The sequence below is a fragment of the Moraxella sp. CTOTU47915 genome, assembly GCF_031986685.1.
Classification (GTDB): domain Bacteria; phylum Pseudomonadota; class Gammaproteobacteria; order Pseudomonadales; family Moraxellaceae; genus Faucicola; species Faucicola tetraodonis.
Window position 1 is genome coordinate 1 of sequence record NZ_DAMAAE010000011.1, and the last position, 43,589, is coordinate 43,589.

The 43,589-nt window shown below is 44.2% G+C and carries 36 protein-coding genes, 2 tRNA genes and 2 riboswitches (1 of these 40 running past the window's edge); of the genes, 24 read left to right on the plus strand and 14 right to left on the minus strand.

The genetic code is table 11. The features are described from left to right. Positions 1-87: 87 nt before the first annotated feature. Positions 88-1,071: a Holliday junction branch migration DNA helicase RuvB gene (gene ruvB / locus RTL34_RS09130; protein WP_007115934.1), complete on the minus strand. Its 984-nt coding sequence runs from the start codon at positions 1,069-1,071 to the stop codon at positions 88-90. Between the two features lie 94 nt (positions 1,072-1,165). Then, on the minus strand, positions 1,166-1,618 hold the full coding sequence (locus RTL34_RS09135) for a hypothetical protein (protein WP_227716786.1): 453 nt from the start codon (positions 1,616-1,618) through the stop codon (positions 1,166-1,168). A gap of 447 nt (positions 1,619-2,065) precedes the next feature. Continuing rightward, positions 2,066-2,182, plus strand: a riboswitch (glycine riboswitch). A gap of 31 nt (positions 2,183-2,213) precedes the next feature. Next, a riboswitch (glycine riboswitch) is annotated at positions 2,214-2,348 on the plus strand. Positions 2,349-2,488: 140 nt separating this feature from the next. Here RTL34_RS09135 and gcvT point away from each other — a divergent pair. The 6 genes from gcvT to RTL34_RS09165 all read left to right on the plus strand — a co-directional run bounded on the left by gcvT (position 2,489) and on the right by RTL34_RS09165 (position 10,173). After that, positions 2,489-3,622: a glycine cleavage system aminomethyltransferase GcvT gene (gcvT, locus tag RTL34_RS09140; RefSeq protein ID WP_312116374.1), complete on the plus strand. Its 1,134-nt coding sequence runs from the start codon at positions 2,489-2,491 to the stop codon at positions 3,620-3,622. A gap of 113 nt (positions 3,623-3,735) precedes the next feature. Continuing rightward, complete coding sequence (locus RTL34_RS09145) at positions 3,736-4,122, plus strand: MliC family protein (protein WP_007115931.1); 387 nt, start codon at positions 3,736-3,738, stop codon at positions 4,120-4,122. A 230-nt stretch (positions 4,123-4,352) separates the two neighbouring features. Continuing rightward, positions 4,353-4,733, plus strand: a complete 381-nt coding sequence (gene gcvH, locus RTL34_RS09150; RefSeq protein ID WP_007115930.1) for a glycine cleavage system protein GcvH — start codon at positions 4,353-4,355, stop codon at positions 4,731-4,733. A 152-nt stretch (positions 4,734-4,885) separates the two neighbouring features. Then, positions 4,886-5,620, plus strand: a complete 735-nt coding sequence (locus RTL34_RS09155) for a nitroreductase family protein (protein ID WP_007115929.1) — start codon at positions 4,886-4,888, stop codon at positions 5,618-5,620. Positions 5,621-5,730: 110 nt separating this feature from the next. Then, positions 5,731-8,613 carry an aminomethyl-transferring glycine dehydrogenase gene (gcvP, locus tag RTL34_RS09160; protein WP_312116376.1) on the plus strand — a complete coding sequence of 961 codons (2,883 nt, stop codon included), beginning with the start codon at positions 5,731-5,733 and terminating at the stop codon, positions 8,611-8,613. 168 nt (positions 8,614-8,781) lie between these two features. Further along, on the plus strand, positions 8,782-10,173 hold the full coding sequence (locus RTL34_RS09165) for a GntP family permease (protein WP_312116378.1): 1,392 nt from the start codon (positions 8,782-8,784) through the stop codon (positions 10,171-10,173). 76 nt (positions 10,174-10,249) lie between these two features. Here the strand turns inward: RTL34_RS09165 and RTL34_RS09170 are convergent, their stop codons facing one another. The 3 genes from RTL34_RS09170 to RTL34_RS09180 form a co-directional block, all read right to left on the minus strand. Then, on the minus strand, positions 10,250-11,461 hold the full coding sequence (locus RTL34_RS09170) for a ribonuclease D (protein ID WP_312116380.1): 1,212 nt from the start codon (positions 11,459-11,461) through the stop codon (positions 10,250-10,252). Between the two features lie 82 nt (positions 11,462-11,543). Then, on the minus strand, positions 11,544-12,152 hold the full coding sequence (gene recR / locus RTL34_RS09175; RefSeq protein WP_007115924.1) for a recombination mediator RecR: 609 nt from the start codon (positions 12,150-12,152) through the stop codon (positions 11,544-11,546). Between the two features lie 147 nt (positions 12,153-12,299). After that, entirely contained in the window at positions 12,300-12,629 is a 330-nt protein-coding gene (locus RTL34_RS09180) for a YbaB/EbfC family nucleoid-associated protein (protein WP_007115923.1), read from the minus strand. Between the two features lie 179 nt (positions 12,630-12,808). On the opposite strand from RTL34_RS09180, the gene RTL34_RS09185 reads away from it, so the two are divergent. Further along, positions 12,809-13,573 carry an NAD-dependent deacylase gene (locus tag RTL34_RS09185; protein ID WP_312116384.1) on the plus strand — a complete coding sequence of 255 codons (765 nt, stop codon included), beginning with the start codon at positions 12,809-12,811 and terminating at the stop codon, positions 13,571-13,573. A 73-nt stretch (positions 13,574-13,646) separates the two neighbouring features. On the opposite strand, the gene RTL34_RS09190 is transcribed toward RTL34_RS09185, so the two are convergent. Then, a complete protein-coding gene (locus RTL34_RS09190) occupies positions 13,647-14,888 on the minus strand; it encodes an O-succinylhomoserine sulfhydrylase (RefSeq protein ID WP_312116386.1) in 1,242 nt (413 codons plus the stop codon). 289 nt (positions 14,889-15,177) lie between these two features. Between RTL34_RS09190 and RTL34_RS09195 the strand changes: the two genes are divergently transcribed. The 3 genes from RTL34_RS09195 (at position 15,178) to dusA (ending at position 19,442) form a co-directional block, all read left to right on the plus strand. After that, positions 15,178-16,743 carry a phospholipase D family protein gene (locus RTL34_RS09195; protein ID WP_472796834.1) on the plus strand — a complete coding sequence of 522 codons (1,566 nt, stop codon included), beginning with the start codon at positions 15,178-15,180 and terminating at the stop codon, positions 16,741-16,743. Between the two features lie 299 nt (positions 16,744-17,042). Further along, positions 17,043-18,365: an MFS transporter gene (locus RTL34_RS09200; RefSeq protein ID WP_312116390.1), complete on the plus strand. Its 1,323-nt coding sequence runs from the start codon at positions 17,043-17,045 to the stop codon at positions 18,363-18,365. 108 nt (positions 18,366-18,473) lie between these two features. Next, a complete protein-coding gene (gene dusA / locus RTL34_RS09205) occupies positions 18,474-19,442 on the plus strand; it encodes a tRNA dihydrouridine(20/20a) synthase DusA (RefSeq protein WP_312116464.1) in 969 nt (322 codons plus the stop codon). A 17-nt stretch (positions 19,443-19,459) separates the two neighbouring features. Here dusA and RTL34_RS09210 read toward each other — a convergent pair whose 3' ends face one another. The 4 genes from RTL34_RS09210 to RTL34_RS09225 all read right to left on the minus strand — a co-directional run bounded on the left by RTL34_RS09210 (position 19,460) and on the right by RTL34_RS09225 (position 25,164). Then, positions 19,460-20,194, minus strand: coding sequence for a CPBP family intramembrane glutamic endopeptidase (locus RTL34_RS09210; protein ID WP_312116392.1), 735 nt, complete (start codon positions 20,192-20,194; stop codon positions 19,460-19,462). A 29-nt stretch (positions 20,195-20,223) separates the two neighbouring features. Then, positions 20,224-21,147: an alpha/beta hydrolase gene (locus RTL34_RS09215; protein ID WP_312116394.1), complete on the minus strand. Its 924-nt coding sequence runs from the start codon at positions 21,145-21,147 to the stop codon at positions 20,224-20,226. A gap of 2 nt (positions 21,148-21,149) precedes the next feature. Beyond that, positions 21,150-22,232, minus strand: a complete 1,083-nt coding sequence (sppA, locus tag RTL34_RS09220) for a signal peptide peptidase SppA (RefSeq protein ID WP_203172115.1) — start codon at positions 22,230-22,232, stop codon at positions 21,150-21,152. A gap of 91 nt (positions 22,233-22,323) precedes the next feature. Continuing rightward, complete coding sequence (locus RTL34_RS09225; protein WP_312116396.1) at positions 22,324-25,164, minus strand: ComEC/Rec2 family competence protein; 2,841 nt, start codon at positions 25,162-25,164, stop codon at positions 22,324-22,326. Positions 25,165-25,266: 102 nt separating this feature from the next. On the opposite strand from RTL34_RS09225, the gene RTL34_RS09230 reads away from it, so the two are divergent. Continuing rightward, a complete protein-coding gene (locus tag RTL34_RS09230; protein ID WP_312116398.1) occupies positions 25,267-26,091 on the plus strand; it encodes a YdcF family protein in 825 nt (274 codons plus the stop codon). Here RTL34_RS09230 and lolD read toward each other — a convergent pair. Further along, positions 26,088-26,765 carry a lipoprotein-releasing ABC transporter ATP-binding protein LolD gene (gene lolD, locus RTL34_RS09235; protein ID WP_312116400.1) on the minus strand — a complete coding sequence of 226 codons (678 nt, stop codon included), beginning with the start codon at positions 26,763-26,765 and terminating at the stop codon, positions 26,088-26,090. The genes RTL34_RS09230 and lolD overlap by 4 nt on opposite strands. A gap of 9 nt (positions 26,766-26,774) precedes the next feature. Next, positions 26,775-28,010, minus strand: coding sequence for a lipoprotein-releasing ABC transporter permease subunit (locus tag RTL34_RS09240; protein WP_040403462.1), 1,236 nt, complete (start codon positions 28,008-28,010; stop codon positions 26,775-26,777). A 479-nt stretch (positions 28,011-28,489) separates the two neighbouring features. Between RTL34_RS09240 and RTL34_RS09245 the strand changes: the two genes are divergently transcribed. Next, entirely contained in the window at positions 28,490-29,467 is a 978-nt protein-coding gene (locus RTL34_RS09245) for a hypothetical protein (RefSeq protein ID WP_312116402.1), read from the plus strand. A 272-nt stretch (positions 29,468-29,739) separates the two neighbouring features. Continuing rightward, positions 29,740-30,003, plus strand: coding sequence for a hypothetical protein (locus RTL34_RS09250; protein WP_312116404.1), 264 nt, complete (start codon positions 29,740-29,742; stop codon positions 30,001-30,003). 52 nt (positions 30,004-30,055) lie between these two features. Here RTL34_RS09250 and RTL34_RS09255 read toward each other — a convergent pair whose 3' ends face one another. Then, positions 30,056-30,445, minus strand: coding sequence for an SCP2 sterol-binding domain-containing protein (locus RTL34_RS09255; RefSeq protein WP_036597947.1), 390 nt, complete (start codon positions 30,443-30,445; stop codon positions 30,056-30,058). Positions 30,446-30,968: 523 nt separating this feature from the next. On the opposite strand from RTL34_RS09255, the gene ccoN reads away from it, so the two are divergent. Genes ccoN through ccoP form a run of 4 tightly spaced genes read left to right on the plus strand, consistent with a single transcriptional unit; the run spans position 30,969 to position 34,417 of the window. Next, positions 30,969-32,441, plus strand: a complete 1,473-nt coding sequence (ccoN, locus tag RTL34_RS09260) for a cytochrome-c oxidase, cbb3-type subunit I (RefSeq protein WP_203172121.1) — start codon at positions 30,969-30,971, stop codon at positions 32,439-32,441. A 10-nt stretch (positions 32,442-32,451) separates the two neighbouring features. Further along, entirely contained in the window at positions 32,452-33,069 is a 618-nt protein-coding gene (ccoO, locus tag RTL34_RS09265; protein WP_065252990.1) for a cytochrome-c oxidase, cbb3-type subunit II, read from the plus strand. Further along, entirely contained in the window at positions 33,069-33,242 is a 174-nt protein-coding gene (locus tag RTL34_RS09270) for a cbb3-type cytochrome oxidase subunit 3 (RefSeq protein WP_050325699.1), read from the plus strand. The genes ccoO and RTL34_RS09270 overlap by 1 nt, the downstream gene beginning before the upstream one ends. Beyond that, positions 33,239-34,417 carry a cytochrome-c oxidase, cbb3-type subunit III gene (ccoP, locus tag RTL34_RS09275; RefSeq protein ID WP_312116406.1) on the plus strand — a complete coding sequence of 393 codons (1,179 nt, stop codon included), beginning with the start codon at positions 33,239-33,241 and terminating at the stop codon, positions 34,415-34,417. The genes RTL34_RS09270 and ccoP overlap by 4 nt, the downstream gene beginning before the upstream one ends. Positions 34,418-34,507: 90 nt before the next feature. Here the strand turns inward: ccoP and RTL34_RS09280 are convergent, their stop codons facing one another. Further along, positions 34,508-34,861 (minus strand): Spx/MgsR family RNA polymerase-binding regulatory protein, encoded by a 354-nt coding sequence (locus tag RTL34_RS09280; protein ID WP_312116407.1) that lies wholly within the window; start codon positions 34,859-34,861, stop codon positions 34,508-34,510. 95 nt (positions 34,862-34,956) lie between these two features. On the opposite strand from RTL34_RS09280, the gene leuS reads away from it, so the two are divergent. From leuS to RTL34_RS09315, 7 genes are all read left to right on the plus strand, one after another. Continuing rightward, positions 34,957-37,617: a leucine--tRNA ligase gene (gene leuS / locus RTL34_RS09285; protein WP_312116408.1), complete on the plus strand. Its 2,661-nt coding sequence runs from the start codon at positions 34,957-34,959 to the stop codon at positions 37,615-37,617. A 131-nt stretch (positions 37,618-37,748) separates the two neighbouring features. Continuing rightward, a complete protein-coding gene (locus RTL34_RS09290) occupies positions 37,749-38,315 on the plus strand; it encodes an LPS-assembly lipoprotein LptE (RefSeq protein WP_312116410.1) in 567 nt (188 codons plus the stop codon). Positions 38,316-38,356: 41 nt separating this feature from the next. Next, positions 38,357-39,376: a DNA polymerase III subunit delta gene (gene holA, locus RTL34_RS09295; RefSeq protein ID WP_312116412.1), complete on the plus strand. Its 1,020-nt coding sequence runs from the start codon at positions 38,357-38,359 to the stop codon at positions 39,374-39,376. Between the two features lie 293 nt (positions 39,377-39,669). After that, positions 39,670-40,980, plus strand: a complete 1,311-nt coding sequence (locus tag RTL34_RS09300; protein WP_312116414.1) for an efflux RND transporter periplasmic adaptor subunit — start codon at positions 39,670-39,672, stop codon at positions 40,978-40,980. Between the two features lie 96 nt (positions 40,981-41,076). Continuing rightward, the gene (locus RTL34_RS09305) at positions 41,077-43,059 is read left to right on the plus strand and encodes a MacB family efflux pump subunit (RefSeq protein WP_312116416.1); all 1,983 of its coding nucleotides are present in this window, start codon (positions 41,077-41,079) and stop codon (positions 43,057-43,059) included. 255 nt (positions 43,060-43,314) lie between these two features. Beyond that, positions 43,315-43,390: transfer RNA gene (locus RTL34_RS09310), tRNA-Lys, on the plus strand. Positions 43,391-43,534: 144 nt separating this feature from the next. Further along, a tRNA-Lys gene (locus RTL34_RS09315) sits at positions 43,535-43,589 on the plus strand (it continues 121 nt past the right edge of the window).

Consider the following 43,589-nt stretch of genomic DNA (forward strand, 5'->3'; position numbering starts at 1 on the left):
ACCAATCTTGCTTTCATCGCTTTGTTATTGAAAAGATTGTGAACAGGTTCTAAGGGGTTTTTGTTTGTCACTACAACATTCAAAAAACTAAGTCAACATCCGCCCCCGTGCGGTGCGTACGATATAGCCTTGCTGAATCAGATACGGCTCAATCACATCTTCAAGCGTGCCTCTATCTTCTGCCAAAGCCGCCGCAATCGACTCAACCCCCGCAGGCCCGCCATTAAAACGCTCCTCTAACATCTCAAGATAACGTCTATCAAGATTATCAAGCCCGCGTTTGTCAACTGCCAGCATATCAAGTGCGCTATGCGCAATTTCAGCGGTGACGGTGCCATCGCCTTTAACTTGGGCATAATCACGTACGCGGCGTAGCAAGCGATTGGCAATACGCGGTGTACCGCGCGACCGTCTAGCGACTTCCACTGCGCCTTCTTTGGTCATAGGCACGTTAAGCAATCCAGCCGACCTTGTGACAATGGTCGTTAAATCCGCCACATTATAAAACTCCAATCGCTGTACAATACCAAATCTATCGCGCAGTGGCGAGGTCAACAAACCTGCTCGCGTGGTCGCAGCCACCAAAGTAAAAGGCGGCAAATCAAGCTTTATGGAGCGTGCAGCCGGTCCTTCCCCAATCATAATATCCAGCTGAAAATCTTCCATCGCAGGATACAAAATTTCTTCAATCATCGGGCTTAAACGGTGAATCTCATCAATAAACAGCACATCACCAGGCTCTAGATTGGTCAGCATTGCTGCCAAATCACCCGCGCGTTCAAGCACAGGACCAGACGTTGAGCGCAGATTACCGCCCATCTCACGGGCGATAATGTTGGCGAGTGTGGTTTTACCCAGTCCAGGCGGTCCAAATATCAATGTATGGTCGAGCGCTTCTTTTCTCGATAATGCCGCGTTAATAAACACGCCCATTTGTTCTTTGACCACAGGCTGACCGATATATTCAGCGAGTAAGGCTGGACGGATATTATTGTCATTTTGGTCTTCTGAGCGCCCCATCGGACTAATCAGACGTTGCTGAGAATTGGCACTTGAAAAAGGTGGAATCATAAGTATTTGACACTAGTTGCAAGTTTTAACGAGGATAATAGCACTGGCAAATCTTGCAAGTACTATGGGATGTAGAGAGAAAAAGTAAAAAAATTTAAGGCAACACACGGTACAATGTCATATCACATCGGGTGCCTTTACTATCCTTGCACCACTGCATTTGCTCGCCTTGCTGTTTGACATAAGCAACCAAAATATCGCCGGTCTGGTCAACGCGATTGCCAGAACAGTCTGTTGCATTGTTATCATATTGGGTCTGAATCGCTAGTGCAGGCAAACCATCGCCTGTGTCAGCGTACAAATATTTGCCGTACGTAAATTCCTGACCGCTTGAACCGATAAACTGTTGATCGCGCCCAAAATTATACCGCTCTTGACAACTTGGCTGCGCAGCGTCGGTTTTATCAAGTCGCAGCTGCCACTGTCCTGCGATATTTGGCAAAATATGAGTCGACACTTGCGCCACTTGCTGTTGGGTTTTGCTATCATCGGGCAACGTACCCCCCATGGCTAAACTGGTTAAAATGCCTATTAACGAAATATTCATGAAATCCATCGTTATTTTATTCCTTTTATCATGCCATCTTTATCTTTATAAGGTAAAAATTCAGCTCATCTACTCATTGTTAATCAGCCAATGCAATCAGCTAGGTTAGCGTCTATGTCCATGGTGACTGTTAACAAATTTTGGTAGTTGGCATTAATATGCAAAGATATTCAAAATGTTAAAGGCTAAATTATTCTGCTTTTAATGGGGTCAGCGCACAAAAATTTAACCCAAAACCACAAAAATTATTTAAGCACTTTATTTAAACACTTTAACTTTTTTTAACTACTTAAAGTTTCATATTCATCAGTGGCTTTAATCATACTTGTTTTTGGCTTTATTTGCTATAACACAATAATGCTCATAATGCAGTCTTGCCAAAACATCAGGCGGTCATAAAATCTGTGCAAATTTGCTTGTCAAAAAGTTAAAAACCCAGCATAATAACCGAAGATTTCAGGAGAGAATGTTGTTTTGTTTTTCATCAAATTATGAAATACCAAAACCATCACCGAAGGCGTAAAGACCCTATAATCGCTCAGGTAAAAGGACTGGAATCGTAATTTTTGGCAGTGGCGTATGCACTGCATCAAAATATAACAAATCTGGAGAGTGTATTGCTTTGCAATACCACCGAAGGGGAAAAGATTGACTTGTCTATCTGTACTATAAGAAGTAAGAAGCTGACAAGTCGATTGAAAATCTCAGGTAACAGGACAGATAGGGCTGATAGCTACCGACATCAGGTTGGATTAGTTTTAGTGCTCTATTGATGTGCGATGTTTGGCTTTAGCGTTTTATCCCAAGCTATTAAAACATCAAATGAAACATCAAACCGTTATTTGATTTTTACCCACTCAAGGATTTGCCATGTCAGCCACAGACAAGCCTTTAAACCGCACCCCTTTTTATCAATCCCATATCGATAGCAACGGCAAAATCGTTGACTTCTCTGGTTGGCAATTGCCTCTCCATTATGGCTCACAGATCCAAGAACATGACGTTGTGCGTACGGATGCGGGCATGTTTGACGTGTCACATATGGTCGTGACTGACATCGCCGGTCAAGATGCCAAAGCTTGGCTGCAAAAACTGCTCGCCAATGATGTTGCCAAACTCAAATTTGTCGGTAAAGCGCTTTATTCTGCCATGCTAAACGAAAACGGCGGTGTGATTGATGACTTAATCGTTTACCGAATGAACGATGCAGAGACCGAGTATCGTATCGTCTCAAATGCCGCCACCCGTGATAAAGATTTGGCACAGTTTGACAAAGTTGCCAAAGACTTTGCTGTCACCATTACCGAGCGTCCAGAACTTGCTATGCTTGCGGTGCAGGGCCCTAATGCCTTGCAGAAACTGAGCCAAGCCAAACCAAATTGGGCAGATAGCCTAGCCACCTTAAAACCATTTGTGGGCAAAGATTTGACCGACATTGAAGGCGCAGATTGGTTTGTGGCGCGTACCGGTTATACGGGTGAAGACGGTGTTGAAGTCATTTTGCCACAAGCCGAGGCCTCAGCGTTTTTTACTTTACTTAAAGACCATGGCATCGCCCCAGCAGGATTAGGTGCCCGTGATACATTACGTCTTGAAGCCGGTATGAATTTGTACGGTCATGAAATGGATGAAACCATCAATCCGTATGAATGCGGTATGGCGTGGACGTTAGCGGTAAAAGATGATCGGAATTTCGTGGGTCGTGAGGCTATGCAAGCCAAACAAGACCAAGCGATTGCTGAGGGGAATGACGTCATGCAAGTAGGCTTAGTGCTAGAGTCTCGTGGGGTACTGCGTGAAGGCATGACGGTCACGCTAGACAATGGCAAAACTGGGGTAATCACCAGCGGCACTTTTAGCCCAAGCCTAAAACAATCGATTGCGATTGCCCGTATTCCAAAGACGACGGATACAGCAGCCACCGTTGATTTGCGGGGCACACCGACGCCAGTACGTATCATTTCGTTACCGTTTGTTAGAAATGGCAACAAACAATTCAACTAGGATTTTATCGTGTTATGATGGATTTAACGCTTATTAATGAACAATATTCAAATGATTAGTCAGCGTAATTTGAAAAACCAATAATAAATTCATCATACTTAGAAGGTAAAATCATGAAAAAGTTACTCTTTGTTGTACCGTTTTTGGCAAGTTTGGCGGCCTGTACTTCAACCCCAGTAGCACAGCCTAGTCCGTCACAAGTGTTGGCAGTTCAAGCAAATTCACAAACCTTTAAATGCGACAACAACACTGAAGTTGTGGCATTCTACGGTCAAGAAAACGGCAGCAATGTCGCAAATTTAAAAATCACCTCGCCAATGCTCGGTCTAAACCAAGCCGCGATGGTATTAAAACAAGATGTATCAGGCTCGGGTAACCGCTATACCTTGTCAAATGCAACCAAAACTACCATGTATGATTGGGGCGTTAAAGGTGCAGAAGGTGCGTTAACCGTGACCTCACAAGGTCGTGATTATAACTTTGTGTGTAATGCTATTTAATCCGATTCACTTGTTGAATGGGTTAAACCGCTAAGTTGGTTTTTAAGTTTGGTCGATATACATTGTATCGACCAAATTTTTGTTACTCAGTTTGTTAAATTACTTAGGTTTTAAATACTAGGCTTTTAAAACTAGGCTTTTAAAAATGTTTAGTAAAAAGGCGCCAAGTGCGACTACTTGGCTAACAGCCTTTTATTTTCACCCCTACTTTCGCTTTGAGGAAAATAGTTATGAGCAATATTCCAGCAGATTTAAAATATGTGGCTAGTCATGAATGGTTACGCCAAGAAGAAGACGGCACTATCACCGTGGGTATTACTCACCACGCCCAAGACTTGCTCGGTGACATCGTATATGTTGAATTGCCTGAAGTAGGTGAACACGTTGACGTGGATGCTGAAATTGCCGTGGTCGAATCGGTGAAAGCTGCCTCGGATGTATACGCGCCCATCGCTGGTGAAATCCTAGCAGTCAATGAAGCATTGGTAGATGCGCCAGAAACCATTAATGAAGACCCTTATGGCGAAGGTTGGTTCTTTAAAATCAAACCAGACAATGCCGATGATTACCAAGGCTTGATGGACGCAGACGAGTACCAAGATAGTATTTAATTATCTTTATCTCATTGCTTTTATCTAATCGTCGTTATAGAGCCTAGCACTAAGGTAATCGCTTGATTACCTTAGTCTATTATCCTATCAATTAACTGTAACGCATCCTTTATTTTGAACGCATCCTTTATTTTGTTAACTTGAGAGCTGCTATGTCAACACTTACCCCGCTTGCTGACCCAAAAAAAGCCAGTTTTTATGATGTGGTGAGCACTCGCCGTTCGGTACGACGCTTTACCAAAACGCCCATCAGTGATGAAGTGCTCAATGCTTGTCTCGATATGGCGATGTTAGCGCCTAGCTCAAGTAATTTACAGCCTTGGCAATTTTTTGTGATTGAATCTGAAGAAAAGCGCCAAAAAACTGTGACCTATTGTATGAGCCAAAATGCAGCAAAAACCGCCAATAAGCTGATTGTCGTGGTCGCTCGTACTGACACGTGGCGTCAACATGCCAAAGACAATATCAAGTATTTTCCCGTCAAACCCGTACCAAAACCTGTGCAAGATTATTATGGCAAGCTTATTCCGCTGACCATGACGCGCGGTGTGATGAATGTGTTCACTCCTGCCAAATGGGCGCTGACACAAGCCACGCGCAAAGTCAAAGGTGCGATGGTTGACCCCATCTATGATGCTGACGATCTCAAAAACTGGGCACTCATTAGCACCTCACTGGCTGCCGAGAATTTGATGCTCGCCTTGCGTGCCCACGGTTTTGATAGTTGTCCGATGGGGGGATTTGATGAGCCACAACTCAAAAAATTGCTTGACCTCAATGAAGAGCAGCATATTTGTATGGTGATTGCTGCCGGTGAGCGCGACGAGCGTGGTATCTATAGTGAGCAATACCGTTTTGAGCGTGAGCGCTTTATCGTTAAGGTGTAATATCGTTAAAGTGTAATTTTTATCCATTCAACCGATGTTTGTCATGGTAGCCATGACAAAACCTGCTATTTTTATTTTCAATGTTTTATCAGACGCTAAAGGAAACTTGAATGAGTCAACCGTCTTTTCAATCATTTGCTGATTTATTCCAATCATCAGAATTTATTCATCGTCATGTTGGCATTAGCCAAGATGAAAAAGAAGCAATGCTACAAGCCGTCGGCGCTGACAGCATGGCAAGCTTTATTGAACAGACGGTGCCAGCTTCTGTACGTCTTAGCAAAGAGTTAGATTTGCCCCTCAGTATGACTGAGCATGATGCCTTGGCAAAGTTGCGTGGGTTGGCGGATAAAATCAAGGTCAATAAAAGCTATATTGGCTTAGGCTATTATCCGACTCGCTTACCTGCGGTGATTCAACGTAATGTGCTTGAAAACCCAGGCTGGTACACGGCTTATACCCCTTACCAAGCGGAGATTGCCCAAGGTCGCTTAGAGGCATTACTCAACTTCCAACAAGTTTGTATTGACTTATCAGGTCTTGAATTGGCGGGCGCAAGTTTGCTTGATGAAGCGACGGCGGCGGCTGAAGCGATGGCGATGGCAAAACGCGTCGGTAAAAGTAAATCTAACCAATTTTTTGTTGATAGCCGTATCTATCCACAAACTTTAGATGTCATCAAAACCCGTGCCAAGTATTTTGGTTGGGATATAGTGGTCGGTGATTTTGACGTTGCCAAGAATGGCGATTTCTTTGGCGCGATTTTCCAATATGTGGGCGCGCAAGGCGATGTGGTTGATTTAACTGATATCATCAGTGCAGTCAAAGCCAAAGGCACACAGACAATTGTTGCTGCGGATGTGATGAGTCTGGTACTTCTTAAATCACCGGGCAGCATGGGTGCGGATGTGGCACTGGGTAACACCCAGCGCTTTGGCGTGCCGATGGGCTTTGGTGGTCCACACGCGGCTTATTTTGCCTTTAAAGACAGTGCCAAGCGTTCTGCCCCAGGCCGTATCATTGGCGTATCGGTGGATGCTCAAGGTAAACAAGCCTTGCGTATGGCACTACAAACCCGTGAGCAACATATCCGCCGCGAAAAAGCCAACTCAAATATTTGTACATCGCAAGTGTTATTGGCCAATTTGGCAGGGATGTATGCGGTGTATCATGGTCCTGAAGGCGTGAAACGTATCGCCACCCGCATTCATGCGTTAGCAAGCGCTTTTGCCCAAGCCATCAAACAAGCTGGTATGTCGATTGTGCATGAGCAGTTTTTTGATACCGTGCTGGTCAATACCCAAGGTCAAACTGAGCAAATCTATCAAAATGCCCTCAATATCGGCTATAACCTGCGCAAAGTAGACGATAATCATATCGCCATTGCCTTTAATGAAACCAGTGATGCGGCAGATTTTGGTGTACTCACGCAGTTATTTACAGGCGTAGCCGCTCAATTACCCGATGATATCAGCTTGTCTTTGCCAGCGTCATTGCTACGTACCGATGCGATTTTAAGTCATCCTGTGTTTAATCGTTATCACACCGAACATGAAATGCTGCGTTATTTGAAAAAGCTAGAAAACAAAGACTTGGCGATGAATCATAGTATGATTTCGCTGGGTAGCTGTACCATGAAACTTAACGCCACTAGCGAAATGCTACCGATTACTTGGAATGAATTTGCCAATGTGCACCCATTTGCACCTCGTGAACAAGTGGGCGGCTATATTGAAATGATTGAAGGCCTGCAAGAGCAGCTCAAAGCCATCACAGGGTTTGACGCTATCTCTATGCAGCCAAATTCAGGCGCGTCAGGCGAGTACGCAGGACTATTGGCGATTCGTCGTTATCATGAAAGCTTAGGTCAACCCAACCGTCATATCTGCCTGATTCCGCGCTCCGCGCACGGCACCAATCCTGCCACGGCGCAAATGATGGGGATGGAAGTCGTCGTGGTAGCCACCGATGAGCGTGGTAACGTTGATATTGCCGACTTGACCCAAAAAGCGCAAAAATACAGTGACAATCTGGGTGCCTTGATGATTACCTACCCTTCAACACACGGTGTGTTTGAAGAAGGTATCCGTGATATCTGTGATTTAATTCATGAGCACGGCGGTCAAGTATATATGGATGGCGCTAACATGAACGCGCAGGTCAGCATGATGCAGCCTGCGGATGTCGGTGCTGACGTGCTACACATGAATTTGCACAAAACCTTCTGTATTCCACACGGCGGCGGCGGTCCTGGCATGGGTCCTATTGGCATGAAATCACATTTGGCACCTTTTATTGCCAACCACGTTGTATCTGCGGTGCCCAATGCCCAAGATGGCATGAGTGCGGTATCGGCTGCCCCGTTTGGTTCAGCCAGCATCTTGCCTATTTCATGGATGTATATCACCATGATGGGTCGTGATGGCTTGGTGCAAGCGACAGAAGCTGCGCTATTAAATGCCAATTACACCGCTATGAAATTAAAAGACCATTACCCCGTGCTTTATAGTGGTGAAAATGGTCGCGTCGCCCATGAATGTATCATTGATATCCGCCCACTAAAAGCCGAAACAGGCATCACCGAAGTTGATATCGCCAAACGCTTAATGGATTACGGGTTTCATGCGCCAACGATGTCTTTCCCCGTGGCAGGTACTTTGATGATTGAGCCGACTGAGTCGGAAAGCAAAGAAGAGCTAGACCGCTTTATCTCAGCCTTAATTCAAATCAAAGCTGAGGCGATGAAAGTTAAAAACGGCGAGTGGCCAGCAGATAACAACCCACTGGTGAACGCACCACACACCGCGCAAGTGGTAACCGGTGACTGGGATCGTCCATACAGCCGTGAAGAAGCCGCCTATCCACTTGCCTATGTACGTGACAATAAGTTTTGGCCATCGGTGAGCCGTATCGATGATGTGTATGGCGACAAAAACTTAATCTGTTCTTGCCCCGATATCTCAAGCTATGAGAATGGTGAAATCGCAGAGTAAACCTCAATCAATACTTACCGTATTTTTACAAAAGCCATGCAAAAATGTGTGGCTTTTTGCTATAAAGCCAATTGCGAGTCAAAAGAATTCTGTTATGATGCAGGGGACTCAAAAAAATTGTAATCACTACGCGTGACTTTAAACCCATAATAAGTCAAGGATGACATTATGTTTAGTACCATTGCGATTATTATTTCGCTATTTCTATTAATGTATTTTGCCTATCGCGGCTATTCTGTATTAATTTTAGCGCCCTTGATGGCAACCCTAGCGGTGGCGCTATCAGGCGATATTCTAAGCTCACTACCTATCTATACCACCGTTTTTATGAAAGCGTTGAGTGGCTTTCTATTGAAGTTTTTTCCCATATTTTTGCTCGGGGCGGTGTTTGGTCAGCTCATGGCAGACTCTGGGGCTGCCACAGCGATTGCCAGAACGGTGGTTAGTAAATTAGGCGCGAATAAAGCCATACTGGCTGTGGTTTTGGTCTGTGCGATTTTAACCTATGGCGGTGTGTCGCTGTTTGTGGTGGCTTTTGCCATTTATCCGATTGCTAAAGATTTGTTCAAGTCAGCAGGGGTGCCAAAAAGGCTAATTCCAGGGGCGATTGCGTTAGGGTCATTTACCTTTACTATGACAGCGTTACCCGGGACACCGGCCATCCAAAACGCCATTCCCATTCCCTATTATGGTACCAATGCCTTTGCTGCACCCATACTGGGTATTATTGGTTCGCTTGTGATGTTTGGCTTGGGCATGCTGTGGCTGCAACGACGTGCCCATAGTGCCAAAACGGCTGGCGAGGGATATGGTATTCATGAAGATGATGAGCTGCATGCTGATAACCTAGACCCCCATCACACCTCTTTTATGGTGGCGATGATTCCTTTGGTATTGGTCATCGGCATAAATGCCTTGTTAACGTATGCGGTTTTTCCGAGTATGGATTTCTCTGCACTGCAAGCGCAGTTTAAAGACTTGGATATCAAGGGCGCTTTGGGACTTTGGTCAATCATTATCGCTTTAGTCACCGCGATTATTGCTTTGATTGTGCTGCGCTTGGGCAAATGGACGAACTTGCAACACAGTCTCAATAAAGGCACTTATAGCTCCATGTTGCCTATTTTTAATACAGGCTCAGAAGTCGGTTATGGTGCGGTAATTGCAACATTGGCGGGTTTTGCAATTTTACGTGATAGCGTGTTAAATCTATCGCCTAGCAATCCATTAATCTCAGAAGCCGTGGCTATGACCACCTTAGCGGGCATCACTGGTTCTTCTTCTGGCGGCTTGAGTATCGCGCTGCCCATTTTAGGCAAAGAATATTTGGCGCAGGCAGTGGCACATGGGATAAATCCTGAGTTACTGCATCGTGTCGCGGTGATGGCAGCAGGTGGCTTAGACACGCTACCGCATAGTGGTGCGGTGATTACGTTATTTGCCATTTGCCATTTGACCCACAAGCAATCTTATAAAGATGTCGCCATAGTGACGATGGCAATTCCGCTGATTGCGGTGACGGTGGTGATTGCTTTGGGTACCATGCTAGGTTCTTTTTAAGCGTTTTATTTTTAATCGGTTTATTTTTAAGCCATTTAGTAGTAAAAAATCCCACTCAGCGGTGGGATTTTTTTATTTATTCAGCGGTTGTTTCATGGTCAATAGATGGCGAGTTATTGGCAATCACCCTATCCAAAATGGGTAAAATCTCTGCCATAATCCACGCTTTGCGCCACCCACTCAGCCAAGGGCTTAATGCCGGTTTTTCTGCTGCGACAGCATAAGCATACAGCTCCGACAGCCATTTTTTTCGCATCAATACTGTCTCATCAATTGACAAGGTTTGCCCATGCTGTTTGATTGCTTTTTCCAGTTGTTTTTGCACATCGCTAGACAGACTGCGATACGGTAAAGGCAAAAGAGCTGGATAGGCTGCGTCATCTTCTTTTCGCACCTTATCAATTAGCGTCAAAATCTCTTGCCCATACATGCGAATCACATTGGGCTTGATACTGGTAAACCCTAACTGCTTCATACTAAAAGGCGGTTTTTCGATGATTTCACGGAGCGCCTGCGGGCGCAGGATAAAAGTGCGTGGTCGATTGATTGACTTGGCAAGTTGTTCGCGCCATTCGCACAGCGTTTGCAGCATTGCCAGTTGCTCGCGATTATCGCGGTAATCAGCGACACTCAAGTACAAGGCATTATCAGGCGTGCTAAAGTTAGCAAAAATTTCTTGGGTATAGCTTTGGCAGTCTTCAACCGCATATTGCCATAAACCTTGTTCGGTCAACTGTGTCTTGATGGCAACAAACATCGGCAATAAATAACGTACATCGTCTACCGCATAGCTTTCTTGCTCAGGCGTTAATGGGCGCTGCAACCAATCTGATTGGCTTTCACCTTTATCCACATGCACAGCAATTGTTTCTTGCAGCGATTTTTGATACCCAAGCGAGTTTTCACCGGTCAAAAAACCCAAACCAATTTGGGTATCAAACACATTACGCAGCGCAGGCAAGTTGGAGAGTAAGTAATAAATCCCCAAATCTTCGCCACACGCATGTAGCACCACGGTGGGTATATCCGCTAACACTTCCCAAAACTCTTCTAAATACAGCTTGGGCGCGTCAATCAAATAAATCGCTTTGCCTGTATTGATTTGAATCAGTGCAAGAATGGGAAAAAAGGTGTCGCGCTTGATAAACTCAGTGTCTAATGCAATGGTATCGACTTGCTCTAGGTCATCGAGCAGGGCAAAAAGCGCGTCCTGAGTTTTCACCCAATGGATTGGCAAGTCATGAAGTTGTTGTAATTGGGCTGGGCTTAACGGATTTTGGATGAGCATAACTTGGGTCTTGTGGACGGATAATTTAAGCGTATTTTATGATGAATCTAAGATTTTGTCTTGTCAAACTGATGAAAAGATTTTATAACCGTCCACGATTTTGCAGGGCTTGACCCAGTGTCATGCTATCTAAATACTCAAGCTCGCCGCCCATCGGAATCCCTTGGGCAATCCGGCTGATATGGGTGACGTAAGGTTTGACCGCTTCACTGATAAAATGCGCCGTGGTTTGCCCTTCTACCGTGGTACTGGTTGCCAAGATAATTTCTTCTACGGGGGTTTGCGCGGCTTGGTGTTGCTTTAACAGCCCAATTAGCTGATTGATGCCGAGCTGCTCCACACCAATACCATCAATGGGTGATAAATGCCCGCCAAGCACAAAGTATTTACCGTTAAACCCAGCGGTTTGCTCGATTGCCATCATGTCTGCTGCCGTCTCTACGATACAAAGCACGCGCTCATTGCGGCGCGGATCGCTACATATCGGGCAAATATCCTCATCTGATAAACCACGGCATACTTGGCATTGCTTGATATCATGCATCGCCACAATCAAGGCTTCGCCCAACGCTTGACCTTGCGGGCGTTTATAGCTAAGCAAGTGCAATGCCATGCGCTGGGCAGATTTGGGTCCTACCCCGGGCAGTACTTTGAGTTGTTTTACAAGTTCATCAAATTTTGGCGTTAGCATAGGCGCATTCTTATAAAAATCATAAAAAATAAAAAAAGCTGACAGTCAATTATCAGCTTTTTATGGGGGTTTGACTCCCTAATCGCAAGGCAATTTTCCACTATTTTATAGCGCTACTTTATAGCTTTATGGATAGCCGTAGTGGGTTTAAAATAAACCATTCATGCCTGGTGGTAAACCCATGCCATTGGTGGCACTCGCCATTTCAGTCTCATGTAGTTCATCGGCCTGACGCACGGCATCATTGATAGCAGCCGCAATCAAATCTTCAATCATATCAGGGTCGTCTTGCAGTAGGCTTGGATCGATTGATAAACGTTTGACCACATGGCGACCATTCATGGTGACTTTCACCAAGCCACTACCCGCTTCGGCATGCACTTCTTTTTCTGCCAGTTTTTTCTTGGCGTTTTCAACGTTTTTTTCGACTTGCTTTTGCATCATTTGCGCTTGTTGCATGAGGGCTTGTAAGTTCATGAGTGTTCCTGTTTGTTTCTAATGTTGGTGGCTCATTGTAGCGAATTTGACCGCAAACTGTCTATTGCTAATCGTTAGCCCAAATTTTTAACATACAACTGTTAATCTAAAATCACTCACATAAAAATGCTAAGATAACCTCACTACCATAAACCCATTAACAGCAAAAAACTACGACTATGACAACAACTACACCCCCATCGCTAGAGGTCGCTCTCTATAAAGCCACTGATGTTATTAAATATGCCCAAAATATTGCCATCCTGACGGGAGCAGGCGTCTCGGCTGAAAGTGGCATTTCGACTTTTCGGGATAAACTTACCGGACTGTGGCAACAATACCAAGCCGAATATTTGGTCAGCATTCAAGCGTTTGAAAAGGAGCCTGCCTTGGTGTGGCAATGGCACCAATGGTGGCGTGGACAAATCGCCGACAAACAGCCCAATCCTGCCCATTTTGCCTTAGGCGAATGGCAAGCATTGGCAAAGCAGCAAGGTAAAACTTGGACGCTGTTTAGTCAAAATGTCGACAATCTGCATGAGCAAGGCGGTGCCACGGTGGCAAAACTGCATGGGGATTTGGCCAAAAATCGCTGTCATGATTGCGGCAAGCCGTATGCCAAAGCCATTGATATCACAGACACTGAGCTAAAGCATTGTGAATGCGGCGGTTTGATTCGCCCGGATATTGTGTGGTTTGGCGAGATGTTGCCACAGGACGCTTGGCAAACGGCAGAAACGGCAACGCTTAATTGTGATGTATTGGTGAGTATCGGCACATCAAGCGTGGTCTATCCTGCGGCAGGCTTGATTGATTTGGCAAAACAACAGGGCGCAACCGTCATCGAGATTAATCCCAATCCGACCCAGACCACAGCGGTTGACATCGTGTTACCCGACAACGCAGGGAAAATATTGCCGTTATTGGTCAAGGCACTGAAATAAAAAAGCGCAATAAAAAAGCCAGTAAATTTTGCGACTGGCTTTTAGGTTCTGGCTAGTGGCTTTTGGCTTTCTGTTAGGCGAGTGTATCCAAACCGCGTTTTAAATCAGCAATAATATCATCGACATCTTCAAGCCCCACCGAGAAGCGAATTAAGCCTTCGTTCACGCCTGCCTCGATTCTTGCTTCAGGTGTCATGCGAAAATGGGTCGTCGTCGCAGGATGGGTAATGGTGCTTTTGGCATCGCCTAGGTTATTAGTAATCGAAATCATGTTGGTACTATCGATAACATGCCAGGCTGCCGCTTGGTCAGCCACCTCAAAGCCAATAATGGCGCCAAACGCACCGCCTTGCACATTTTTGAGTGCGGTGTGTTGGCGTTTGGCGATGTCATGGGATGGGTGATCGGGCAAGCCTGAAAAATGCACTTTGCTGACTTTTGGGTGATTGTGCAAAAATTTAGCGATTTGATTGGCATTTTCGCAGTGGGCTTTCATACGCAGTGACAAGGTTTCTAGACCCTTTAGCAACACCCACGCATTAAATGGCGATAGACTAATCCCACCGGTACGCACTACCCCAAAGGCTTTTTCCATCAATTCATTGTTACCGACCAGTGCACCGCCTAGCACACGACCTTGACCGTCAATATATTTACTGGCGGAATGCAATACCACATCCGCACCCAACATTAAAGGTTTTTGAATAGCGGGGGTTGCAAAGCAGTTATCGACGATTAATAGCGCATCGTGGTCATGCGCGAGCCTTGATAAAAAGCTTAAATCGGCAATTTGCGCCAAAGGATTGGAAGGGCTTTCGCAGTACAGCACCTTGGTATTTGGTTGCATCGCGTTTTGCCAAGCGTCATTGTCAAAACAGTCTACATAACTCACCTCGACGCCAAACGCCTTAAAGTAGGTATCAAACAGGGCGACGGATGAGCCAAATAATTGCTTGGCTGCTAGCAGATGGTCACCGGCTTGCAAGTACGCCAAACACATGGTCAAAATTGCGCCCATGCCTGATGCGGTTGCCACGCAGCGCTCGCCTTCCTCTAAAGCTGCCAATCTGCGCTCAAAAGCGCGCACGGTTGGATTGGTATGGCGCGAGTAGACATTGCCTTTTTTATTGCCATTAAAATGGTCTGCTGCTTCTTGGGCATTTTTATATACGTAGGAGCTAGTGGTAAAAATCGCTTCGTTATGTTCGCCTTCATCGGTACGGTGGTAACCGCCGCGCACGGCGATGGTTTGGTCGGCATAATCTAGGCTTAAATCAAGTGCATCACTTTGCCAGTTGGGGTCTAATTGGGTCATAATGTTACATCTTTTGTGCATCAAATAAATTATGATAGCATAAGTTGGATTTGACGGTGGCTTTCAAGTCAGTATTTTATGCAAAAATGCCATGACAACCAACTTTTCTTAGGCGAGTGTCACGTTAATCAGTGATTTTTTTAAAAGGATTCAGGCTTTGGTAGCAGCATTTTATTCGGTATCTGTTGGCTTTGTCAGACTAGCATCGCAAAAACTCACGCCCAAAATTGTGACATTTTGCTTGCCATTGCTATTTACGCTGCTACTTACGCTACTTACCGCTTGCCAAATGCTGCCGAACAATCCCCATATCGCCGCTACGCCAACTGTATCAACGCAGCTGACAGGTGCGCAAAAATTTTCCGAAAAATCGCGTATACAAGGTCAATATTTAATCAGCCGTATCAGTGCCAGCAAAAACCCCTCACCGAGCAAATTTTCCGGTTATTATCCGCTGATTGATAGCAGTGATGCGTTCGCCTCACGCAGTATTTTGACTGAAATGGCTCAGCAGACCATCGATATCCAATACTATATTTGGCACAACGATGCAGCAGGGCAATTGATGCTTAAAGACTTGTACCAAGCCGCCAATCGGGGTGTCAAAGTACGACTGTTACTCGATGATTTGAACACCAATCCGGAACTTGACCAACAGCTACTTGCCTTTGCTGCGCATCCTAATATCCAAGTGCGATTGATTAACCCCAAAGTGGTGCGCAGCTTTACCCCCGCCAATTTTGTGGTAGCACTGCCCCGCTACCAACGCCGCATGCACAATAAAAGCATGACCTTTGACCGTCAGTTATCCATCATTGGTGGGCGCAATATTGGCGATGAATATCTGCGTAAAGATAGCATCGCTGAGTTTGCTGATTTGGATGTTTTGCTTGCCGGCAAAGTGGTCAACCAAATCAATGAGAGTTTTGAAGATTATTGGGATAGTCCTCTATCGTATGATATCGAGCGTTTGGTCAGACCCTCAAAAAACCCCGATCGTAATAAAAGCGATGAGCCATTTTTGGGGACTTTGACTGCGATTGCACCGATCAACAGCCAGTCCCATCTGCATAAAAGCTCGCAACTTTATCGGGTACAAAATGGCGCCATAGTCGATAAACAACTGTATAACAAAAAAATCCCATTTCGTTGGCAACCAATGGAATTTTTGGCAGATGATGTCAAAAAACTACTCAACCAAGATGATAAAGATAGCCGATTGGTATCCAAGCTTCGGGCACGTATTGGCACCCCAAAACAGCAACTGACCATTGTCTCATCGTATTTTGTGCCCACTGACTTGGGCGTGCTGCAACTAAGCAAACTCATGGAAAACGGGGTAAAAATCAATATTTTTACCAACTCGTATGAATCAACCGATGTGCCTATCGTGCATTCCGGGTATAACGTGGCACGCGTGCCAATGCTCAAAGCAGGAATTGGACTGTATGAGCTAAAATCCTCTGCCGATGCAGACTTTCGCCGCAAAAAACGTAGTTTATATCGCAGTAAATACAGCACCAGTTTGCATACCAAAGCCTTTGCGGTGGATGACAAATACACTTTTATCGGTTCTTACAATGTGGATCCGCGCTCTGCCAACATCAATACTGAGCTTGGTGTGCTGATTGAAGATAAAGCGCTTGCCAAATCCTTTCATAATACGTTTGATAACTCTATGCTCAATATCAGTTACCGCGTACATCTTAAGGATAATGAACAACTGATGTGGCAAACCCATGATGATAAAACCAATAAAAAGCTTATCAGCTTGGATAAAGAGCCGCATATGACGTTTGTCAATGGACTTTGGCTAAAGATTTTTTCTGCCTTGCCATTTAAGCGCTTATTGTAAACGGGTGTATTACAAAAAACACACATTTTTGATAGTAAAAATAGTACCAAAATCACTATAGTATGCGGTTTCAAAAAGTAATATATCTCAACTGTTAAATCATGACGTTTGCTTGTAATATTTATTTAAATAATTAAATTTATTACAGTTTTGATAAATTACTGTTCAATTTGTCAAGTGATTTAATTTGTCAGGTGAATAGTGACGAATTTAATTTTTTAGCGCGTTAGATAACCTATCTGTCCATTGATTATAAAGCTTGCAGACCTTTAGCCAGCTTCTAGGTAATATTGTCAACTATGCCATTTTTTCATGATGCCAACGAAGAAATTAGGGATTTAAATCGCTACGAAAAAAACGTGGTGTATTTAACGATTTTTGGGGCTTTTTTTGCTTCCTTTGATTTTACGATTTATTTTTATTTTAATGATAGTATCAATCAAGCTTTTTTCCCAGAAAATATACCTGAGTCATTAAAGTCGATTTGTTTTTTGCTGCTGATTTTAGCCGGTTATATGTCAAGACCGCTAGGCGGTTTGATATTGGGTGATATCGGCGATCGCTATGGCAGAAAACATGTGTTGCTGTATAGTTTGCTATTAGTGGGTGCGTCTGGTTTAGTGATTGCCTGTTTGCCTAGCTATCATCATATAGGTGTGGCAGCGATTGTTCTCATGCTATTATTGCGTTTAATTCAAGGCTTTGGCTATGGGGCTGAGGTGCCCGCTTCATGGGTCTATATTGCTGAGCATATGCCACGTCGTCAATTAGGGTCAGTGTGTGGCGCCCTCATCAGTGGAGTGATTTTGTCGACTTTGATGGGCAATATTTTAAGCGCCACGTTATCAAATATGCTCACCCCCACCCAGATGCAATCGTATGGTTGGCGTATTCCTTTTGTCATCGCCAGTATCGGTACGCTATTTGCGGTGCTGTTACGAACCAAGCTTGAAGAAACCCCGCTTTGGCTGATGGCTAAGTCTAAAAAGCGCTTGGTTAAACGTCTGCCAATACGCCGAGCTATTATCAAATACCGTTATGGTACAGTGATGACGCTGGGTTTGTCTTGGTTTACCGCCAGTGTTTATTTGACGATTTATTTGCTTTTACCGATTTTGGGCATCCAGTTTTTTGATGTCGATACCAGTTTGATGATGATATCCAATGGGGTGGGTATTATCTTTGGTGGATTGGGGGCGTTAACCTATGGTTATTTTGCCGATCGTTTTAACTCAGGTCGTGTATTTACTTTAGGCTGTATATTTTTAAGCATTGCCAGTGTTGTTTTCTTTGTTTCACTAAAAAACAGTAGTGAGTTACTACTGATTAATTATGCAATTTTAGGGTTTTTCTCTGGCGTGATTGGCTTAGTCCCAAGTATTTGTGTGCGTCTGTTTCCGGTTGGTGTGCGCCTAAGTGGTATTAGCTTTACCTATAACGTGGCGTATGCATTGGCAGGTGCATTGTTGCCTGTGCTATTGATTTATTTTTCCCGTAAATTAATGCTTTCAAGCGCCTTGTATCTGGTGTTTGTCTGTGTGATTGGCATTATCATGGGTATGTTGTTGACTAATTTGCATGGTTTGTATCGCATGGAAGACAAGCGGCTGATGAATTCCTAAGCTTTTTTATCCCTGATAGTTGTTTTACCCTCGCTTTTTTTAGTGCTTTCTTTGACAGATTAGCTATAGATTAGCCACTTTTTTGAATATTTGCCGATGACCATTCATATGACCACAATGCAGCATAAACGATTGTCCACCGCACCGATGATTGATTGGAGTACACGCGATTATTGTTACTTTGCTCGATTATTCAATCCTTATACTTACCTTTATACTGAAATGATCAGTACCTCGGCGATATTGCAGGGGGATACAGACTATCAGCTGCGATTTTATCCCAATGAACATCCTTTGGTGCTTCAGCTTGGCGGCTCAGATCCTAACGAATTGGCGCGCTGTGCTAAAATCGGACAAGACTACGGTTACGATGAAATTAATCTAAATGTCGGCTGCCCATCAGATCGGGTACAACATTACAAAATCGGGGCTTGCTTGATGGCAGAGCCCAAATTGGTGGCAGATATTGTCTCTGCGATGCGTGATGCGGTGGATATTCCCGTCACTGTCAAGCATCGCATTGGCATTGATAACTTTGATAGTTATGAGTTTATGGCGGATTTTGTAGATCATGTGGTGAAAGCAGGTTGTCAGCATATCATCGTCCATGCGCGCACCGCTTGGCTACAAGGCTTAAGCCCTAAACAAAATCGTGAAATTCCGCCGCTTCGCTATGAGGATGTGTACCGCTTAAAGCAGGATTTTCCCGATGTATTCGTGGAAATCAATGGCGGTATCACCACTATTGATGACATCAAAACCCATCTGACGAAAGTCGATGGCGTGATGATTGGGCGGGAAGCTTATCACAACCCTTATATTCTAGCCGAAGCCATGCAGCTGTGGGGCGAGCCTGTGCCTAGCCGAGCGGATATTTTTTATCAGTTACTGGATTTTTTGGCAGCCAGTGACGCGCGTGGCACACCGTTGACGGCCATTATGCGCCATTATTTGGGCTTGTTTCAAGGATTGACAGGCAGTCGTAAATGGCGTCAGGCGCTTAGCGGGCAAAAATCCCTGTCGGTCGCGCAAGTTCGTGAAGCGGGTGAAGCGGTGTTGGCGTTAAATGAGGGTTAAAAGTTAGCTAAAAAAGACTAGCCGTATAAATACTGTCCCATCGCCAAGCCATTATTCATCATATGCAACACCACAGGCAATAACAGTGACCCTGATATGATACGCCCATAGCTAAATAACATCGCTAGACAAAAAATCCCCAACAACTCGACCACACCGTATTGCATATGAATCACCGCAAATACAATACTAGTTAGCACACTGGCGCCCCACATACCAAGCTTTGAGCTGGCAAGCCCTGTCCACATAAACCCGCGAAATATCACTTCTTCATAAATCGGCGCAAATACCACCATCGCCAGCACAAGCAGCCACCGTGGATGTGCGGACTCAGCAAGATTGTCCATAAACATCATGGGCTCGCGACCCAGCCAGACGGTGACTAGGTTGATGATAACATTTAGCACAATCAGCAGCGCGCTACATTGTAACAACTGATACCAAGTAAAGGGCTTGAGGGCAAGATAATCTTTGATACGGCTGTTTTTAAATCGGATAAACAAATAAACGCAGCCGAGCACCATGGCTAAGGTAAAGCCTAGCGCTAGACTCATTAAGGTGCCGTTTTCACTGCCCTGCAACACTTGTTCAGCGATATCCAAATTTGCGGCATCTTGTAGCACCCATGGTGCAAATAACACCACGCCAATCAATTGACTGGCAAAAAACACCGCTAATAACACCATAGATAGCACAATGGTCTTTGGCAAATCGTAGATGGGGGTACTAGGCTGTAATGATAAATTTTGCACATTAAACCCTTTAATGGATGTTTGTGTTGTTACCGGATATCATGATTGACTGAGTGAATAAGCGCTTTGATTCGTTCAACCGTACTGGCTGGGTATTCTAACGGGAACATATGTCCGCCTTCATGCACTTCAAAATCAATGCCCATACGCTGTTTGACCAGCGCAGGGAACCCTCGTTTGAGAAACAGGCTGTCTTTACCAATTATTTGCTTGGCAGGGACAGCCGGCGGATGGTTAGGTTTTTGCCAGTAAAGTGAGGGATTAGTGCGAAACACCGCTACTTCCACCGCTTTTGGAATGGTAAGCGTCACTTGGCCATCTGCCGTATCAGTCAAGCCATAACGAATAAAATCATTAAAACAGCGCTCATCAAAGTATCGATAGAATGCCTTATGCCGCAGATGCTCGTAGGCGACTTCACGGCTTGGCCACGTGTCACGGCGATGGCTTGATAGACCTGCAGGCGTGAGCCTATCTACCAACCGTGGGCTAAAGCGTTTTGCCCAATGCAGTGCCATCGAATAGTAGCCATGAATGAGCGGTGGGTCTAAGGCAATCACTTGGCTAAATAGCTCGGGCGCCTCATAGCTGGCTTGCAGCGTGCACAATGCACCAAGCGAATGCCCTAGCCCGATGACCTTGGTTTGCCCGCGGGCGCTTAAGTGCGCTTGGATGCTATCAATCACTTGTTGGGTCAGTTTTTGCCAATGATTGTCAACCGGATAACGCGGGTCAATGCCTAACGCTGGAATATAGACAATATCAAATTCATCACTCAGCAAATCAAACAGAGATTGATAGGTTCGTGATGGAATCCCATTGGCATGTGCAAAGTGTATCAAGGGTTTTTGCCCTGCCTCTGCTATCGCTGTTATGCCCTGTATGCCTGTCGCTAGCGTTGGCGCAGAGGGCAAACCAGTAGCTAAAGGATGCTGGCTCGTCTTAGATGACATGGTTATTGCATCCCTTTGTCATTTGCAGCCGCGTGGGTTAATTGGCTGGCAAAGCCTTTGGAGACCGTTTCGCCAAACCCATAGCCGATTTGGCTGGCAAATTTACCCAACACTTTTTTCACCGGGTCTTCTGGGTTATATTCCACGACATTGTCTAGTTTTAGCTGAGACTCAAGGGTGCTGATGCCGCCTTTTTTATCTGCCAAACCGAGATTAATCGCTTGCTCACCACTCCAGAATAACCCAGAAAAAAGCTGATTGGCGTCAGGGTTTTTGAGGCGATTGCCGCGACCTTGTTTGACAGCATTGATAAAATGGGCGTGGGTGTTATCAAGGACACCTTGTACATGTTGGCGCTCAAACTCGGAGAGCGGGCGGCTCATGCTTAAAATATCTTTGTGCGCACCGGCTGTCATGGTGCCATCTTTAACGCCTAGTTTATCCATCAAACCTTGGACATTGTAGCTTGGCATAATCACGCCAATTGAGCCGACCAAGCTTGAGGGATTGACCCAAATTTCATCTGCCGCAGATGCGATATAATACGCGCCCGAAGCACCCATATCTTCGATAACGGCATACAGTTTTTTGTTAGGATGCGCCTTTCTTAATTCGGTCATGGTTTGCCAGATTTCATCGGATTGTACAGGCGAGCCACCCGGTGAGTTGATGCGTAATGCTACCGCTTGCGCTTGGTCGTTGTTAAACGCTTCTGTCAATGCCTCGCCCACCGCTTGACTATTGGCTTCATTGTCGCTGCTGATAACGCCTTTGACATCGACGACGGCTAAATGCGGTTTGCTCATATCGATATCACTCATGCCACTTTTGGCAGAGCCACTACAGCCTTTTGCCACTACCGCGCCAAATAGTAGCACATACCCCAAGGTGATAAGCTTAAAGAAAATACCCCAGCGTCTTGCACGGCGCTGCTCCACAAGGCTTGCCATCAGGGTTTTTTCTAGCAATTGCCATTCTTTGCCTGCGTATGGCGCATTGGGTGGCAAGTTTTGTGCATGGTTTGGTTGAACAGGTGGCTTTGACTGTGAGGGTTGGTTGGGATCGGGTGGCCAATTATCTGACATAAAAGTTCCTTAGCAATAGGTAATTTACCGCCCATGATAGGGGGAAGCGGTCAAAATTACAATCACTGCCTTGTAGCCAAATCGTCAAGTATCAGTCCGTATCATCTGGGGTAAGCGTGTAAATTACCGCGCCCACTTGATCGGCATACAGGACTTCGAATGGGTGGTCTGCAGGCTTATCCACTGACCAACTAGCCAGCGATAATTGGCTATCTTCGCCCAGTTTTTGCGACTTATACGCGCCTGTGACCACATGCAGTAAGGAAGGTTTAGTCAACGCTAGCCACGATGGTTTAATGGATAACGTATAGGGCTGAATGAGTAAATGGGTCGCCGACACCGTGCATAATTTTTCAGTCATTTGCATGGGGATATCGCTATTTCCTGCCAACATCAGCACATCGTAGGGCTTTCTAGTTGGTGGCTTGAAACGAATGTGAATATAACAGGTTTGGGTCGCTAGCTTTTGCTCATCGGTTAAGGCTAAATCCAAGTGCCATCCCGACACCGCTGTCACTTCCAAGCCATCTTGTTGCCAACGTTGGGCGGTTTGGCAGCTGCGGGGTGTAATCGCACGAAAACTTGCAGATACAGCCTTATCTGTCACATCAAGCCTGCTGTGTTCGACATCATACCCTGCCAGCCAGTAGGCTTTAATAGGTACATGGGTTGCCAGTTGTTGCACCAGCTCATTGACACGAACACTGGGCGTTTGACTAATCACGCCAGTTAATCGGTGAACCTGCTGATTTGCCAACAGCGGATAAATATCACGGTTCAACAGCGAACTGATTTCTTCATCAACTGCAACATTACGGATAGCTGGTTTGGTTTTCAAAAAATTGGGTTTATCCGCCTGAGCGGCTTTGATTTGGTTATCGGACAAAATAAGCCAGCTATCATCGCCTTTCTTTAACAAACTGATCACCAGTTTAGGGTTATCACCAACTGCTAGAGTCGGTTTGTTGTTACTTAAACTTCGCTGCTGTAGTGGCAATAATATCAACAGGATAGCCAGTGGCAACATCAGCATTCTAGGCAACAAGCCTTTTAACAACCCCAGTAACGCAATGAACAAACACAGGACAAGCTGGGTTTGTGACAAGGCGAAAAATGATTGTTTGGCAACACCCATGTCGATAAGTTGCTTAAGTAAAAGATGAAATACATTGAGCATAGTGGTGAGTATCGACCAAATGATTTGGCTCAGCCAATCGCCCACCACAGGTAGCCAACTAACGACGCCTGCCAACATATCTAAGGGTACAACCACCAAGCCTAAAAATGGTACGGCTAGCAAGTTTACCAAAATGCCAATGACTGATACTTTGCCAAAAAACCACACCACGATGGGCAGCATCCAAATAAATAGCCAAATTTGTAGTTTTAGTAACGCCTTGAATTGATGGCTTATGATTTTAACAAAACTACTCAGCACGTCGCTGCGTGCCGTAGGCGCTAGTAACTGACTAACATCCTTAATTTCAGCGGCGCTAACTGTCCCTATTGTCTCGCTAAATTTTAACAGTAAAACCACCGCCACAAAGGACAACCAAAACCCTGCTTGCCCGACTGCGGTCGGTTCTAGCCAAATCATGCCTAGCGCAACCCACGCCAACAGCCGATAAGCAGAAAAATTAACCAATAACTGTTTCGACAGCGTGAGCAGTAACAGCATCCAAAATGTCCGCTGGGCAGGTATCTCAAACCCCACCAGCAGCGCATAAAACCCTGCCATCACTACACTCACCCAGAGTACCAATAAACTACTCGGTAATTTGACCAACAACTGCGGCGCAAGCCACTTAAAAATCCATAATACAAAAACAGATACGATAGAAGCTAGCATCAGCACATGCGGGCCTGAAATTGCCAATAAATGGCTAATCCCCGTGATTTGATAGCGATTCTTAAGGTCGCTATCCATTAGGCTTTTATCACCGGTTAACAGTCCCAATAAGATTGCATGGCTTTGGATAGTGTTCTGAATGGAAGTTTCACCAGAACTTTTAAGCACGGGTTGGGCAATATCGGTATTTTTAGCATTGACTATAAGCGTCGATTGTTTCAGCAGGGTTCTATGCAAATTATCGAGGATTTTTTGGCGTAGTTGCCAGCGCAATTGTTCAATAGCAATAACCATAAGGTCTTTCACATGGGATGCGTTAAATTCCCGTAGGCTCGTTTTTTCAATACCGATTATTACTCCCTTTGCTTGCACCCCACGCTGCCTTAACCATTGCGCTTCATCAAATCCTAGCGATAGCGGTTTGGCATGGTGGGGTAAGCTTGTAGGCTTAGGCTTTGCAATGGGCTCAAGCTGTAATTTTACGTTAAGCTGCATGCCAGGTCTTAATTGCGACAAGGTCGCTTCCCATTCAGGGTTGTCTTTGATGTTAGCGGTAATGAGTGCCGTTAGCGGTGGCCGGGGGGTTGCTGACGATGCATCAGCATCACCGTCCTTATCAACGCGGACTTGCAGAATTTGTTTGATGAAACCATTGCCAATCAGGACAGTATCATTTGATAATGGGCTCATTTGCGTCACCGTATCGCTGATTTGATGCGATTCAACGATAGCATCCACTGTGAGCGCTGAGGGCAATAACGCGTTTTCATACCGTTTATAATGATAAAAACCATAACTGGCACTCAACATGAGCGTCAGCAAAAAGATAAAGCTTGATAATAACGGTAAGGCAAAACGGTAGGCGAATGCAAGGTTTGGCGATGCTCTTCTTAGCTGTTTACGGTTGCAGCCATGGTATAAACCTACATTGATTAGCAGCGCTATCAAGAGGGCTACTAATAAAATCTGCCAAATTTTTGCATCATAACTGGCTAGCGCAGAACCTGTCATCAAGGGTTGGTTTGCTAGTGTATTGACAACTAAAAACCCCAACAAACTGGCAACTGTGATGAGCCAAATCATGTTTCATCCTTGATAAAGATAGCGATAGCCCGCTACTTCCCTTACAATTATCGAATGAACGATATAGTAAAACAAATAGCAACTTTTGGAAATTATTAATCGATGTTGACTCAATTTATTAGCAGCAATGACAATGCCTCAGCCGTAGGGAAAAAAAGTATCCAAATCAGTCTAGGGATTGCAGGATTGATACTGGTTGTTGACTGTGGGCTATTGCTGGCCAATCGTGTTTTTCATATTGGCACCCTAGTGCCATTGGGCATAGGGCTAATTTTTTTAGGTCATGCGGTGTACTGGGAGCGTATCCAACTTTATTTGGCGTCACAGCCGTCATTAAAAAAACTATGGCAGCTGGTTTGGCTATTATTTTTTGTCTGGTTGATAAGTTTTTGTATCTTTGTCAGCTATTTAAAACAGCACTTTAACACCGATAACCATCCTAAAGCAGCGCAAGCGATTATTGTCTTAGGTGGCGGAACAAAGGATAATAAGCCGACCGATGCGGTAAAACTACGTTTGGATAAAGCATCTGAAGTCATCAGGCGGTTTGCAAACGCACTTGTGATAACCAGTGGTGGTTTTGATGCAGGGGAGGATGTCAGTGAAGCCAAAGCGATGGCGGACTATTTACATGACACCTATGGTATCAGCTTGGCGCATATTGCGCTTGAAGAACAAAGCACCAGTACCGAGCTTAACTTTGTCCATAGCAAAAAGATTTTAGCGCAGCAAGGGATTGCCTTAAATCAACCGATAATCGCAGTCACCAGTGATTTTCACACCTTGCGCGCAAGCCTTATTGGCAAACGACAAGGATATACCAATTTACAGGTGGTCGGGTCTGACACCCCTTGGTATATCCGTCCAAATGTGTGGTTTCGCGAATACTTTGCTTTTATCAGCGGTTGGCTACTCGATGAGTATTAAGCCACCCACGTACCATTTTGCAAGGCTAATTGTTTATCCGCCAACTGTGCCAGTTGCCGGTCATGGGTGACCATCAACAGCGCGGTATTAAAATCTTTTTGTAGTTCTGATAAGATTTCAAACACCGCCTGCGCATTGGCATAGTCTAAGTTCCCTGTGGGTTCATCTGCCAGTATCAATGAAGGCTTTGTCACCAACGCCCTAGCAATCGCCACCCGTTGACGTTCACCGCCAGATAGCTCGCCTGGGCGATGCGTCAACCGATGCCCCAACCCTACTTTTTCCAATAATTCAATAGACTGTTGACGCGCCGTTGCGATTGGCACTGCTTTTCGCATCAATAGCGGCATTGCTACATTTTCAATGGCAGTAAACTCCGCTAACAAATGGTGAAACTGATAGATAAAGCCCAAATGCTGGTTACGAAGCTCACCGCGCTGGGTTTCATTGAGATCATTGATGCGTTGCCCATGTAACCAAACTTCCCCACTGGTCGGCACATCTAAGCCACCCAAGATATGTAGTAAGGTACTTTTACCCGACCCGCTAGTGCCAACAATAGCGATGCGCTCGCCACTGTTAATACTGATATCCAAATGATTGAGCACATTGGTGATGGTTTTACCATCTTGATAGGTCTTGGTGATATTGTTTCCTGTTAAAATCGCCGTCATGGCTCACTCCTATTCATAACGCAATGTTTGAGCCGGTTGAATGCTAGCTGCTCGGCGTGCTGGATAAATGGTTGCCACAAAACTTATTACCAGTGAGGCTGCCACGATGATGGCTACATCTTTCCATTCAAGTTGTGAAGGTAAATAGTTGACAAAATACGCATCAAATAAATGTAACCCAAATAAATTATTGATACCGCCTACCACATCGCTCACGGTCAACGCTAAAATCACGCCCAAAATAGTTCCCGCGACGGTACCAATCACCCCGATAAACAATCCTTGCACCATAAATACTTGGGTGATGAGCTTAGGCGACGCACCAAAGGTTTTTAAAATCGCAATGTCCGCCTTTTTATCAGTCACCAGCATCACCAAGGATGAGACAATGTTAAATGCAGCAACCAAAATAATCAAAAACAGCAACAACCCCACCATAGCTTTTTCCATTTGGATGGCTCCAAATAAATTCCCATGCGTTGATGTCCAGTCACTAGGCATAAGCATATTGGGTGCAAGGCTCGCTGCTTGCTGAGCCACTTGTGGTGCGGCAAACAAATCTTTTAGCTTCATGCGAATACCTTGCGCTCCCGCAGGCAGACGCAATAACGTAGCTGCATCATTCATCGGGATGAATGCCATAATATTGTTGACTTCAGGGCTGATGTCATACACCCCAGTGACGGTAAAACGTTTGAAGCGCGGAATCACCCCAGCAGGCGATGGTGAGGCTTCTGGTAACACCAAGGTGACCATATCGCCTTGTTTCACCCCCAGTGAATCCGCCATTTGCTTGCCAATCACAATGTCAAATTGACCTGCTTTTAGACTATCGACACTACCACTCTCCATATGCTGATGAATAATCGAGACTTTTTTCTCATAGCTTGGCTCAATACCTGTCACCATGATACCAGCAACTTGTCCATTCGCGGTGAGCATACCCTGTAATTGGATAAAAGGTGCGACGGCTTCAACTTTGGGGTTTTTTTGAATCGTTTGCGCCAGTGTCTGCCAGTCTGGGATAATTTCACTCGCAGTGACAGTGGCTTGCGGCACCATGCCCAAAATACGACTCTTAAGTTCGCGGTCAAAGCCATTCATCACCGATAACACAGTAATGAGCACGGCGACGCCAAGCGTCAAACCCACCATTGAAATCAAAGAAATAAAAGAAATAAATCGGTTACTTCGCTCAGCACGGGTATACCGTAATCCTAAAAACAAAGCCAACGGTCGAAACATAGCATTCCTAAAAATTATCACTATTTTGATGATACAAGCAGGCAAAGAAATAACTTATTTCAAAACCATTATTCAAGCCTGCTAAAAGCGTGTTAGTCTGACACACTTTTTTACCATTTTGGCAAAAGTTTTTTTGCAATTTTGCTAAAAATTCGCAGAATCAAACATAACTGCGCAATAAATTGTGGATGTTTTAAGCAAAATAAGGTGAAAAAATTCTGCATGTCCCCATTAACATAGCAGAATTAAATTTCATCCCTGCTTAATCAAGGGTTAATCCATTGTTAACAGATAGGTTAATAGATGATACTCGTTAATTTAATCTGGATGATTTGAAGGCTGATATTAGCCTATTGATAGCTGATAATGTAATCATTAAAATTTTGATAAATATCGTGACAGCTGTTTAGTTTATTCAGTGTGTTTGCAGTATAAGCCTGTTGTTACTGATAAACCTGTTGTTACTTAAAGGACGTCTTATGACCAATACTCACCAACCCTCTTCTTCAAATGCCCCCAATACGATTAGTCTAAACTGTGATCAAGTGGTTGGTCATGCAGATCACTGGTCATGTTTTACCAACAATATTCCCGATGACGTCCCAAATTGGTTGCAATCGCATATCGATACTGCCACCATGCCTACCCCACTAAAGGCTACCAACGCCACGCCTTCGCATATTTTACTATCGGGTAATCAGCCAATTCATGTCAATCAAGTGATTGAAATTGATAGCAATCGCTCACCCAAACGTTTGATTAATGCGTTTCCTTGTGTCAATAGTCCGTATGGGCAATGGGTCACTATTGAAGGTGTATATAAATGTGACAATCAGATAGAGGCGATTTTGCGCTTAAAAACTGATGACAATACCGTGTTGTATGTATTTGACCAGTATTATGCCATCAATGCGCACAACTATGAAAAAAATCACCGCTACTTAGTCAATCTGAGTGCATTTGCTTACACCGTAAGCTTGAGTAACCGCTCAGAAACCATTGTGGTTGATGAGCCTGAAGCGATTCGCTATCACCGCGCTTTTAATGATATTTTGACCAAAAATAATAACGTTGCCCCAAAAGACCTTGAAGCCCAAATCGCCGCTTGGCAACCTAGCGAAAACGACTTGCCGCTGGAGCCAATTGAAATCAATGTCGGTCATATGTGTGCTTATTTATTTGGTGAAACCATCGGGCAACAAGATGAGGCGTGGTGCCAAGGTCAAATTATTGGCAAACAGACTACCAGCTTTAATGGGGTTGAATTTGTATTGCTTGATGTGGTGATATTACGTGAAAGCCTTGATAATCCTGTCGTTATTCGTTTAGCGGTCAATGCCGATAACATCGATGCAACCATTCAAGTCAACGATTATATTCAAGCCAATATTTGGCTACAGGGGACTATTTTTATGGAAAACCAGAAAAAAGCAGCCACCAATTATAGAGCGTTTTAAGCCTTTCCCCTGTAAGATTATTGATTAATTTTCTTGAAGCCACTGCCCACTATGACAGTGGCTTTGTTATTTTGTAAATAAATGTAAATTTAGCGCGTTATTTTATTTAATTCATTGAATTGACTACAATTTTATATTATCGTTATTTTAAATTTGATTTTAATCAATTTTTATCAATCAACGTCATAAATCCTATAGTGGCTCAACAGCCTACCTAACATTATCCGCTAACGTTTATGAGTGTTCTATCAGTTATTTTGGGAAGATGACCCATGCCAAATCAGTCGACTAAATCCGCAGTTTCTACTTCAGACGCTATCCAAGCCCAGACTGGATTGGTAAATCACAGCCCACTCCCACTATCTGCTCAAACCACCTTAGCCACTCAAACTAGCCCAGTCAATGGGCTGATGGTTTATACCACAGGTTTGCTACTGTACCCCACCCAAGCACGCGATAAAAAAAATCACCGAATATTATCGATGATTTTCTTTGTGCTCGGGGTGTTAGTGATATTTCGCTTAACACACGGATAATGCTCGCAATATCCAAAATTATTTGATAAGCCCGATTATACTTGTGTATTGGTTATACTTGTGTATTGGCTAAGATGTCTTTGAAAAGCTGTTTTTGCTCAGCGCTTGGGCTTGCAGTTTGAATAGACATTAATTGTCCCATATCGCCTTCGACACGGATTTTGCCAGACATAAAGGCTTCCATCGCACGGTTCATATCACGATCTAAAAAGATTGCTTTTAAGGTATCGGCATCCAGTTTTAAGGTGGTTAAAGCGCCATCTTTCAATCCCTGATGAATTGTCCCATCATAAAAAGCGGCATTGACTTCTTGATTGTCGCTATCGGTGACTTGTAAATTAATTGACATATTTTTAATCGCGGGTGGTAGATTTAAGTCACCGGCTTTGTTGGTTAATTCGTCAACTTTATCAAACCATTCTTGTGTTAAAATTTTAGCCATTTTAAATCCTCATTATCGTTAGTTGTATTAAAACTTGTGCATCTTACCGAGATTTTGTATGAATGACAATTCTCTAACCCATAATAAACCGATTTTTATAACAACGATAATGGCGCTCGGTTAACCATTTTTAGCATTGTTACTAGATAGTGTATGGCATGTTAAAAAAATCCCCACAATTTACATGGTTTTTTTTATTTTTCATATTATAATAGTTGGTGTGTAATTTTTTTTTGCGCTATGAACGTTACATTAGATGATATTTAGCAAAGATTAAGTTACAATACTTGGTGAGAATCGTGAGTTTGAGCCTATTTTACTGCTTGTAAATTTACTGTTTTGCGTCAAGATTTAGCCGCTAATTTCTTTAAAATTCATCGTGAAACTAGCCACTAAACAGTTAGCCTATCTTATAAAAAAATAACTAGCGCCAACGTATCTGACCTGATAGTTTTATTGACAGGCACAAAGGAGATTTCTGCTTAAACTTGTTGATAATATAGGCTGTAAAGGAAATCATCGAATGAATTTACAAAACACAGCAATACCTATTACCGATGATTATGAAGTGGACATCATTAAGTTGTTCTCAATCATGGCGGTAGTATATGGTATTATCGGTATGGCAATTGGGGTGTTCATTGCATCACAATTGGCATGGCCTGCCCTCAATTTTGGTATCCCTTGGCTAACATTTAGCCACTTGCGTCCATTGCACACCAACGCGGTGATTTTTGCATTTGGTGGTTGTGCGTTATTCGCAACTTCATATTATATCGTTCAAAGAACGTGTAAAACGCGTTTATTCGCACCTTATCTAGCCTGGTTCACCTTTTGGGGGTGGAATCTTGTTATTGTTGGCGCAATTATTACCCTACCCTTGGGTTTAACCTCAGCGAAAGAATATGCTGAGCTTGAATGGCCCATTGATATTTTAATTGCCGTGGTGTGGATATCTTATGCTATTGTGTTTTTTGGTACGTTATTGAAACGCAAAACCTCGCATATCTACGTTGCTAACTGGTTCTTTGCGGCATTTATTTTGACCATTGCGTTACTGCATATTGTCAATAGTATGGCAATCCCTGTGAGCTTCTGGAAGTCGTATTCGTTGTTTGGCGGTGCAACTGACGCTATGGTGCAATGGTGGTATGGTCACAACGCCGTAGGTTTTTACTTAACAGCCGCGTTTTTAGGTATGATGTATTACTTTGTGCCTGTACAAATCGGTCGTCCTATTTACTCTTATCGTTTATCTATTATCCACTTTTGGGCGTTAATTGCGTCTTATATGTGGGCGGGTGGTCACCATCTTCATTATTCAGCACTCCCTGACTGGGCACAGTCTTTAGGGATGGTATTTTCTATCATTTTATTTGCGCCTTCATGGGGCGGTATGATTAATGGTGTACTTACCTTATCTGGTAGCTGGGATAAACTTCGCACAGACCCTATTATTCGTTTCTTGATTGTTGCACTGTCCTTCTATGCGATGTCAACGTTTGAAGGTCCGATGATGTCAATCAAAACTGTCAATGCGTTATCCCACAATACTGACTGGACCGTTGGTCACGTGCATTCTGGTGCGTTAGGCTGGGTTGGTATGATTACCGTTGGTTCATTATATGTATTGATTCCACGTATTTGGAACAAACAAAAAATGTATTCAACTGATTTAATCACCACGCACTTTTGGCTGGCTACGGCAGGTACTATTTTCTACATCGTATCGCTTTGGATTTCAGGTATTGGTCAAGGTATGATGTGGCGTGCTACAAATCCAGATGGAACGCTGGTATATAGTTTCGTTGATACTGTCTTGTTCTCGCACTATCCTTACATTGGTCGTGCATTTGGTGGTTTATTGTATGTCACAGGTATGGTAGTCATGGCTTACAACGTCTACAAAACTATCACGATGCCAAGCACTAAAACTGTTGAAGTAGCGGATACCACTACACCTGTAGTAGAAACTGCTACCGTAAAACAGATTTAAGGAGAGACTCATGCAACTCAATCATGAAATTATTGAAAAAAACACGGGTCTTCTACTTATCCTAATCGTTGTAGCTATTAGTTTTGCGACTTTGGTAGAAATCGTGCCATTGATATATACCAAAGAAGTTAACCAACCTTTGCCCAATATGAAGCCATGGACTGCCCTTGAGATGGAAGGTCGTGATATTTATATTCGTGAAGGCTGTCACGTCTGTCATACCCAAATGGTTCGTCCTCTTCGGGCTGAAGTGGAACGCTATGGACCTTACTCGCGCGCAGCTGAATCCGCTTGGGATCATCCCTTCTTATGGGGTTCTAAACGTACTGGACCTGATCTTGCGCGTGTGGGCGGACGCTATTCTGATGACTGGCAACGTGAACACTTGATTAACCCACAATCATTGGTACCTGAGTCTGTGATGCCATCATTTGCTTGGTTAGCAAAAAATGACGTTAACCCTGGAGAAGTACAAGCAAAAATGCGTCTATTCCGTGACCATTTTGGTGTGCCTTATAGCGATGCTGATATTGCAGGTGCACCTGATGCGGTACAAGGTAAAACTGAGCTCGATGCTGTTGTTGCATATTTACAACAACTGGGCACTGCAATGAAAGGTCAACGTTAATGTTGGGCACATTACACAGTATCGCAACGGTCGCAGCGTTTATCGCTTTTATTGCGATTGTTTGGTGGGCTTACTCGCCAAAGAATCGCAAACGATTTGAAGAAGATGCAAAACTTGCGTTAGATGACGAAGACCTAACAGGTGCATCACAACGCAATAAGGATAAAAAATGAGTGGATTTTGGAGTTTTTGGATAACCCTATTTTCCATCGCTTGTTGGGCTTGGATTTTGTTCTGGTTAGTCGGTGTATTGGGTTATCGCCCAAAAATGTCGGATGACGGTACTACAGGCCATGAATACGATGGTATCCAAGAGTTTGACCGTCCATTACCAAAATGGTGGTTAGTAATCTTTTGGGGTTCATTAGCTTGGGCACTACTATACATGCTATTGTTCCCATCAGTAATGCCAGGCTCATGGAAAGGTATTACTACGGTAAAAGTAGATGGTCAAGATGTTCCTTGGACCAGTGCTAATGAATTAGCATCCGATCTTGAGCGCAATAATGCTGTATTTACTGGCACGTTCAATGATAAAATCTTAAAAGACAAAGCGGTAACGGCGCAAATTGATAGCCTTGCTAAATTACAAGCGCAGCAAGCTAAAAATGCAGAGCCCAATGCTGAATTAAAATCGCAAATTGATAAAGGTATTGTAGGACTGGCACCTGCCGTTCTAAAACTTTCTCAAGATCCTCAAGCGATTAAAATTGGTCAGCGTTTGTTCTTACAAAACTGTTCAGTGTGTCATGGCTCACAAGCGCATGGTGCACCCGGTTATCCAAACTTGACGGACAATGACTGGATTTATGGCGGTACACCCGATAAAATCTTGTTAACCCTAAATCATGGTCGCGTGGGTGGTATGCCAGCTTGGAAAGCGCAGATTGGTGAAGATGGTGTTCGCGCCGCAGCTGAATACGTACTATCACTATCACCCGGTCATGGTTCAAAAGAAAATGGTCAGTTGAACCAAACTTTGGTTAATCAAGGTAAGGCTATTTTTGATACCAACTGTGCGGTATGTCACGGTAAAGATGCCAAAGGTAACCATGATATCGGTGCGGTGAATCTTACGGATGACATTTGGTTATATGGTGGCGACCGTGAAACGGTTCGTACTACGTTACGTAACGGCCGTGCCGGTGTGATGCCACATTGGGATACCAAATTGGGTAACGAGCGTATTATGTTATTGGCGGCGTATGTTTATTCATTAAGCGATCACAAACAAGACGCTTCTGTGATGACGCCAACCACTGTTGTTAATAAAGAACGTGGTGCAGCCTCTACCCCAGTTGAAACTGCAAATGCGGTAAAATCTGCGGTTGCTAGTGTGGTAAAGTAATTTTTACCCGCCACTTAAAAAAGCGAGTTTTAGTTACTCGCTTTTTTATTGCGGATTGACTTTTCCTTGTCCCTCTTTACTTGCCTAGTTTTACATGCCTAGTTTTTCAAAGGCAGTTTCATCAAAACCAATGATTAACTCACTGTCTGAGACAACAATCGGGCGCTTAATCATACTTGGCTTAGCCACCATCATATCTAACGCAGCATCCACATCTTGATTCATTTGGCCTTTTTGCGCATCGCTAAGGTTGCGGTAGGTTGTACCTTTGGTATTTAATACCTTATCTATACCTGCTCGCTTTACCCAATGGGCTAATGTCGATTTATTTATCGCCTGTTTTTTGTAGTCAAAAAATTCATACTCCAAACCCAGTGCAGTTAATTTATCAAACGCCTTTTTCATGGTGCTACAGTTTTTGATACCGTAGATGGTGATGCTCATATTGGCTCCTTTTTTTATCGCAATTTTTACGGTTTTAGGCTATGCTATGGGGCTTAAAATACTTTCCCATTCAAATACTGCAAATTCAGACCATTATGAGTAATTCAGCTTTAACCAGTCAATACCAACCCCAAGAGATTGAGCCCGCCCAACAACAAAAATGGGAACAACATAATCGCTATCAAGTAAATAATGCGGCATCTGATAAGCCGTCACGTTATTTGCTGTCTATGTTTCCTTACCCCAGTGGTAAACTGCATATGGGACATGTGCGCAACTACACGATTAGTGATGTGTTGAGTCGTTACTATCGGTTAAAGGGTTATGAAGTATTGCAGCCAATGGGCTGGGATGCGTTTGGTATGCCTGCAGAAAATGCAGCGATTGCCAACGCTGTTGCCCCTGCTGCGTGGACGTTTTCAAACATTGATAACATGCGCGCGCAGCTTAAATCATTAGGACTATCGATTGACTGGTCACGTGAATTTGCCACTTGTACGCCTGAATACTACAAGTGGGAACAATGGCTATTTGTACAACTGTTCAAAAAAGGCTTGGTATACAAAAAACTCTCAACAGTGAATTGGGACCCTGTTGATAATACCGTCCTTGCCAATGAGCAAGTGGTGGATGGTCGCGGTTGGCGCTCAGGTGCGCTAATTGAAAAACGCGAAATCCCCATGTACTACTTTAATATCACCGCCTATGCAGACGAGCTGTTAAATGATTTGGATAAGCTAGAAGGTCATTGGCCACAGCAAGTGATTACCATGCAGCGCAACTGGATTGGTCGCTCTGAAGGCATGGAAATTCATTTCCCCTATACCTTAAATGGTGAAGAAAAAACCCTAGACGTGTTCACTACCCGCCCAGATACCTTAATGGGCGTGACTTATGTATCGGTGGCAGCTGAGCATCCACTAGCAAAACACGCTGCCGCGAGCAATCCTGCCCTACAAAGCTTTATTGAAGCCTGCAAAAAAGGCTCAGTTGCCGAGGCAGACTTAGCCAAAGCTGAAAAAATGGGTATGGATACGGGTCTGACTGTCACCCATCCGTTGACAGGTCAGCAAGTGCCTGTTTGGGTCGCTAACTATGTATTAATGAGCTACGGTTCTGGCGCTGTCATGGCAGTCCCTGCGCATGATGAACGCGACTTTGAATTTGCCAATAAATACCAGTTACCTATTAAGCAAGTGATTGACCTGGACGAAAACCATAAGCAAGGTCAACAGTTTGATGCGACGACTTGGCAAGACTGGTATGGCGATAAGCAAAATGGCGTGGCTATTAACTCGGGTGAGTTAGACGGTTTAAATTTTAAACAAGCCTTTGACAACATTTTAACCCAACTTGAGCCAAAAGGCTTGGGTAAAAAAACCATCAATTATCGGCTACGCGATTGGGGAGTATCTCGCCAGCGTTATTGGGGTTGCCCAATTCCGGTTATCAACTGTACAGACTGCGGTACAGTACCTGTTCCTGAAAGTCAGCTGCCTGTGGTATTACCTTTAGATGTGGTGCCCGATGGGCGTGGCAATCCCCTCAACAATCTTGCTTCATTTACCGACGTCAACTGCCCATGTTGCGGCAAGCCTGCCAAACGTGAAACCGATACTTTCGATACTTTTGTAGAATCAAGCTGGTATTACGCGCGTTTTGCCTCACCCAATTATACCGATGGGATGATTAATAAAGTCGCGGCCGATAAATGGCTACCTGTAGATCAATATGTAGGCGGTGTTGAACACGCCGTGTTACACTTACTGTATGCGCGTTTTTTCCACAAACTTATGCGTGATGAAGGCTTGGTGCAGGGTGATGAACCTTTTGCTAATTTACTCACCCAAGGCATGGTCTTGGCGGGTACTTATCTTCGCGAAAATGCCGATGGTAGCAAATCCTATTACTTTCCAGAAGAAGTTGATATCCGCTACAACGATAAAGGTCAGCCCATTGAAGCGACCTTAAAAGCCGATGGTCAGCCAGTCAAAATTGGCAAAATCGAAAAAATGTCAAAGTCAAAAAACAATGGTGTCGACCCGCAAGCGACTATTGATCAATATGGCGCAGATACAGTTCGACTTTACACCATGTTTACCGCGCCTGTCGACCAGACGCTTGAATGGATTGACGATGGACTAAAAGGTCCGTATAACTTTTTGAAAAAAGTATGGCGTTATACCATCGAGCATGCCGAAACATTGGCACAACAATCTTTAACCGCAACAACGCTATCGGTGAGTGACACCCAGTCGCTGAGTAAAGCCGCTAAAAATCTACGCCGTAAAACACATGATACGATCGGCAAATTAGATGACGCCTTTGGCAAAAACTTGGCGCTCAATACGCCTGTGTCATTTTTAATGGAACTGTCGAACGAACTCACTGCATTTGACATTCATTCAGACAGCGACTTGGCGGTAGCCAATGAAGCACTGTTGACGTTATTGACCTTGCTCACCATGTACGCGCCGCATATGGCAGAAGTCCTACTTGAGGAGTTAGGGCTTGATGTAATGACACTAACCTATCCAGCCGTTGATACTTCAGCCTTGGTACAAGACACTATTACCATGGTGGTGCAAGTCAACGGCAAAATCCGGGGTCAAATGGATGTGGCGCCAAACAGTGATAGCGATTGGTTAAAAGCCGAAGCGAAACAACTCGACAGCGTCGCTAAATTTATCACCGGCGATATCGTCAAAGAAATCGTGGTGCCCAATAAATTGGTCAATATTGTGGTAAAAGCCTAATTGATTACAAGGGCTTATTGGCAACCTAAGCCCTTTTTTACCTTAAAGCTTTATCTTGCAGCTTCATAATAAAGTGTTATCACAAGCAATACCGACAATCATAGATGGGTAACTAACAGACAGGTAACTATATGAATCAGCCATTTCTTCGTATCTTCCTAAGCAGTGTGTTACTGACGCAGCTACCTGCCTGTGGTTTTCATCTACGCGGGTATGATGCGCCTATGTCACAGAATATCCCAACCACTGAGCTGATTTTTAACAACACGCCTGAAGCCTATGCGGTTAAAAATGCGTTAAAAAAACAACTCGACCAACTAAGCATTAACACTCAAGATAGGGTGATTGATAAAAATGCAACCACCCAATCAAATGACGCCTTGCCTGCCAGTATTGAAGTCAAAAACATTCGCCTGCAAAACTACCAGCTACGCGGTATTTTGACCGAAATTCGCATGGTGCTAAGCGCAGAGGTGAGCTATCGCGCCATTGAAAATGGTCAACCCCGCACGCTGACCAATACGATTCAAGTACAGCGCAGTTATCAGTATGACCAAGGCGTGGTAGCGACCGACAATCCCCAAGCTGAGCAAATTAAAGTATGGTTGTATGACAACCTGGCGCAGCGTATTGCTGACCAATATGTCGCACTGAGCCTTCCAAAAATCACCAAAGTGCCGACCGCCACCACCCCCTAACCTAATTGATACTTAATTGACACCTAATTGATAATACGCTGATGCAGTACAATTTTTTAAATGCCTTTCAACATCTCAAAAATAGCCAAGACCCCGCCACTGGGGTGTGGCTAATGCATGGCGATGAAGATTTGCTGTCACAGTGGCTGATAGAAAAAATGTCGCCCAATTGGCGGCAACATAATATGGCAATTTCGCGCATGGATATTACCAGCGCCAAATCATGGCAAGCGGTTTTGGCAGAGCTGAACAGTCTGTCACTGTTTGACGACAACAAAGCCATTGTCGTTCATAGTAATCATAAACCTGATAAAGAGGCGTTAGCAGAATTAGCGCAATTTGCGACGAGTAATCAGAGCAATTGCTTAGTCATTATCAGTGATAAATACGATAAGAAAAGCCAAAGCAGTGCGTTTTTTTCGCTTTGCGATAAATTTGGTCACGTCATCGAATGTCATCTTTATCAAGAGCAGCAACGCGAACAATTGCTACAGCAACACGCCCAAGATTTTGGGCTCGAACTCACCAAACCCGCTTGGCAAATACTGATGGCACAAACTCAGCATAATTTGCTGGCAGCTTACCAAAGTCTGTGGCGACTCTCCTATCTCTATGCTACAACAGATGCCAATCCTCCTACCCATTTTGTGACCATCGATGAGTCTCAGCTGTTTGATGGGTTGGTGAGTCAATCTATGTTTACCACCTTTGATTTATCGGATGCCATGTTGGCAGGTGATACTGCGCAGGTTGCAAAAATCTTGCAGCAACTCAAAGCCAGTGAAGAACCAGAGAGTCTAGTGTTATGGATGATAGCCAAAGACATGCGCAATATTTTAAGCTTGCAATCAGGGGCAAGTTATCAAAGCCTCGGCATTTGGCAAAGCAAGCAACAGCTGTATAGTAAAGCGCTGCATCGTCATTCCCATGACGCTACCCGAAACTGGTCGGACGCACTGTACCTAGCCGACCAAGCCATCAAAGGTCTGGTGCAACAACCGGCTTGGGAGCTGCTCTACCAACTCGCTTTTCGTCTAGCGGGTCAACCATTATTTCACTAGTTGCTTTAAAAGTTACTTTAAAAGTTGCTTTTAAAAATGCTCCGCAATCTTTGCAACCCTTCAAACAACCCGACCATCAAACCACTACCCTCAAATTTTTAATGCGTTTTTCTTACTCATAACATTTATTTTATAATCCAGCAAGATTATGTGGTTATAATTAAAAATCCTTCCGACTTACCTGTTTTTATTGCAATTTATTCTCATTTAGCTTTTAATGCTCAGTGTTAAAAACTTTATTTGTTTACCTTTAATTTTTTTCAATTGTTTATCCCTTGATAAGGCTTGGCACGATGACCGCTACCCAAAAAAAATGGCTCAAATGGGCAATCTTAAGTTTGATCGTTATTTCACTGGCAGCGTTAGCCTATTGGTACTTTAAACCCAAACCCCAAAAACCCAATTACATCACCGCTAGTGTCGAGCGTAGCGATATTGAAAACAGTGTGATGGCCACGGGCAAAATTGAAGGCATTAAACAAGTGGATGTGGGCGCTCAGGTGTCAGGGGAAGTGACAAAATTGTATGTCGAAGTAGGTGATACGGTCAAAAAGGGCGATGTTATTGCTCAAATTGACCCAGTTACCCTGCAAAATACCTTAGCCGCGCAGCAAGCTACCTTACAGCAAAGCAAAGCGAATTTGGAAAGTGCCAAGTCCGCCTATCAGACCAAACAAGCCGCACTTGCCACAGCGCGAGCCGACTTGAAAGGTAAAATAGCAACCTTGCAACAATCGCAAACAGAATACAATCGCCTAAAATCCTTGCTTGCCATGAATGCCATCTCCAAACAAGAGCTGGAGCAAGCGGATACCGCTGTCAAAACAGCCCAAGCCAATGTAGACAGTGACCAACAAGCGATTGTGACTGCCCAAGCAAATATTGCCTCATCGCAAGCCGATATTGTGAGTGCACAACAAACCATAAAAAAATCGCAAATGGACGTCAATACGGCTGAAAAAAATCTTGGATATAGCCAAATTGTTGCCCCAATATCAGGCACGGTGATTTCTATCACCACCAAACAAGGGCAAACAGTAAACGCCAATCAATCAGCCCCCACCATTGTGACATTGGCAGATTTGAGTAGTGTGCGGGTGAAAGCCAAAATATCAGAAGCCGATGTCGTTAACCTAAAAGTAGGGTTGCCTGTTTATTTCAATATCATTGGACGCCCAGATAAGAAATACCAAGCCACACTGTCGACCATTGGACCTGCGCCCGATGGCACTACCGCCAGTGATTCATCGACGTCAACGGATTCAGCGATTTATTACATTGGTTATTTTACTGTCCCCAATCCCGATGGCGCGCTACGTATCAACATGACAGCGCAAGTCTATATTGTTGAAAATAAAGTCAGTAATGTGCTTAGCGTACCCGCTGCGGCAATCAAAACCGACCCAAAAATAGGCAGTTATGTTGAAGTCGTACAAGCCGACGGTACTACCAAAAAACAAGCGGTCAAAACAGGTGTCACCAATCGTATTACCACCCAAATTCTTAGCGGCGTCAACCAAGGGGATAAGGTGGTTGTGGGTCAAGCAACGGCAAGTAAATCAAGTTCATCGTCTAAAAATAATGGTCGTCCACCGATGATGTAATAATTGGTAGATGATAACCCTAGATTGTAAACGTTGATTGTAACCTATGACGCATGCTAACCCTATGACGCATGCTAACTGTGAGACACACGGCTGATGATAACGCAAGATACCAAACAACCTATTATGGAAGTGAAGGATTTAATCCGCGAATTCCCTGCAGGTGATGAAAAAATTCGGGTTTTACATGGGATTGACTTGACCATTTATGAAGGTGAAATGGTCGCAATTATCGGTCAATCAGGCTCGGGTAAATCCACCTTAATGAATATCTTAGGCTGCCTAGATCAGGCGACTGCGGGCAGTTACCACATCTATGGCAAAGCGGTGGACAAACTCAGCGCAGACGAACTTGCCGAGCTTCGCCGTGAGCATTTTGGCTTTATTTTTCAGCGCTATCATTTACTCGGTGACATCAATGCCCAAGACAATGTCGCCGTCCCCGCTGTGTATGCAGGGATGCCGGTGCGGCAACGTGAAGCGCGCGCCACTCAATTATTAGACGACTTAGGGCTTGCGGCAAAAACCCAAAATCGCCCAAGCCAACTCTCCGGTGGTCAACAACAGCGTGTGTCTATTGCTCGTGCCTTAATGAATGGTGGCGACATTATCCTGGCTGATGAACCGACTGGGGCATTAGATAGCCAATCGGGCAAAGACGTGATGGCAATTTTGAGAAATCTAAATAGCCAAGGTCATACCATCATTATGGTGACCCACGATCCTTCTATCGCTGCCCAAGCCGAACGCGTGATTGAAATCAAAGACGGACAGATTCTTAAAGATTATTATACCGACAATAGATTTGATAAAACCAAAGCGGTTCAACACCTAAATTTTGCCAAAAAGTCTGGTGTTACCGCGTTTTTAGACCGCTTATCTGAAGCCTTTAAGATGTCTGTTTTGGCGATGAAAGCCCATAAAATGCGGACATTGTTAACCATGCTAGGTATTATCATTGGTATTGCCTCTGTGGTATCGGTAGTGGGTCTAGGGCAAGGCTCTCAACAAAAAATTCTCAATGATATCAGCTCCTTAGGCACCAATACTTTAACCGTACGAGATGGCTATAAATTTGGTGACCCTCGCCGTAAATACCATGATAATAATTTAACAGATGCCGATGCCAATGCTGTCGCAGAACAACCTTATGTGCAAAGCGTCAGTCCACAAGTCAGCAGCAATACCGCCACCGCCCGTTACCGTGAAACAGAAGCTTCTGTGAATGTCAGTGGCGTGGGCAAAGATTATCTAACGGTGAAAGGCGAAAAACTCGCGCTTGGGCAAACTTTTAATGACAATAGTATCACCTCGATGACCCAAGATGTGATTATTGATAATAATGCAAAAACCGCCTTTTTTGGCAATGTCAGCGACCCCATTGGTGAAGTGATGTTGGTGGGTAGTGTGCCCGCTCGCGTCATCGGTGTATTGCAGCCATCTGAACAAGCTTTTGGTCCAAGTTCAGACACCCCTACCCTGTATATGCCTTATACCACTGTGATGCGTAGAATGGTTGGCACCAGTCATGTAGATAGTTTTATTGTGCTATTAAAAAATACTATCTCGTCTAGTGCCGCTGAGCAAGCTGTTTCTGATTTGATAGAGCAGCGACACGGCACCGATGACTTTCGTATTCAAAATTCTGATTCAATTCGTCAGACGATTGAATCCACCACAGGCACGATGACATTACTGGTTTCGTCGATAGCCATTATTTCTTTGATCGTGGGGGGTATTGGCGTCATGAATATCATGCTCGTCTCAGTCACCGAGCGCACCAGTGAAATTGGTGTGCGCATGGCAGTGGGCGCAAGACAATCTGATATCATGCAGCAGTTTTTGATAGAAGCGATTTTGGTATGTATCTTGGGCGGGATTTTAGGTATTAGCCTAGCGTTTGGTATCGGCGCTTTAATTAACAAATTTGCAGGGGGTAATTTCCAAGTGGTGTATTCAACCACCTCCATTGTAGCGGCTGTGGTGTGTTCCACTCTCATTGGTGTGGTTTTTGGGTTTATTCCGGCGCGCAATGCCGCGAGACTCAATCCTGTCGATGCCTTATCAGGTGGTGAATAAAAGTTTTATCACCTAGTTAATTAATACCTAGTTAATCCACGTCTAGCCAATCAAGATTTATTTAATCAAGGCTAGATAAGTTAAAGGTATGATAAGTCGATGAATTTAAGCCGCTATCTTGATGCAAATCCTTAGTTAAAAAATTTGTGCAAAAAGGCTTGCAAACTAAGATTTAATGCGTATAATATGCACTCACTTAACGGCAATAGCCAAAATAAAAACGTGAAAATCGTTTTGTATTGCCTTAAAAGTTTTGGATCGTTAGCTCAGTTGGTAGAGCAGTGGACTTTTAATCCATTGGTCCCGCGTTCGAGTCGCGGACGATCCACCATATTTTGAAAGTTTCACAATGTCATTTTATGAATTTGACTTGTGAAATCAAAATTGCTTTGCAATTTTTTAATGCTTTAGCAAATCATAGATTTGCTCTTGCGAAGCTAAAAACGTCTCCCAGACGTTTTCTTAACGCTTCTCAGGATCGTTAGCTCAGTTGGTAGAGCAGTGGACTTTTAATCCATTGGTCCCGCGTT

Bases quoted from the DNA above. Each gene is read 5' to 3' on its own strand.
- ruvB (WP_007115934.1), bottom strand. From the start codon at position 1,071: ATGATTCCACCTTTTTCAAGTGCCAATTCTCAGCAACGTCTGATTAGT.
- RTL34_RS09135 (WP_227716786.1), bottom strand. From the start codon at position 1,618: ATGAATATTTCGTTAATAGGCATTTTAACCAGTTTAGCCATGGGGGGT.
- gcvT (WP_312116374.1), top strand. From the start codon at position 2,489: ATGTCAGCCACAGACAAGCCTTTAAACCGCACCCCTTTTTATCAATCC.
- RTL34_RS09145 (WP_007115931.1), top strand. From the start codon at position 3,736: ATGAAAAAGTTACTCTTTGTTGTACCGTTTTTGGCAAGTTTGGCGGCC.
- gcvH (WP_007115930.1), top strand. From the start codon at position 4,353: ATGAGCAATATTCCAGCAGATTTAAAATATGTGGCTAGTCATGAATGG.
- RTL34_RS09155 (WP_007115929.1), top strand. From the start codon at position 4,886: ATGTCAACACTTACCCCGCTTGCTGACCCAAAAAAAGCCAGTTTTTAT.
- gcvP (WP_312116376.1), top strand. From the start codon at position 5,731: ATGAGTCAACCGTCTTTTCAATCATTTGCTGATTTATTCCAATCATCA.
- RTL34_RS09165 (WP_312116378.1), top strand. From the start codon at position 8,782: ATGTTTAGTACCATTGCGATTATTATTTCGCTATTTCTATTAATGTAT.
- RTL34_RS09170 (WP_312116380.1), bottom strand. From the start codon at position 11,461: ATGCTCATCCAAAATCCGTTAAGCCCAGCCCAATTACAACAACTTCAT.
- recR (WP_007115924.1), bottom strand. From the start codon at position 12,152: ATGCTAACGCCAAAATTTGATGAACTTGTAAAACAACTCAAAGTACTG.
- RTL34_RS09180 (WP_007115923.1), bottom strand. From the start codon at position 12,629: ATGAACTTACAAGCCCTCATGCAACAAGCGCAAATGATGCAAAAGCAA.
- RTL34_RS09185 (WP_312116384.1), top strand. From the start codon at position 12,809: ATGACAACAACTACACCCCCATCGCTAGAGGTCGCTCTCTATAAAGCC.
- RTL34_RS09190 (WP_312116386.1), bottom strand. From the start codon at position 14,888: ATGACCCAATTAGACCCCAACTGGCAAAGTGATGCACTTGATTTAAGC.
- RTL34_RS09195 (WP_472796834.1), top strand. From the start codon at position 15,178: ATGCTGCCGAACAATCCCCATATCGCCGCTACGCCAACTGTATCAACG.
- RTL34_RS09200 (WP_312116390.1), top strand. From the start codon at position 17,043: ATGCCATTTTTTCATGATGCCAACGAAGAAATTAGGGATTTAAATCGC.
- dusA (WP_312116464.1), top strand. From the start codon at position 18,474: ATGACCACAATGCAGCATAAACGATTGTCCACCGCACCGATGATTGAT.
- RTL34_RS09215 (WP_312116394.1), bottom strand. From the start codon at position 21,147: ATGTCATCTAAGACGAGCCAGCATCCTTTAGCTACTGGTTTGCCCTCT.
- sppA (WP_203172115.1), bottom strand. From the start codon at position 22,232: ATGTCAGATAATTGGCCACCCGATCCCAACCAACCCTCACAGTCAAAG.
- RTL34_RS09225 (WP_312116396.1), bottom strand. From the start codon at position 25,164: ATGATTTGGCTCATCACAGTTGCCAGTTTGTTGGGGTTTTTAGTTGTC.
- RTL34_RS09230 (WP_312116398.1), top strand. From the start codon at position 25,267: ATGTTGACTCAATTTATTAGCAGCAATGACAATGCCTCAGCCGTAGGG.
- lolD (WP_312116400.1), bottom strand. From the start codon at position 26,765: ATGACGGCGATTTTAACAGGAAACAATATCACCAAGACCTATCAAGAT.
- RTL34_RS09240 (WP_040403462.1), bottom strand. From the start codon at position 28,010: ATGTTTCGACCGTTGGCTTTGTTTTTAGGATTACGGTATACCCGTGCT.
- RTL34_RS09245 (WP_312116402.1), top strand. From the start codon at position 28,490: ATGACCAATACTCACCAACCCTCTTCTTCAAATGCCCCCAATACGATT.
- RTL34_RS09250 (WP_312116404.1), top strand. From the start codon at position 29,740: ATGCCAAATCAGTCGACTAAATCCGCAGTTTCTACTTCAGACGCTATC.
- RTL34_RS09255 (WP_036597947.1), bottom strand. From the start codon at position 30,445: ATGGCTAAAATTTTAACACAAGAATGGTTTGATAAAGTTGACGAATTA.
- ccoN (WP_203172121.1), top strand. From the start codon at position 30,969: ATGAATTTACAAAACACAGCAATACCTATTACCGATGATTATGAAGTG.
- ccoO (WP_065252990.1), top strand. From the start codon at position 32,452: ATGCAACTCAATCATGAAATTATTGAAAAAAACACGGGTCTTCTACTT.
- RTL34_RS09270 (WP_050325699.1), top strand. From the start codon at position 33,069: ATGTTGGGCACATTACACAGTATCGCAACGGTCGCAGCGTTTATCGCT.
- ccoP (WP_312116406.1), top strand. From the start codon at position 33,239: ATGAGTGGATTTTGGAGTTTTTGGATAACCCTATTTTCCATCGCTTGT.
- RTL34_RS09280 (WP_312116407.1), bottom strand. From the start codon at position 34,861: ATGAGCATCACCATCTACGGTATCAAAAACTGTAGCACCATGAAAAAG.
- leuS (WP_312116408.1), top strand. From the start codon at position 34,957: ATGAGTAATTCAGCTTTAACCAGTCAATACCAACCCCAAGAGATTGAG.
- RTL34_RS09290 (WP_312116410.1), top strand. From the start codon at position 37,749: ATGAATCAGCCATTTCTTCGTATCTTCCTAAGCAGTGTGTTACTGACG.
- holA (WP_312116412.1), top strand. From the start codon at position 38,357: ATGCAGTACAATTTTTTAAATGCCTTTCAACATCTCAAAAATAGCCAA.
- RTL34_RS09300 (WP_312116414.1), top strand. From the start codon at position 39,670: ATGACCGCTACCCAAAAAAAATGGCTCAAATGGGCAATCTTAAGTTTG.
- RTL34_RS09305 (WP_312116416.1), top strand. From the start codon at position 41,077: ATGATAACGCAAGATACCAAACAACCTATTATGGAAGTGAAGGATTTA.